At 63.1% G+C, this 55821-nt stretch carries 54 protein-coding genes and 1 pseudogene (1 of these 55 only partly in view); 24 read left to right on the forward strand and 31 right to left on the reverse strand.

The annotated features are described in order from the left end of the window. Together ACCAA_RS21790 and ACCAA_RS07365 are read left to right on the forward strand one after the other, a co-directional pair. Positions 1 to 208 (forward strand): annotated as a pseudogene (locus tag ACCAA_RS21790) (hypothetical protein); the annotation flags it as partial. A 55-nt stretch (positions 209 to 263) separates the two neighbouring features. Beyond that, on the forward strand, positions 264 to 980 hold the full coding sequence (locus ACCAA_RS07365; protein WP_186406591.1) for a haloacid dehalogenase type II: 717 nt from the start codon (positions 264 to 266) through the stop codon (positions 978 to 980). Positions 981 to 1160: 180 nt separating this feature from the next. Here ACCAA_RS07365 and ACCAA_RS07370 read toward each other — a convergent pair whose 3' ends face one another. From ACCAA_RS07370 to ACCAA_RS07385, 4 genes are all read right to left on the reverse strand, one after another. Next, entirely contained in the window at positions 1161 to 3980 is a 2820-nt protein-coding gene (locus ACCAA_RS07370; protein WP_186406592.1) for a valine--tRNA ligase, read from the reverse strand. A gap of 78 nt (positions 3981 to 4058) precedes the next feature. Next, the gene (locus ACCAA_RS07375) at positions 4059 to 4544 is read right to left on the reverse strand and encodes a hypothetical protein (RefSeq protein ID WP_186406593.1); all 486 of its coding nucleotides are present in this window, start codon (positions 4542 to 4544) and stop codon (positions 4059 to 4061) included. After that, positions 4544 to 4969 carry a DNA polymerase III subunit chi gene (locus tag ACCAA_RS07380; RefSeq protein ID WP_186406594.1) on the reverse strand — a complete coding sequence of 142 codons (426 nt, stop codon included), beginning with the start codon at positions 4967 to 4969 and terminating at the stop codon, positions 4544 to 4546. Before ACCAA_RS07380 ends, ACCAA_RS07375 begins: the two co-directional genes overlap by 1 nt. Beyond that, positions 4966 to 6462, reverse strand: a complete 1497-nt coding sequence (locus ACCAA_RS07385) for a leucyl aminopeptidase (RefSeq protein WP_186406595.1) — start codon at positions 6460 to 6462, stop codon at positions 4966 to 4968. The genes ACCAA_RS07380 and ACCAA_RS07385 overlap by 4 nt, the downstream gene beginning before the upstream one ends. A 73-nt stretch (positions 6463 to 6535) precedes the next feature. On the opposite strand from ACCAA_RS07385, the gene lptF reads away from it, so the two are divergent. Together lptF and lptG are read left to right on the forward strand one after the other, a co-directional pair. After that, entirely contained in the window at positions 6536 to 7615 is a 1080-nt protein-coding gene (gene lptF, locus ACCAA_RS07390) for an LPS export ABC transporter permease LptF (RefSeq protein ID WP_186406596.1), read from the forward strand. Then, positions 7612 to 8685 carry an LPS export ABC transporter permease LptG gene (lptG, locus tag ACCAA_RS07395; protein WP_186406597.1) on the forward strand — a complete coding sequence of 358 codons (1074 nt, stop codon included), beginning with the start codon at positions 7612 to 7614 and terminating at the stop codon, positions 8683 to 8685. The genes lptF and lptG overlap by 4 nt, the downstream gene beginning before the upstream one ends. A 7-nt stretch (positions 8686 to 8692) precedes the next feature. Here lptG and ACCAA_RS07400 read toward each other — a convergent pair whose 3' ends face one another. Genes ACCAA_RS07400 through ACCAA_RS07415 form a run of 4 tightly spaced genes read right to left on the reverse strand, consistent with a single transcriptional unit; the run spans position 8693 to position 10630 of the window. Beyond that, on the reverse strand, positions 8693 to 9118 hold the full coding sequence (locus tag ACCAA_RS07400) for an RDD family protein (RefSeq protein ID WP_186406598.1): 426 nt from the start codon (positions 9116 to 9118) through the stop codon (positions 8693 to 8695). After that, on the reverse strand, positions 9118 to 9720 hold the full coding sequence (locus tag ACCAA_RS07405) for a DUF3106 domain-containing protein (RefSeq protein ID WP_186406599.1): 603 nt from the start codon (positions 9718 to 9720) through the stop codon (positions 9118 to 9120). Before ACCAA_RS07405 ends, ACCAA_RS07400 begins: the two co-directional genes overlap by 1 nt. Further along, positions 9693 to 10070: a DUF3619 family protein gene (locus ACCAA_RS07410; protein WP_186406600.1), complete on the reverse strand. Its 378-nt coding sequence runs from the start codon at positions 10068 to 10070 to the stop codon at positions 9693 to 9695. Before ACCAA_RS07410 ends, ACCAA_RS07405 begins: the two co-directional genes overlap by 28 nt. Further along, positions 10067 to 10630, reverse strand: a complete 564-nt coding sequence (locus ACCAA_RS07415) for an RNA polymerase sigma factor (protein ID WP_186406647.1) — start codon at positions 10628 to 10630, stop codon at positions 10067 to 10069. Before ACCAA_RS07415 ends, ACCAA_RS07410 begins: the two co-directional genes overlap by 4 nt. A 135-nt stretch (positions 10631 to 10765) precedes the next feature. Here ACCAA_RS07415 and ACCAA_RS07420 point away from each other — a divergent pair, with 135 nt between their 5' ends. The 5 genes from ACCAA_RS07420 to ACCAA_RS07440 all read left to right on the forward strand — a co-directional run bounded on the left by ACCAA_RS07420 (position 10766) and on the right by ACCAA_RS07440 (position 16422). Continuing rightward, complete coding sequence (locus ACCAA_RS07420; protein WP_186406601.1) at positions 10766 to 12478, forward strand: acetolactate synthase 3 catalytic subunit; 1713 nt, start codon at positions 10766 to 10768, stop codon at positions 12476 to 12478. Positions 12479 to 12490: 12 nt separating this feature from the next. Continuing rightward, positions 12491 to 12982: an acetolactate synthase small subunit gene (gene ilvN / locus ACCAA_RS07425; protein WP_186406602.1), complete on the forward strand. Its 492-nt coding sequence runs from the start codon at positions 12491 to 12493 to the stop codon at positions 12980 to 12982. 14 nt (positions 12983 to 12996) lie between these two features. Beyond that, complete coding sequence (gene ilvC, locus ACCAA_RS07430) at positions 12997 to 14013, forward strand: ketol-acid reductoisomerase (RefSeq protein WP_186406603.1); 1017 nt, start codon at positions 12997 to 12999, stop codon at positions 14011 to 14013. Positions 14014 to 14092: 79 nt separating this feature from the next. Next, entirely contained in the window at positions 14093 to 14857 is a 765-nt protein-coding gene (gene pssA, locus ACCAA_RS07435; protein ID WP_186406604.1) for a CDP-diacylglycerol--serine O-phosphatidyltransferase, read from the forward strand. Between the two features lie 26 nt (positions 14858 to 14883). Continuing rightward, positions 14884 to 16422 (forward strand): 2-isopropylmalate synthase, encoded by a 1539-nt coding sequence (locus ACCAA_RS07440; RefSeq protein WP_186406605.1) that lies wholly within the window; start codon positions 14884 to 14886, stop codon positions 16420 to 16422. Positions 16423 to 16488: 66 nt separating this feature from the next. On the opposite strand, the gene ACCAA_RS07445 is transcribed toward ACCAA_RS07440, so the two are convergent. After that, a complete protein-coding gene (locus ACCAA_RS07445) occupies positions 16489 to 16833 on the reverse strand; it encodes a DUF2069 domain-containing protein (RefSeq protein ID WP_186406606.1) in 345 nt (114 codons plus the stop codon). Positions 16834 to 16927: 94 nt separating this feature from the next. Beyond that, a complete protein-coding gene (locus ACCAA_RS07450) occupies positions 16928 to 18436 on the reverse strand; it encodes a hypothetical protein (protein ID WP_186406607.1) in 1509 nt (502 codons plus the stop codon). 335 nt (positions 18437 to 18771) lie between these two features. On the opposite strand from ACCAA_RS07450, the gene rpsP reads away from it, so the two are divergent. Genes rpsP through rplS form a run of 4 tightly spaced genes read left to right on the forward strand, consistent with a single transcriptional unit; the run spans position 18772 to position 20797 of the window. Continuing rightward, the gene (gene rpsP, locus ACCAA_RS07455) at positions 18772 to 19026 is read left to right on the forward strand and encodes a 30S ribosomal protein S16 (RefSeq protein ID WP_186406608.1); all 255 of its coding nucleotides are present in this window, start codon (positions 18772 to 18774) and stop codon (positions 19024 to 19026) included. Positions 19027 to 19044: 18 nt separating this feature from the next. Further along, entirely contained in the window at positions 19045 to 19605 is a 561-nt protein-coding gene (gene rimM, locus ACCAA_RS07460) for a ribosome maturation factor RimM (protein WP_245754484.1), read from the forward strand. A gap of 35 nt (positions 19606 to 19640) precedes the next feature. Next, the gene (gene trmD / locus ACCAA_RS07465; RefSeq protein WP_186406649.1) at positions 19641 to 20408 is read left to right on the forward strand and encodes a tRNA (guanosine(37)-N1)-methyltransferase TrmD; all 768 of its coding nucleotides are present in this window, start codon (positions 19641 to 19643) and stop codon (positions 20406 to 20408) included. Between the two features lie 23 nt (positions 20409 to 20431). Next, complete coding sequence (gene rplS, locus ACCAA_RS07470) at positions 20432 to 20797, forward strand: 50S ribosomal protein L19 (RefSeq protein WP_186406609.1); 366 nt, start codon at positions 20432 to 20434, stop codon at positions 20795 to 20797. A gap of 102 nt (positions 20798 to 20899) precedes the next feature. Here rplS and folE2 read toward each other — a convergent pair whose 3' ends face one another. The 4 genes from folE2 to ACCAA_RS07490 all read right to left on the reverse strand — a co-directional run bounded on the left by folE2 (position 20900) and on the right by ACCAA_RS07490 (position 24918). Then, positions 20900 to 21739, reverse strand: coding sequence for a GTP cyclohydrolase FolE2 (folE2, locus tag ACCAA_RS07475; protein ID WP_186406610.1), 840 nt, complete (start codon positions 21737 to 21739; stop codon positions 20900 to 20902). A 15-nt stretch (positions 21740 to 21754) separates the two neighbouring features. Then, a complete protein-coding gene (dxs, locus tag ACCAA_RS07480; RefSeq protein WP_186406611.1) occupies positions 21755 to 23647 on the reverse strand; it encodes a 1-deoxy-D-xylulose-5-phosphate synthase in 1893 nt (630 codons plus the stop codon). Positions 23648 to 23710: 63 nt separating this feature from the next. Next, positions 23711 to 24634, reverse strand: coding sequence for a polyprenyl synthetase family protein (locus tag ACCAA_RS07485; RefSeq protein WP_186406612.1), 924 nt, complete (start codon positions 24632 to 24634; stop codon positions 23711 to 23713). Further along, the gene (locus ACCAA_RS07490; protein WP_186406613.1) at positions 24631 to 24918 is read right to left on the reverse strand and encodes an exodeoxyribonuclease VII small subunit; all 288 of its coding nucleotides are present in this window, start codon (positions 24916 to 24918) and stop codon (positions 24631 to 24633) included. Before ACCAA_RS07490 ends, ACCAA_RS07485 begins: the two co-directional genes overlap by 4 nt. Before the next feature lie 110 nt (positions 24919 to 25028). Here ACCAA_RS07490 and ACCAA_RS07495 point away from each other — a divergent pair, with 110 nt between their 5' ends. Both ACCAA_RS07495 and ACCAA_RS07500 read left to right on the forward strand, forming a co-directional pair. Further along, positions 25029 to 25394 carry a SpoIIAA family protein gene (locus tag ACCAA_RS07495; protein ID WP_186406614.1) on the forward strand — a complete coding sequence of 122 codons (366 nt, stop codon included), beginning with the start codon at positions 25029 to 25031 and terminating at the stop codon, positions 25392 to 25394. After that, on the forward strand, positions 25391 to 26239 hold the full coding sequence (locus ACCAA_RS07500) for a sulfurtransferase (RefSeq protein ID WP_186406615.1): 849 nt from the start codon (positions 25391 to 25393) through the stop codon (positions 26237 to 26239). The genes ACCAA_RS07495 and ACCAA_RS07500 overlap by 4 nt, the downstream gene beginning before the upstream one ends. 4 nt (positions 26240 to 26243) lie before the next feature. On the opposite strand, the gene ACCAA_RS07505 is transcribed toward ACCAA_RS07500, so the two are convergent. The 4 genes from ACCAA_RS07505 to queF form a co-directional block, all read right to left on the reverse strand. Further along, complete coding sequence (locus ACCAA_RS07505) at positions 26244 to 26831, reverse strand: TetR/AcrR family transcriptional regulator (protein WP_186406616.1); 588 nt, start codon at positions 26829 to 26831, stop codon at positions 26244 to 26246. 5 nt (positions 26832 to 26836) lie between these two features. Beyond that, positions 26837 to 28870 (reverse strand): FAD-dependent oxidoreductase, encoded by a 2034-nt coding sequence (locus ACCAA_RS07510; RefSeq protein WP_186406617.1) that lies wholly within the window; start codon positions 28868 to 28870, stop codon positions 26837 to 26839. Between the two features lie 114 nt (positions 28871 to 28984). Then, complete coding sequence (locus ACCAA_RS07515) at positions 28985 to 29722, reverse strand: SAM hydrolase/SAM-dependent halogenase family protein (RefSeq protein ID WP_186406650.1); 738 nt, start codon at positions 29720 to 29722, stop codon at positions 28985 to 28987. 4 nt (positions 29723 to 29726) lie between these two features. Continuing rightward, entirely contained in the window at positions 29727 to 30155 is a 429-nt protein-coding gene (gene queF, locus ACCAA_RS07520) for a preQ(1) synthase (RefSeq protein WP_186406618.1), read from the reverse strand. 197 nt (positions 30156 to 30352) lie between these two features. Here queF and smc point away from each other — a divergent pair, with 197 nt between their 5' ends. The 7 genes from smc to ACCAA_RS07555 all read left to right on the forward strand — a co-directional run bounded on the left by smc (position 30353) and on the right by ACCAA_RS07555 (position 39704). Further along, on the forward strand, positions 30353 to 33883 hold the full coding sequence (smc, locus tag ACCAA_RS07525; protein WP_186406619.1) for a chromosome segregation protein SMC: 3531 nt from the start codon (positions 30353 to 30355) through the stop codon (positions 33881 to 33883). An 8-nt stretch (positions 33884 to 33891) separates the two neighbouring features. Continuing rightward, entirely contained in the window at positions 33892 to 35139 is a 1248-nt protein-coding gene (locus ACCAA_RS07530) for a cell division protein ZipA C-terminal FtsZ-binding domain-containing protein (RefSeq protein ID WP_186406620.1), read from the forward strand. Positions 35140 to 35159: 20 nt separating this feature from the next. Further along, complete coding sequence (gene ligA / locus ACCAA_RS07535) at positions 35160 to 37187, forward strand: NAD-dependent DNA ligase LigA (RefSeq protein ID WP_186406621.1); 2028 nt, start codon at positions 35160 to 35162, stop codon at positions 37185 to 37187. Positions 37188 to 37257: 70 nt separating this feature from the next. After that, a complete protein-coding gene (locus ACCAA_RS07540; RefSeq protein WP_186406622.1) occupies positions 37258 to 37806 on the forward strand; it encodes a hypoxanthine-guanine phosphoribosyltransferase in 549 nt (182 codons plus the stop codon). A gap of 1 nt (position 37807) precedes the next feature. Next, positions 37808 to 38551: an S-methyl-5'-thioinosine phosphorylase gene (locus tag ACCAA_RS07545; protein ID WP_186406623.1), complete on the forward strand. Its 744-nt coding sequence runs from the start codon at positions 37808 to 37810 to the stop codon at positions 38549 to 38551. Beyond that, positions 38544 to 39077, forward strand: coding sequence for a peptide deformylase (def, locus tag ACCAA_RS07550; RefSeq protein WP_186406624.1), 534 nt, complete (start codon positions 38544 to 38546; stop codon positions 39075 to 39077). Before ACCAA_RS07545 ends, def begins: the two co-directional genes overlap by 8 nt. 105 nt (positions 39078 to 39182) lie before the next feature. Further along, complete coding sequence (locus ACCAA_RS07555) at positions 39183 to 39704, forward strand: low molecular weight protein-tyrosine-phosphatase (protein ID WP_186406625.1); 522 nt, start codon at positions 39183 to 39185, stop codon at positions 39702 to 39704. A gap of 6 nt (positions 39705 to 39710) precedes the next feature. Here ACCAA_RS07555 and ACCAA_RS07560 read toward each other — a convergent pair whose 3' ends face one another. After that, entirely contained in the window at positions 39711 to 40094 is a 384-nt protein-coding gene (locus tag ACCAA_RS07560) for a hypothetical protein (protein WP_186406626.1), read from the reverse strand. A gap of 505 nt (positions 40095 to 40599) precedes the next feature. Continuing rightward, entirely contained in the window at positions 40600 to 42102 is a 1503-nt protein-coding gene (locus ACCAA_RS07565) for a bifunctional aminoglycoside phosphotransferase/ATP-binding protein (protein ID WP_186406627.1), read from the reverse strand. A 240-nt stretch (positions 42103 to 42342) separates the two neighbouring features. On the opposite strand from ACCAA_RS07565, the gene ACCAA_RS07570 reads away from it, so the two are divergent. Continuing rightward, positions 42343 to 44007 (forward strand): potassium channel family protein, encoded by a 1665-nt coding sequence (locus ACCAA_RS07570; protein WP_186406628.1) that lies wholly within the window; start codon positions 42343 to 42345, stop codon positions 44005 to 44007. Between the two features lie 25 nt (positions 44008 to 44032). On the opposite strand, the gene ACCAA_RS07575 is transcribed toward ACCAA_RS07570, so the two are convergent. Together ACCAA_RS07575 and ACCAA_RS07580 are read right to left on the reverse strand one after the other, a co-directional pair. Beyond that, positions 44033 to 45694 carry a hypothetical protein gene (locus tag ACCAA_RS07575; RefSeq protein WP_186406629.1) on the reverse strand — a complete coding sequence of 554 codons (1662 nt, stop codon included), beginning with the start codon at positions 45692 to 45694 and terminating at the stop codon, positions 44033 to 44035. A gap of 4 nt (positions 45695 to 45698) precedes the next feature. Next, entirely contained in the window at positions 45699 to 46616 is a 918-nt protein-coding gene (locus tag ACCAA_RS07580) for a fructosamine kinase family protein (protein WP_245754485.1), read from the reverse strand. A gap of 201 nt (positions 46617 to 46817) precedes the next feature. Between ACCAA_RS07580 and ACCAA_RS07585 the strand changes: the two genes are divergently transcribed. Continuing rightward, positions 46818 to 47147 (forward strand): hypothetical protein, encoded by a 330-nt coding sequence (locus tag ACCAA_RS07585; RefSeq protein WP_245754486.1) that lies wholly within the window; start codon positions 46818 to 46820, stop codon positions 47145 to 47147. Here the strand turns inward: ACCAA_RS07585 and ACCAA_RS07590 are convergent. The 9 genes from ACCAA_RS07590 to ACCAA_RS07630 all read right to left on the reverse strand — a co-directional run. After that, positions 47086 to 48567: a diguanylate cyclase gene (locus tag ACCAA_RS07590; protein ID WP_186406630.1), complete on the reverse strand. Its 1482-nt coding sequence runs from the start codon at positions 48565 to 48567 to the stop codon at positions 47086 to 47088. The genes ACCAA_RS07585 and ACCAA_RS07590 overlap by 62 nt on opposite strands. A gap of 145 nt (positions 48568 to 48712) precedes the next feature. After that, the gene (gene moaE / locus ACCAA_RS07595; RefSeq protein WP_186406631.1) at positions 48713 to 49165 is read right to left on the reverse strand and encodes a molybdopterin synthase catalytic subunit MoaE; all 453 of its coding nucleotides are present in this window, start codon (positions 49163 to 49165) and stop codon (positions 48713 to 48715) included. A gap of 1 nt (position 49166) precedes the next feature. Beyond that, complete coding sequence (moaD, locus tag ACCAA_RS07600) at positions 49167 to 49421, reverse strand: molybdopterin converting factor subunit 1 (RefSeq protein WP_186406632.1); 255 nt, start codon at positions 49419 to 49421, stop codon at positions 49167 to 49169. A gap of 17 nt (positions 49422 to 49438) precedes the next feature. Continuing rightward, positions 49439 to 50644, reverse strand: coding sequence for a molybdopterin molybdotransferase MoeA (locus ACCAA_RS07605; RefSeq protein WP_186406633.1), 1206 nt, complete (start codon positions 50642 to 50644; stop codon positions 49439 to 49441). Then, positions 50631 to 51158, reverse strand: coding sequence for a molybdopterin-guanine dinucleotide biosynthesis protein B (gene mobB / locus ACCAA_RS07610; protein WP_186406634.1), 528 nt, complete (start codon positions 51156 to 51158; stop codon positions 50631 to 50633). Before mobB ends, ACCAA_RS07605 begins: the two co-directional genes overlap by 14 nt. Next, on the reverse strand, positions 51155 to 52489 hold the full coding sequence (locus ACCAA_RS07615) for a hypothetical protein (protein ID WP_186406635.1): 1335 nt from the start codon (positions 52487 to 52489) through the stop codon (positions 51155 to 51157). The genes mobB and ACCAA_RS07615 overlap by 4 nt, the downstream gene beginning before the upstream one ends. Positions 52490 to 52494: 5 nt before the next feature. Next, positions 52495 to 54432, reverse strand: a complete 1938-nt coding sequence (gene yoaA, locus ACCAA_RS07620; protein ID WP_186406636.1) for a DNA repair helicase YoaA — start codon at positions 54430 to 54432, stop codon at positions 52495 to 52497. 67 nt (positions 54433 to 54499) lie between these two features. Further along, the gene (locus ACCAA_RS07625; RefSeq protein WP_186406637.1) at positions 54500 to 55363 is read right to left on the reverse strand and encodes a S1C family serine protease; all 864 of its coding nucleotides are present in this window, start codon (positions 55361 to 55363) and stop codon (positions 54500 to 54502) included. Positions 55364 to 55408: 45 nt separating this feature from the next. Then, positions 55409 to 55821: the final stretch of a transglycosylase SLT domain-containing protein gene (locus ACCAA_RS07630; protein ID WP_186406638.1), read on the reverse strand. Its footprint extends 502 nt past the window's final position; 413 of the gene's 915 nt are visible here — the last part of the coding sequence; its start codon lies beyond the right edge, outside the window; the stop codon is at positions 55409 to 55411.

Here is a 55821-nt window from a genome sequence, read left to right on the forward strand (position 1 = left end):
CCCTCTGTCTCAGCCTCGAACAGCTTGCGCCAAACAGGCTGAATCACCGCGCGACGTAACAGCCGCCCAGGAAGTGATGTCGAACTACACTAACCACCTGGCGCAAACGCCGGTCGATGCGCCATTCCGCCCGTTTGAGTGGCGCAAGGCAGCCCGATCCGCCCGGATATGGTTTCTTCATCCGCCGCACCGCAGCGGGGCGGCGTGAATCCTACGTTCCAGTGGGTGCGGCAGACCAACCCTCCCGTAGAAAGGATTAGCTCATGTCCAGCGACACCTCCACGCCGACCATCGTCTTCGACGTCAACGAGACCTTGCTCGATATCACTACCCTCGAACCGCTGTTTGAGCGTGTCTTCGGCGACCCCACCGTGCTGCGGGAGTGGTTCGCGCAACTGATTCTCTACTCGCAAACCATGACCCTGTCGGGTCTGTACACCGCCTTCGGCGAGCTGGGGGTGGGAAGCCTGCGCATGGTGGCGGCAACCCGCGGGATCACCATCGCCGATGGCGACGTCGATGAACTCAGGCAGCGGATGGGCACGATGCCGGCGCATCCAGACGTCGCTCCCGCGCTCACCCGGCTACGCGATGCGGGTTTCTGCCTCGTGACGCTGACCAACTCGCCAAGCAGCTTTTCGCCAACGCCGCTCGAACGCGCCGGGATCGGCGAATTCTTCGAGCGCGCCTTCAGTGTCGATGCTGTTCGCAAATTCAAGCCGGCACCCGAAACCTACCAGCACGTGGCCACCGAGCTGGGCGTCAAGACCTCGGACCTGTGCCTCGTCGCCTGTCATTTGTGGGATACGGTTGGCGCCCAGGCCGCCGGCTGTCATGGCGCCCTCCTTACACGTCCGCACAACGCGATCCTGCCCGCAGCCGGCGTTCCTGTCCCGGACTTTGTTGCATCGGAACTCGGCGACCTCGCCGATCAGATTGTTCGGCGCTGGAAGTCGCCGAGCCAGCATTCGCCGGCATGAGGCATTTCGTTGAGATCGCCGTGGCAGCGGCTACCACGTCATCGATTCTGATTTTCGCGCTGAAGGTATCAGCGAAGTAACGGGGTCAGCAGGGTGCACGGGGAACTGTAATACGGCCACGCATTTTCTTCCTCGTGCCTACCTGAAAGTATTCACAGCACTCTTCAAGTCAACCGAATTTCAACTGCGCTTCAGGCGTTCGCGCTGCGGCTCCAGTTTCCCCAGTGTAGCGATGAAGTCGTCAAGGCGCTTCCTTTCCTGGGCGACCACCGCTGCCGGAGCGCGGGCGACGAAGCTCTCGTTGGACAGTTTGGTGCGCGCTTTGCCGACCTCACCCTGCAAGCGGGCGATTTCCTTGTCCAGTCGTTCGCCTTCGACGGCGAGGTCGATCTGGATCTGCAGCATCAGCCTGGTTTCGCCGACGATGGCGATCGGTGCGCTGGCATCGGTGGGTAGTTCGTCGACGACCTGTACCTCGCTGAGCTTGCAGAGCGCTTTGAGATAGGGGGCCAAGCCCTGCAGCAGCTCGCTGTTGCCGCTGGCCAGCAGCGGAACGCGCAGGGCCGGTGAGACGTTCATTTCGCCGCGCAGGTTGCGGCCGGCGTAGGCCAGATGCTTCAGTTGCTGAACGCTCGCTTCGCTGTCCGGGTCGATTTTCTCGGCCTGCGCCTCCGGATAAGCGGCGAGCATCACCGAGTCATGCGTCTTGCGGCCGGCAATCGGCGCCACCACCTGCCACAGTTCTTCGGTAATGAACGGCAGCAGCGGGTGTGCGAGACGCAGAACGGCCTCCAGAACGCGGGCCAGCGTCCGCCGTGTGGCGCGAACCTGCGGCTCATCGCCACTTTGCAGTTGCACCTTGGACAACTCGACGTACCAGTCGCAGAACTCATCCCATACGAACTCGTAGATCGCGCGGGCCAACAGGTCGAAGCGGTAGTCGGCGTAGTGCTGAGCGATCTCGGCTTCGCTTCGCTGCAGCTTGCTGACGATCCAGCGGTCGGCAAAGGAGAAGCTGAGTGCGCTTGAGCAGGTGTCAGGCGCGCAGGCGTCGAGGCCGAGGTCCTGGCCGGCGGTGTGCATCAGGACGAAGCGGCTGGCGTTCCACAGCTTGTTGCAGAAGTTGCGGTAGCCTTCGCAGCGACTGAGGTCGAACTTGATGTCGCGTCCAGGACTGGCCAGTGACAGGAAGGTGAAACGCAGGGCATCGGTGCCGAAAGCCGGAATTCCGGCGGGAAACTCGTGACGCGTGCGTTTCTCGATCTGTTCGGCCTGTTTGGGGTTCATCAGGCCGCTGGTGCGCTTGTCGATCAGGGCATCAAGGCCGATGCCGTCGATCAGGTCGATGGGGTCGAGAACGTTGCCTTTCGACTTGCTCATCTTCTGGCCTTCCGCATCGCGGATCAGGCCGTGCACGTAGACGTGCCGGAACGGGATTTTGCCGGTCAGGTGCCGGGTCATCATCACCATCCGCGCGACCCAGAAGAAGATGATGTCGAAACCGGTGACCAGCACCGTTGACGGCAGGTAGAGGTCGAGTGCCGGGTTCGATGTGCGCGGGTAGTCTGGCGTCCAGTCGAGCGTCGAGAACGGCCACAAGGCCGACGAGTACCAGGTGTCGAGGACGTCGGGGTCACGCATCAGCGGGCCGTTGTAGCCCTGTGCGGCGGCTTCGGCGTGGGCTTCGGCTTCGTCATGGGCGACGAAGGTTTGCCCACCTTCGCCGTACCAGGCCGGAATCTGATGGCCCCACCACAGTTGACGCGAGATACACCAGTCCTGGATGTTGTTCAGCCATTGGTTGTAGGTGTTGACCCAGTTCTCGGGGAAGAAGCGGATCTCGCCGGCAGCCACACAGCTCAGCGCCTTGCCGGCAATGCTCGTTCCGTCGGCGGTGACTTTGCTCATCGCAACAAACCACTGGTCGGTGAGCATCGGCTCGATGACGACGCCCGTACGGTCACCGCGCGGCACTTTCAGCGTGTGGGGCTCGACCTTGTCAAGCAGGCCTTCCTGTTCGAGGTCGGCGACGACCTGTCGGCGCGCGTCGAAGCGATCCATTCCCTGATAACACGCCGGCGCGTTGTCGTTGATCCTGGCGTCGAGCGTCAGGATGGGGATCATCGGCAGCTTGTGACGCTGAGCGACAGCGTAGTCGTTGAAGTCGTGCGCTGGCGTCACCTTGACGCAGCCCGTACCAAATGCGAGGTCAACATAAGCGTCGGCGATGATCGGGATCTCGCGACCGCAGAGCGGCAGTCTGACCATTTTTCCCAGCAGGTGCCGGTAACGCTCGTCCTCCGGATGGACCATCACTGCCGTATCGCCGAGCATTGTTTCCGGGCGCGTCGTGGCGACGGTCAGCGTGGCGCTGCCGTCAGCCAGGGGGTAACGAATATGCCACAGGTACCCTTGCTCCTCTTCCTGCACCACTTCGAGGTCGGAGACGGCGGTCTGCAGCACCGGGTCCCAGTTGACCAGGCGCTTGCCGCGGTAGATCAGCCCTTCCCGGTAGAGGCGGACGAAGGTTTCGGTGACTGTCTTCGACAGCCCGGCATCCATGGTGAAGCGCTCGCGGCTCCAGTCGGGCGAGGTGCCCAGGCGACGCATCTGTCGGGTGATGGTGCTGCCCGAGAACTCTTTCCATTGCCAGACTTTTTCGAGAAATTTCTCGCGACCCAGGTCGTGACGCGAGACTCCCTGGCCGTCGAGCTGGCGCTCGACGACGATCTGTGTCGCGATGCCGGCGTGATCCGTTCCCGGTTGCCACAGGGTGTTGTCGCCGCGCATGCGATGGTAGCGGGTGAGCGCGTCCATGATCGCCTGGTTGAAGCCGTGGCCCATGTGCAGCGTTCCGGTGACGTTGGGCGGCGGCAGCAGGATGCAGAAGGCTTCCGCTTTGGCGGTATCGAGGCCGGCGCCGAAGTAGCCTCTGGCTTCCCATTCGGGGTACCAGCGACTTTCGATGTCTGCCGGTTCATAGCTTTTGGCAAGTTCCATGGCGGGGAATTGGTCGATTTCAGGAGCGCGCATTATACCGGATCGCGCTGTGCCACCGGCTGCGACGGCGGCGCGTGCTCAGGCGTGGCCTGGACCGTCGGAGTCGGGTTCCGGCAGGGGCAGCCGTAGCTGCCCACGCTGCGCCTGGAAGTCAAGCAAGGCCATCTCGATGGTTGCTGCCATCCCTTGTCGCACCTGGTCTGCGGCTTTGCCCAGGGCGGCCTCGACCAGCGCTGGCAGTTGGTTGGCAATCTGTCGATCGACGGCATCGGCCAGTTCTGCGGCCAGCGCCGCGCGTAGCCGTGCGGCGATTCTTTCCTCGCCTTCCTCGGCTGCGGCGGGCGCCGCGAGGACCACGTCGGTGAGCACCGGCACGTCGTCGTCATCGCCGTCCGGCCGTGCGAGGCGCTGGCCATTTGCCGTATCGGTGACCGCCGCCAGGGCCACGAAGCTGCGCCGCTGGCGCATTCGGCGTCGGCCTTCCGGGCGATCACCACTGGCCAGGTCAAGCGTCGGCTTGATCAGCGAGTTGGCGCGACGGACGAGGTCCTGGTTGTCCGCCATCAACTGCTTCCGGACAGATCGAGATACCTGATTTCGTAGCCGCGATCCTTGTAGAACTTGGCCCGTCGGCGGCCAGCGACGCGCTCTTCGTCCTCCTGGCCGACGACTTCGATCAGGCTGGCAAAACGGGAAAACCCTGGCGGTACCTCGGTGGACAGATTGAACAGTCGCTCGTCGTGGGGCACTGATTCGAGCTGGCTGGCGATCAACACCGGCGTTTCAGCGGCCAGCGGCGAGTTGACGCCGACGTGCGGGACGAAGCCCGTCGGCGGGTGAGTCCACAGATGGCGGTCGAGAGCCGCTGCCAGCTCGGCATCCGGTGCGTAGACCAGCAAGGCCTTCTTCTGGCTGAATGCCTTGCCGATCAGGGACGCCGCTGCGGCAATCCGGTCAGCGGCGCTGTGGTAGAAGAAGACCTGGGTCAAGTCAGTTTTCCGGCGCGCTTGAGCAGGAAGTGCATGAGCAGGGGCACCGGCCGCCCGGTTGCTCCCTTGTCGGTCCCTGACTTCCAGGCCGTGCCGGCGATGTCGAGGTGGGCCCATATGTACTTCCTTGTGAAACGGGCGAGGAAACAGGCAGCGGTGATGCTGCCACCCCAACGACCGCCGACGTTGGCCATGTCGGCGAAGGGGCTCTTGAGCAGTTCCTGGTAATCGTCCCAGAGGGGCATTTGCCAGGCCCGGTCGTGCGCTTCGTCACCGGCATGGACCAGTTCGCGGGCCAGGGTGTCGTTGTTGGCGAACAGGCCGGTGGCGACATGGCCGAGCGCGATGACACAGGCGCCGGTGAGCGTTGCAACGTCGATCACGGTGTCCGGATCGAAGCGCGCAGCGTAGGTCAGTGCATCACAGAGGATCAGCCGACCCTCGGCATCGGTGTTCAGGATCTCGATGGTCTGACCGGACATCGAGGTGACGATATCGCCCGGCCGGCTGGCGCCGCCTCCCGGCATGTTTTCGGCGGTCGGCACGAGTACCGTCAGGTTGAGCGGCAGTTTCAGCAGTGCCGCTGCCTTGAGGGTGCCGAGAACGCTCGCCGCGCCGCACATGTCGTACTTCATTTCATCCATGTCCGGCGCCGGCTTGAGCGAAATTCCGCCGCTATCAAAGGTGATTCCTTTGCCGACCAGGACGATCGGTCGGTCATCGGCCTTGCCGCCCTTGTACTGCAGGACGATCAGTTTCGGAGCTTGCCGCGACCCCTTGGCAACGGAAAGCAGGGAATGCATCCCCAGTGTGGCCATCTCCTCACGCTCCAGGATCTGGCAATCGATCTTGTGTTCCGCGGCCATCTTTTGTGCCGCTTCGGCAAGGTAGCTCGGCGTGCAGACGTTGCCCGGCAAATTGGCGAGATCCTTGGCCAGCGACATGCCATCGGCGATCGCCTGCCCCTGGTTCAGCGCTTCCTCGGCAGCGCTCAGTTCGTTGCGGCGATCGACGACAAAGGTCAGCTTGCGCAGCGGCCTGCGAACCTTGTCCTTCTTGCTCTTGAACTGATCGAAGCGATAGACGGTTTCCTGCGCGGCAATGCTTGCCTGCCGCACACGCCATGCCCCGGAGCGCTTCCTGACGCTCGTTTCGGTCAGGAAAACGGTGCCGTCAAAAGCCCCCGTTTCGTTCAGAGTGCGCACCGCACAGCGAATCGCGTCGCCATATTCCTTGTCGCCGAATTCCTTCTCCTTGCCTAGCCCTACCAGCAGGACGCGGTCGCACAACGTGCCCGGAACATTGTGCAGCAGTAGTGTGGAGCCCGCCTTCCCCTCCATGTCGCCACGGCGGATGATGTCCGAAAGATGGTTGCGCGCCGCGTTGTCAAGGAGCTCTGCAGCCAGAGTCAGCTTCCGTGGTTCAAAAATGCCGACCACGACACAGGCGCTGCGCTGCTTTTCCGGGCTACCACTTTTTATGCTAAATTCCACTTCCCCTCCTCATGCGCCGCGTGATTGTTCTAAAACGCTGATTATCACTGTAGTTTTTCATCAAAGTCAAAAAATGATCTTCCAGCGTGCTGTCCGGCGCGAGTTCACCCACACTGCTGCGGGTGTTTTCATTGCACTTTTCGCCATCATCGTGACAACTCTGCTGATTCGGCTGCTGAATGAAGCGGCGGGAGGCAGCGTTGACCCGGATGCCGTGGCCGCGCTGCTGGGCTTCTCGTCGCTCAATTACCTGCCGGCGCTGTTGTCGCTGTCGTTGTTTGTCGCCATCTTGTTGACCTTGTCGCGCAGCTACCGCGATTCCGAAATGGTCGTCTGGTTCTCTTGCGGTTTGCCGCTGACGGCCTGGATTAGGCCGGTATTGGCCTTCGCCCTGCCGCTGACGGTGACCATCGCGGCGCTTTCCTTCTTTCTGACTCCCTGGGCCTTGTCCCAGAGCGCCGAGTACCGCGGCAAACTGAGTACGCGCAAGGATGCCGGCCAGGTGGCGCCAGGCGTCTTCCAGGAATCGTCGGCCGGCGATCGCGTGGTTTTTGTCGAGGGGGTTGCGGATGACACCAGCCACGTTCGCAACGTGTTTGTCAGCGAAATGCGACCCGATCGCCTGGGCGTGACGATGGCGGGTAGCGGACACCAGGAGATCGCCGAGAACGGAGATCGCTTCATCGTTCTGCAGAGTGGCAGCCGTTACGAGCTTGAGCCCGGAACTGCTGCGCTGCGCATCCTGGACTATGCGCGCTATGCCATTCGCCTGGAAACGAAGGAGGCGCGCGGCATACAACGGACGCCGAGGAATATGCCCACTGTGGAACTGCTGCCAATCGACCTGCCTGCCTACCGGGCCGAACTGCTCTGGCGTATCGGTATTCCGGTCTCGGCGGTCGTCCTGGCCTTGCTCGCGATTCCCCTATCATTCGTCAATCCGCGCGCAGGTCGGTCAGCGAACATGCTGCTGGCCATACTCGTCTATCTGATCTACAACAACCTGTTGACCATCAGCGAGGGTTGGGTCGCCAGCGGGCAAGTGTCCTTTGCTCTCGGTCTGGCTGCTGTCCATCTGCTCATGCTTTGCCTTCTCCCGCTGATGTTCTACCATCGTATTGCGGTGCCCTCCATTTTTCGCCTGTCGCGATGAAGATCTATCGTCGCTACCTTGCGCGTGAGGTTTCCGGCGCCATACTGCTGGTGTTGCTGGCCTTCCTCGCCTTGTTTTCCTTCTTCGACATGCTCATCGAGATAAAGAGCGTCGGCCAGGGCGGCTACCAGCTTCACCATGCGTTTGGTTTTGTCCTGCTCCACGTGCCGGGGCGTGTCTATGAGCTGATGCCGATTGCCGTCCTGATCGGTACGCTCTACGCCTTATCGACGCTGGCTCGTCACTCCGAGCTTACCGTGTTGCGGGTGTCGGGCCTGTCGTCATGGGTCTTGCTGCGGGAGTTGTTCCAGGTGGCTGGCGCGTTCGCCGTGGCGACTTTCCTGATCGGCGAGTACGTGGTCCCGCCAGCCGAACGGGCTGCCACTCAACTGCGCTTGAAGGAAAGGGGCCGCATGGTTGGCCAGGACCTGCGTTCCGGCTTGTGGGTCAAGGACGAGCGCAGTTTCATCAACGTAAGCGTCGTGCTGCCGGATACGCGTTTACGGGGCATCCGAATTTTCGAATTCGGCCAGGATGCGAAGTTGCTCTCGTTTACTGAGGCGGGGGAAGGCGAGTACGTGGTTCCCGATAGCTGGCGCTTGACCAACGTGGTGCGGACCATCCTGCATGCCGAGCATGCCGAAGTGCAGAAGATGCCGGAGATGCTCTGGCATTCAGCCCTGAACATCGACATCCTGGCGGTGCTGATGGTTCCGCCCGACCGTATGTCGCTGCGGCACCTGTCGGCCTATACCAAGCATCTGGCGGACAACCACCAGACCACCAACCGTTATGGCATCGCATTCTGGAAGAAAGTGGTTTATCCGCTGGCCGCCCTGGTGATGGTTGCCCTCGCAGTTCCGTTTGGCGGTGCACATTCCAGGGTCGAAGGGGTTGGCCTCAAGATTTTTTCCGGGGTCATGATTGGCGTCCTGTTTCACATGCTCAACGGACTCTTTTCGAATCTCGGGGCGATCAACAACTGGTCGCCGGTGCTCAGCGCAGTGACGCCATCCGTCTTGTTCCTGCTGACCGCATTGGCCATGATCTGGTGGGTCGAAAGGCGCTGAACGGCGCTCAGGTCATCACCAGTTGGGTGCCCGCCAGTCGGTCATGCAGGAACAGTTGCTCCCGATCGAACAGTGCCCAGAGGATGCCTGCGCCGCCGAGCAGGAGACTCGGCCAGCACAAGAGGTAGCGTATGAGAGCCTGAGCCGGGCGGACCGCTTGTCCATCGTGGGTGACGAGGCGAATGCGCCACGTCTTCATGGCCAGTGTTTGCCCGCTGTTGCTCCAGAACCAGAGAAAATAGATGAGCAAAACGATGAAGCCATGGGTTTGCAAAATGACCGGCGCAGCCAGGCGATGGGCGAAGGCGCCCAAGAGGACGTGCGGTAGTACCAGCAGGGCCGCGAGGACGCCCAGCAAGAGCAAGGACTCGTAGCACATGCTCGCCAGTCGGCGCAGGATACCCGGCCGCCTGACAGCTTCTGCGGCCGTCATCAGCGCCTGGTTTCCACTTCGCCCGCCGGCGGGGCGCTGCTGCTGGTGGTCAGAGGCGAACGGGTTTCTGGCATCGAAGGGGGCGGCGCGAGCGGCGGCGAAGCCGATGAGGTCGCCGGGCCGGGTGGTGCAGCGTTGGTGTCGGCCCGTCCCCGTTTGTCTACCGCTCTGGTGTCGGCCTGCTGCTTCAGCCGTTCCTTTTCTTCTTCCGGCAGGCTGGAGTACTCCTCCCACTTCTGCCTGAGCTGCTGTTTCTTCTCGACGGGAAGCTGGTTGGCGGTCTTGAAATTCTCGCGCGCGAGTCGTCGTTCTTCGGGCGTCAGCTTCCCCCACTCCTGCATTTGCACCTGAATTCGGCGCTGCTCTTCCGGCGTCATGTTCGAGAAGCGGCGAGTGATACCCAGCCATTTCTTCTGGCGGTAATACTCCATCGCATCCCAGTCGTCACTGAGCGGAGCGAGGATGGTCTTCTGCTCGACCGTCAACTCGCTCCACTGCGGCTGCGGCGGTGTGATCAGTGCCGATGGGCTGGGGGCGTCAGCCCAGGCCGTGAACGCCACGAAACTAGCGAGGACTACTCCGACGCGGAGCTTTTCAGCCATGCAGCAAAGCCCCTGTCGGTGTAGGCAGCAATCGGCAGATCGTCGGCCAGCAGCGCGCTGTCGATGGCTTCCATTTCGGCGACATTCTGGTCAGCGGACCAATAGGTGTAAGTGGCCACGCCAAAAACGACGGCCAGCGCCAGCAACACCTGCCGGAGGTGCCAACTGTCGATGTGGTGCTGTACGAAGCTGCCTGCCGTGGCGAGCACCGTCTGGTGCTCGGCGACCTTCTGCCGTGCCAACGCGCGCTCGCGCGCGCCGGCCAGGCGGTCGACAGTCGTCGGTGGTAGTTCGAGCAGCCCACGGTTCAGGTACTGCCTGAGCTTGTAGGCGAAATGCAGTTCATTCATAAGGTAATTCCTCTCGCTTTCAGCGCTGCCGCCAGCGTGTGATTGGCACGCGAGCAGTGCGTCTTGACGCTGCCCTCCGAGCAGCCCATGGCCGACGCCGTTTCAGCAACATCCATATCTTGCCAGTAACGCAGCAGGAAGGCTTCGCGTTGACGCATGGGCAGCAATTCTATTTCTTTCTCTATTATCGCAAGGGTTTGCGCCTGCTGAAGCTGGCCGTCCGGGGTCTGTGGGCTGTATGACCCCGACTCGCCGGCGATCGTTTCGAGCGGATCGTGATCCTCGTCATCACTCGGCGAAAGGGCAGAAAGCAGGGTGGTCCACATGGAGCGGACCTTGCTGCGTCGATAGTAGTCGCGAATGGTATTCTGCAGGATGCGATGGAAAAGCATGGGCAGTTCGGCCGGCGGGCGATCACCATACTTTTCGGCGAGCTTCATCATCGCGTCCTGGACGATGTCGAGTGCGGATTCTTCGTTGCGCACGGCGAACATCGCCTGCTTGAAAGCACGGCGTTCGATCTCGGTGAGAAAATCTGACAGTTCGCGTTGGCTGGCCAGAGCGGAAATCCTTGCTGTTGTCGGGTTGGAGGCTGCTTCCCAGCCGCCCTGTGGTGTGAATGCCTTGACCAATCGAGGCTGAAGCGTTAACGTTGCAAGCTTTTTTCGAGCAATTTGCTTGCTGGGGCGACGGCGATGACGATGATGACCGGTGCGGAGATTGTAATCAGGTGCCTGCAGGAAGAAAAGGTCGAATACGTATTCGGCTATCCCGGCGGGGCAGTTCTTCATATTTATGACGCGCTCTTCAAGCAGGATCAGATCAAGCATGTTCTGGTTCGCCACGAGCAGGCGGCAGTGCACGCCGCCGATGGTCTGGCTCGGTCATCGCACAAGGTCGGCGTTGCGCTGGTGACTTCCGGTCCCGGTGCCACCAATGCCGTGACCGGTATTGCGACCGCCTACATGGATTCGATTCCGCTGGTGGTCATCTCGGGCCAGGTGCCGAACGAGTACATTGGGCAGGACGCTTTCCAGGAATGCGACACCGTGGGTATTACCCGGCCCTGCGTCAAGCACAACTTCCTGGTCAATGACGTGCGCAACCTGGCCGTGACGATCAAGAAGGCTTTCTACATTGCCAACAGTGGTCGTCCAGGGCCGGTGGTGGTGGATATTCCGAAAGACGTCACGGCAGCCAAGTGCAAGTTCGAGTATCCGGAGACGATCCAGATGCGTTCGTACAACCCGGTGGTCAAGGGGCATCTGGGGCAGATCAAGAAGGCGGTGCACCTGCTGCTCGAGGCCAAGCGACCGATGATCTACAGCGGCGGCGGGGTCATTCTTTCCAATGGCGCCGAGCAACTGACCAGGCTCACCCGTCGTCTTGGCTTTCCGATTACCAACACCCTGATGGGCCTTGGCGCTTATCCGGCGACCGACCGGCAGTTCCTTGGCATGCCTGGAATGCACGGCACCGTCGAGGCCAACCTGGCGATGCAGCACTGCGACGTGCTGCTGGCCATCGGCGCCCGCTTTGACGACCGGGTGATCGGCAATCCGCAGAACTTTTCCTCGCTACCACGCAAAATCATCCACATCGACATCGATCCGTCATCGATTTCCAAGCGCGTCCAGGTCGACGTACCGATTGTCGGCAATGTCCCGGACGTCCTCGATGAAATGCTCAAGCTGCTTGACGCCGGCAATGCCAGCCCCGATGCGACGGTGCTCGCCGACTGGTGGCAGCAGGTCGAGGAATGGCGTGCCAAGCAGTGCATGAAGTATCGGCGGAAGAAAAGCGTCATCATGCCGCAGTACGTCATGGAGAAGCTGTACGAGATTACCGGCGGTAATGCGATCGTCACTTCCGACGTCGGTCAGCATCAGATGTGGGCGGCGCAATACTACAAGTTCGACCAGCCAAGGCGGTGGCTCAACTCAGGCGGCCTGGGGACCATGGGTGTCGGCCTCCCTTACGCCATGGGCGCGGCGCTGGCTCATCCGGAGCTGCAGATTGTTTGCGTCACCGGTGAAGGGTCTATCCAGATGTGCATTCAGGAGCTGTCTACCGCCAAGCAGTTTCGTTTGCCGATCAAGATCATCAACCTCAACAACCGCTACCTGGGCATGGTCAGGCAGTGGCAGGAGATGTTCTACGGCAGTCGTTACTCGGAGTCGTACATGGACTCGCTGCCCGACTTCGTCAAGCTGGCCGAGGCTTACGGCCACGTCGGAATCCGCGTTGAACGGCCGGAAGACGTCGAGGCGGCGCTGAAGAAGGCGTTCATCGAGCACAAGGACGACCTGGTGTTCATGGATTTCATCACCGATCAGAAAGCCAATGTCTTTCCGATGGTGGCCGCCGGCAAAGGGCTGGCGGACATGATCCTGACTGAAGATCTGTAAGGGAAAGGCAAGATGCGACACATTATCTCAATCCTGCTGGAGAACGAAGCTGGTGCGCTGTCGCGAGTGGCGGGGCTGTTCTCGGCGCGCGCTTACAACATCGAGACCCTGACCGTGGCGCCGACGGAGGACATTTCCCTGTCACGGTTGACGATCGTCACTTCGGGCACCGACGCCGTCATCGAGCAGATCACCAAGCAACTGAATAAGCTGATCGATGTCATCAAGGTCGTCGATCTTTCCGAGGCACCACACATCGAGCGCGAGTTGATGCTGATCAAGGTCCGGGCCACAGGCAAGGATCGTGAGGAAGTTAAACGTCTGGCAGACATCTTCCGTGGCCACATCGTCGACGTCACCGAATCGACGTATGTCATAGAGCTTACCGCCAGCGGAGCGAAGCTCGACTCGTTCATCCAGGCCATCGACACGGGGCTGATTCTCGAGACGGTTCGCACCGGTGTCTGTGGCATCGGCCGTGGCGAGCGCATTCTAAAAGTCTAAACAGAGGAAATTCCATGAAAGTTTATTACGACAAGGATGCCGACCTGTCCCTGATCAAGGGCAAGAAGGTCACCATCGTCGGTTACGGGTCGCAAGGCCATGCGCACGCGCAGAATCTGAGTGATTCCGGCGTCAATGTAACGGTTGGCTTGCGCAGGGAAGGTGTGTCGTGGAGCAAGGCCGCGAATGCAGGCCTGAAGGTCGAGGAGGTGGCCGAGGCAGTCAAGGGCGCCGACGTGGTGATGATGCTGCTGCCCGATGAAAACATCCCGCAGGTCTATCAGGCCGACGTCGCTCCACACATGAAGAAAGGTGCTGCCCTGGCTTTTGCCCATGGCTTCAACATTCATTACAACCAGGTCGTGCCGCGCGACGACCTTGATGTAATCATGGTCGCGCCAAAGGGGCCGGGGCATACGGTGCGCTCCGAGTATCTCAAGGGTGGCGGCGTCCCGTCACTGATTGCCGTGCACCAGGACCGTTCCGGCAAGGCCAGGGACATCGCGCTGTCCTACGCAGCAGCGAATGGAGGCACCAAGGGCGGGGTCATCGAGACCAACTTCCGCGAGGAGACCGAAACCGATCTGTTCGGCGAACAGGCCGTGCTCTGCGGTGGCGCCGTCGAATTGGTCAAGATGGGCTTCGAGACACTGGTTGAGGCTGGCTACGCACCCGAGATGGCGTATTTCGAGTGCCTGCATGAACTCAAGCTGATCGTCGACCTGATGTACGAGGGCGGCATCGCCAACATGAACTACTCGATTTCGAACAACGCCGAGTATGGCGAGTACGTGACTGGCCCCGAGGTGATCAACGAGACGTCGCGTGCAGCCATGCGGGAGGCGCTCAAGCGCATTCAGAATGGTGACTACGCGAAGATGTTCATCCTCGAAGGGCGAACCAACTATCCCTCGATGACCGCACGTCGCCGCCTGATTGCCCAGCACGACGTCGAAGTCGTCGGCGCCAAACTGCGCGACATGATGCCCTGGATCAAGAAGAACAGGCTGGTTGATCAGAGCAAGAACTGATCGATTCGGCAGGTTGCCGAAAAAGGGAGGGCGCTAGCCGCGTCCTCTCCGCCTGATCCGGATGTCACAGAGCAGCGCAATGCCTGAAATCAAGCCTCGCAAGACCTTGTTCAACCCCGAGTTGCGGCGACGAGGCATCTATGTACTGCCCAACCTGTTCACCACGGCGGCGCTGTTCTGCGGTTTCTTCGCGATTGTCAAGGCGATGATGGGCAGCTTCGAGTTGGCTGCGGTGGCGATTTTCGTGGCCATGGTGCTTGACGGCCTCGATGGTCGGGTGGCGCGCCTGACGCGCACCCAGAGCGCGTTCGGCGCCGAGTACGATTCGCTGTCGGACATGGTCTCGTTTGGTGTTGCCCCGGCTCTGGTGGCCTACGCCTGGGCGCTCAAGGACATGGGGCGACTCGGCTGGATCGCGGCCTTCATCTATTGTGTCGGCGCCGCACTGCGTCTGGCGCGCTTCAATACCACGCTGGAGGTGACCGATCGGCGTTACTTCCAGGGCTTGCCCAGCCCGGCGGCGGCGGCGCTGGTGGCCGGTTTCCTGTGGGTGATGATCGACAACGGCGTCGCCGCCGCCGACGTCCGCTGGATTGCCTGCGGACTGGTGATCTTTGCCGGTATCACCATGGTGACCACTATTCGCTTCTACAGCTTCAAGGACGTCAACCTGCGGCGCAGCGTGCCGTTCATCTTTGTGGTTGCCATCGCGCTTGGTTTTGCCGTGGTCTCTTATGACACGCCGGTTGCCCTGTTTGGCCTCTTCGTCGCTTATGCTCTCTCCGGGTACGTCCTGGCAGTGGCGAGGCGGATCAGATCGAGGACGCCGCAGCAACCGGGTTAGCCTTCCCACACCTCCGGAGTCTGGACATGAAAGATCATCTGGTAATTTTTGATACCACCTTGCGTGACGGCGAACAGAGTCCGGGCGCGTCGATGACCAGGGAAGAAAAGCTGCGCGTCGCGCGCCAGCTCGAGCGCATGCAGGTCGATGTCATCGAAGCAGGCTTTGCCGCCGCGTCGCCTGGTGATTTCGAGGCCATCCGGTCAATTGCCCGGGTCATCAAAGGGGCGACTGTCTGCTCTCTTGCTCGCTCCAGCGAGAATGATATACGCCGCGCGGGCGAGGCTATTGCACCGGCAGCGAGCGGCCGGATTCATACTTTCATTGCCACCAGTCCGATTCACATGGAGAAGAAACTGCGCATGACGCCCGATCAGGTGGTCGACGCGGCCGTGCGGGCCGTGCGCTGGGCTCGTGAATACACTGACGACGTCGAGTTTTCGGCCGAGGATGCGGTACGCTCCGACGTTGATTTTCTGTGCCGTGTCTTCGCCGCGGCCATCGAGGCCGGAGCCAGGACGATCAATGTTCCCGATACCGTGGGTTACAGCGTCCCCTCGGTGTGGGGGGAGCTGATCCGCACGCTGATCGAACGCGTACCGGGGGCGGACCAGGTGGTGTGGTCCACCCATTGTCACAACGATCTGGGCATGGCGGTCGCCAATTCTCTTTCGGCGGTGCTGGCCGGCGCACGCCAGGTCGAATGCACGATCAACGGTCTCGGCGAACGAGCCGGCAACGCGTCGCTCGAAGAGGTCGTGATGGCGGTGAGGACGCGCAGCGATATTTTCCCGGTCCGGACGCGCATCGATGCGACGCAGATTGTTCCTGCTTCCAAGCTGGTGTCGCAGATTACCGGTTACCCGGTCCAGCCGAACAAGGCCGTGGTGGGTGCCAACGCCTTTGCGCACGAATCCGGAATTCATCAGGACGGCGTGCTCAAACACCGTGAAACCTACGAGATCATGCGCGCCGAGGATGTCGGCTGGGCCCAGAACAAGCTCGTACTCGGCAAGCACTCGGGACGAAATGCCTTCAAGTCTCGCCTGTCGGCACTGGGAATCATCCTCGAGAGCGAAGAATCGCTGAATACCGCTTTTGCGCGTTTCAAGGAACTGGCCGACAAGAAGCACGAGATTTTTGACGAAGACCTGCAGGCGCTGGTCTCGGATGAAGAACTGGCGCCGGCAAGCGAGCACTACAAGCTGGTCTATTCCCATGTCTGCTCGGAAACCGGCGAGACGCCGGCGGCGAACGTGACCTTGACGGTGGGCGGGTGCGAGAAGAAGGCATCGGGGATCGGTAGCGGTCCGGTCGACGCGACTTTCAAGGCGATCGAATCGATTGCCGCCAGCGGCACCGAGTTGCTGCTCTATTCGGTCAATGCGATCACCACAGGTACCGACGCGCAGGGTGAGGTGACCGTGCGCCTGGCACGAGGTGGCCGCATCGTCAATGGCAACGGTGCTGACACAGATATCGTCATTGCCTCAGCGAAGGCCTACCTGAATGCCTTGAACAAACTGCAGTTTCCCGATCGGGTCGACCCGCAGGGCGACGTCTGAGGGCAATCCTGGCGGGAAACGGTCATGACTTTCAATATCGGGGGTGTCGTGAGAAGTCGTGACCGTTCAACCCGCCGATGGGCGGGTCAGTCTGGCGTAGCTGACGGTGGCAAAGAAGAAGATCAGCGAGAGGACTGTTTCGGCGATCGCCAGCCACTGGCCAATTCCCTTTTCGGTCGTCGCGCGCACGATGCCCTCGGTGAAATACAGCAGGATCAGCATGGCAGCCCACTGGTACGAATAGCGGCGACCGTGAAGGATCCCGAACAGCGGTGCCAGCAGCGGCAGAGCCTTCAAGGCCAGCCATGATCCACCTGGCTGGACCGGTGCCAGGCGCAATTCCCAGGCGAGGCAAAGGAAAATCAGCGCGATAAGGCTGCTGCAGGCGGTCAGGTAGAGAGCACGGATCATCGGCAGGCGATCGGCTGGGCGCGTGCCCGCAGCGCACGAAGACCACCGTCGCAGGGAACTAGAATTCTTGCCATCACGGGATTGTGTTGATTGCCTAAAAAGGATTTTCGTCAGGCTCGATCGACAGGATCTCGACGCTGCCCGTCTGCTCGTCAATGTGCGTGCTCCTGACTTCGCGCACCGCCAGGTTGCCCTTCTCGATGACCAGCACGAGTTTCTGGTGTGCCTTGGGCAGCGCGCCTGACGCGACGACGAGCAATTGACTGGGCCGCAGCATGGGAATCTGCGGCAGGATGAGGACTCGCAGATGCTCGGTCCTCTGGGCATCCGAATGCCGGGCGAGAATCGCCGGTACGGCCGTTGGCGCAAGGATCTGCAGACCCAGTTCGAGATGCTCGGGGTTCTCGGATACTGCCCACCGGACTATGCAGACCTGCCAGTTCTGGTCGGATCCTGTGCGGACTGCGGCGACGTCGCCGACCGACAGGCGGCCGGTCTTGCCCGCGACATGCATCACGGAATAGCCGTCTGGACTTTGGTTGGTGATCATCCAGGTCGACAATTCAAGACCTTCCGCTTCGCCTGTCTGGCACAGTTGCCAGAGGCTGTCGATGCCCGTCGTCAGCACCGTTCGCTGGTTCTGCCTGCGGCGCTGAAAGCGGCGTTTGCCGGCATCGCTCCAGCGGCTCGCCAGTCGGCGAAGGACGCCAAGTCCGGCGGGGGTGCCGGCGAAGGCCGGCAGCTTCATCTGCTCCGGCGGCGTGCCGGCTTCAAGCTTGGCAATCTGCGTCTTGAGCAGCAAGGTGAAGCGGACGCAGGAAAAAGCGTCCAGCGATACCATCGGTGGGGCCAGCTTGCGCAAGCACGATACGGCGGGTATGTCGCGCGCAGGATCGATCCAGAAAGTGCCGGGAGTAACGGCGGCGGCGGCAGAAATCGGTTCCAGGCGGTCGGCAAAGTGCTGGAAATAGGCCGCCAGGAAGATGACTTCCCGGGAGGCCAGTGATGCTGGCTGAGCGCAGCCGAGCAGGATCGCCGCATGGTAGACCTTTTGCAGGCTGCTGGACATGCCCTTCGGGATGGCTGCGTTCAATTGCCGGCGTCGTGCCGTCGCATAAATCTGGTGCAACTGCTGCCACGCGCCGGGCCGCGCGGTAGAGGCCGTTAGATGATTGATCATCAACTCCTGCGCAAGGGCGTTCAGGCTTCGCCACAGTCCAAGCTCAGGGGCCAGGCGAGCGTCGCCAGTCGCGGGCCGATCGGCGGCCTCGTCGTGCATGGCCAGCGTGTCATCGGCCAGCATTTGTAGTAGTTCCAGAACCTTGCGGACGATCCGACGCGTTTTAGCTGGCACCGGCAAGCCGACGTCGATGAGCATGGGGATGAGCCTGTCGATGGCCGCGGTGCTGCGCTGATACAAGCTGTCCAGAGCGCGGGTGCGTTGCTGCACGGTGGCCTCAGCGGTGTGCAATGCCTTGAGGTTGGCCTGTAAGGCAAGAATTTCGTCGACGGGTTGAGGTGCCAGAGGCTCGTCCAGCCATTGCAGGATGGTTCGTATCCCGGACTGATGGGCAAGGCCTTCATCTAAGGTGGTGTTGGTCATCAGGCTACCTGCCAAAGAGGTTTGCGTCGTCAAACGGTCATGACTTCTCAAGAATGGTAACGGTCAGCGTCGCCGGCACACGGTTTGTGGCTGCCATGAGGGCTGCGGCGCAATCAAATCGAGCGATATAAAATCAATGTGTTGTTCTCTGGATGCGGATTTCAGGATTATACCTGCGAGGCCGGATTCTGGGAGGCAGCGCCCTCTTTTCCGATCCTTTGGCGCCGCTTTTGGTCGGCGAGCGCTCGGTGGTCCCGATAGTCGCTAACATCGGCTCCCTTTCTCCGCCCTTCTTGCTATAATTCATCCCTTTTTCTGCTTTGGAAGAGACTATCATGGTTGTGATTCGCTTGGCCCGTGGCGGCGCCAAAAAGCGCCCGTTCTACAATATGGTGGTGGCTGATGCACGCGCTCGCCGCGATGGTCGCTTTATCGAGCGCATAGGCTTCTACAACCCACTGGCTTCAGGCAAGGAGCAGGGCTTGTACATTGCCGCTGATCGGCTGAGCTACTGGCAGCAGCAGGGTGCTCAGGCGTCGATGACCGTCGCTCGCCTGGTCAAGCAGTCCGCTGCCAAGGTGGCAGCTTGACGTTTGCCTCCGGGTTTCGTGCCTGACAGGGCTGAGTCTGCAGTCGCGGCCGTCGACGCGCAGCCCGCCGAGATCATCGTTCTCGGCAAGATAGCCGCTCCCTACGGCTTACATGGCGCAGTTCGGGTCTATCCTTTTGCCGACGATCCGGCGGCCTGGTCGAGGCTGGCGTGCTGGTGGCTCGGTCGCGAGGGAGATTCTCCCGACCGGTGGCGGCAGACGCGACTGATCAGGTGCAAGTTGCACAACGACGTGCTGATTGCCGAGTTGGAGTGTATTGCTGACCGGACCTCCGCCGAGGCGATGGGCGGCGTGCTGGTGGGCGCCCCGCGCGCGGCCCTGCCGCCGACGGCAGCCGATGAATACTACTGGACTGACCTCGTCGGTCTTGAGGTGGTCAATACACGGGATCAGCCTTTGGGTCGGATCCTCGGCTTGATCGACACCCCGGCCAACACGGTGTTTCGGGTAGGCGATGGCCAGAGTGCCGAACGTCTGTTGCCTTTCGTGGCGTCCGTGGTCCTCGATGTCGACCTGCCGGCAAGGCGCGTTCGCGTTGACTGGGAAATCGACTGGTGACTTCGTCAGTTTGGGCTCCGCCGGAGGCGGGACCTTTGGTCGTTGATGTCATCAGCCTGTTTCCCGAAATGTTTGTTGCGCTCACGCATTCGGGTGTGACCCGGCGGGCGTTGGCCACTGGGCACTGGAGCATCCATCTGTGGAGTCCGCGCGATTTCACTCGCGACAGGCATCGCACGGTCGACGATCGGCCCTACGGTGGAGGTCCGGGGATGGTGATGATGCCAGTACCACTCGAGGCCGCAATCAGGGCTGCGCGCGAGCGGCAACAGGTCGCCGGAGTGATTGGCAGCCGCGTCATCTGCCTTTCACCACAGGGTGCGCTGCTGACGCACCAGCGCGTCATGCGGATGGCGCAGACCCGGGAAGCACTGATCCTGGTTTGCGGTCGCTATGAGGGGATTGACGAACGCCTGCTCGACGCTTGCGTCGATGAAGAAATCTCCATCGGCGATTTCGTTCTTTCAGGGGGGGAGCTTCCGGCGATGGCCCTGATCGATGCCGTCGTCAGGCAGTTGCCGGGGGTGCTGAACGACGCCGAGTCGGCACAACAGGATTCGTTTGTCGCGGGCTTGCTGGATTGCCCGCACTATACGCGGCCCGAGGAACATGACGGGCGGCGGGTGCCGGAGGTTCTGCTTTCCGGCCACCACGAGGAAATACGGCGCTGGCGCCTGCAGCAGGCGCTGGGCCGGACGTGGCAGCGGCGTCCCGATTTGTTGTCGGGGCGCTCGCTGTCGAAATCGGAAACGCAACTCCTGGTGCAGTTTCAGGAGCAATGCGGTCAGGACAATAAAACATAATTCGCATGCATGGAGTTTACAGAATGAATCTGATCGAGCAACTTGAACAAGAGGAAATCGCCCGCCTGGGCAAGGTCATTCCCGTATTTGGGCCGGGCGACACTGTGGTCGTCCAGGTCAAGGTGAAAGAAGGCGCTCGCGAGCGTCTGCAGGCTTACGAAGGGGTGGTGATTGCCAAGCGCAATCGTGGCCTCAACTCGAGTTTCATCGTCCGCAAGGTTTCTTCCGGTGAGGGTGTCGAACGAACCTTCCAGACCTACTCGCCGCTGGTGGCTTCGATTGAAGTCAAGCGTCGTGGTGACGTACGCCGTGCCAAGCTCTACTACTTGCGCGAGCGTTCAGGCAAGTCGGCGCGGATCAAGGAAAAATTGACGCGCAAGCAGCGCTGAAAAGCCGCTGACGCGCAAACAGCGCGGAAAGGCGGCTGAGGCGCGGGGCTTGCTGTGCAGGCAAGAAAGCATGGCGGCGTCGGGAGACGCCGCCATGCTCGCTTACGGGGTCGGACAGTCAGGTGCGAGGGGCAGTCGCTTGTCGTTCTCGATCAGCGCGTACGCCGAATGGTTATGGATCGACTCGAAGTTCTCGGACTCGACGACGTAGGCGTCGATGCGCCGCTCGCCGTTGAGGCGGGCTGCGACGTCGCGGACCATGTCCTCGACGAACTTCGGGTTGTCGTAAGCCCTTTCGGTCACGTACTTTTCGTCGGGCCGCTTGAGCAGACCGTACAACTCGCAGGATGCCTCGTCTTCGACGAATTGAACCAGTTCTTCGATCCACAGGTGCTCATTGATGCTCACCGTGACCGTGACCTGCGAACGCTGGTTGTGAGCGCCGCGCTCTGAGATCTCCTTCGAACATGGGCAGAGGCTGGTAACCGGAACGGCGACCTTGATCGTTGACTCCATGCAGCCATGAGCGATCTCGCCAATCAGCGTCACGTCGTAATCCATCAGGCTCTGGACGCCGGACACCGGCGCCGCCTTGTTGATGAAATACGGGAAGCTCATTTCGATGTGCCCGGTCTCGGCTTCGAGCCGGTGCACCATTTCACGCAACATGGCCGGGAAATTTTCGACCGAAATCTCGCGTTCGTGGCTGTTGAGAATCTCCACGAAGCGTGACATGTGCGTTCCCTTGAAGTTGTGTGGCAGGCTCACGTACATGTTGAACATGGCAATCGTGTGCTGGACGCCGCCGGACTTGTCGAGCACCTTTACCGGGTGACGAATGGCCTTGATCCCCACCTTGTTGATCGCCAGTTGTCGGGTATCGGCCGATCCCTGGACGTCCGCCATCATGGCTGGGCTGCGTGGGGTTTCGGGTGCGTTCATGACTGCTCCTGGTGGTTATTCTGAGGACGGATCCATCTGCTGTTCTGCGTCCGCGGCAAGGTTCGGTCGTGCCCGGATGGCAGCGATGATGCCGTCCGGGTCGAGGCCGATTGACGCCAGCAGCAGGGTTTGATCGCCATGCTCGATGAAATGGTCGGGAATTCCCAGGCGCAAGAGCCTGGCTGGGCTGGCGATCTCGGCGAGTACGCGTTCTACCTCTGAACCGGCGCCACCGATCACGGCACTCTCTTCGACGCTCACCAGCAGGGAATGTTCCGCTGCCAGGGCAATGATCAGATCGCGGTCGATCGGTTTGACGAAGCGCATGTTGGCCACCGTGGCGTCGATCTCTTCGGCCGCGGTCAGGGCCGGCGTCAGCATGCTGCCAAAGGCCAGCAGCGCCACCCCACGCCCGCGGCGGCGGATTTCACCCTTGCCAAGCGCTAGACCCACCAGATCCTTGTCAATGGCTACCCCCGGGCCGTTGCCGCGTGGGTAGCGAACGGCGCTGGGGCCGTCGCGGCGGTAGGCTGTGGTCAGCATCTTGCGGCACTCGTCCTCGTCGCTCGGCGTCATGATCACCATGTTAGGAATGCAGGTCAGGAAGGTCAGGTCGAACGCGCCGTGATGCGTCGGACCGTCGGCACCGACCAGCCCGCCGCGGTCGAGCGCGAAGACGACCGGCAGGTTCTGCAGCGCAACGTCGTGGACCAGTTGATCGTAGCCGCGCTGCAGGAAGGTCGAGTAGATCGCCAGCACCGGCCGCAGGCCTTCGCACGCCAGCCCGGCGGCAAAGGTGACGGCATGCTGCTCGGCGATACCGACATCGTAATACCGCTGCGGGTAGCGTTCGCTGAAGCGCAGCAGGCCGGAACCTTCACGCATCGCCGGGGTAATGCCGACCAGTCTGGGGTCGGCCGCCGCCATGTCGCACAGCCAGTCGCCGAAAATCTGCGTGTAGCTTGGCTTGGCCCCACTCGGCCCACCGGCGATGCCTACTTCGGGCTTGAACTTCGAGACCCCGTGGTAAAGAATCGGATCGGCCTCCGCCAGCTTGTAGCCCTGCCCCTTCTTGGTGATCACGTGCAGGAACTGCGGACCCTTGAGGTGCTTGAGGTTCTGCAGGGTCGGCACCAGCGATTCCAGGTCGTGGCCGTCGATCGGGCCGATGTAGTTCAAACCCAGTTCCTCGAACAGGGTTCCCGGAGTCAGCATCCCCTTGACGTGTTCCTCGGCGCGCTTGGCGAACTCACGCAGCGAGGGCGAGAAGTCGAGGATCTTCTCTCCGGCCTTGCGCGCGGCGTTGAAAGTGCTGCCCGAAAAGAGGCGTGCCAGATAGCGGTTGAGGGCGCCCACTGGCGGTGAGATCGACATGTCATTATCGTTGAGCACGACGAGCATGTCGGCATCCGCGACGCCGGCGTTGTTGAGTGCCTCGAAGGCCTGGCCGGCAGACATCGCACCGTCGCCGATGATCGCCACCACCTTGCGTGTTTCGCCCTTGATCTTGGCGGCGATGGCCATGCCCAGGGCGGCCGAGATCGAGGTTGACGAATGTCCGACGCCGAAGGTGTCATAGCAGCTCTCGCTACGCTTCGGAAAACCCGAGACGCCGCCGTGCATCCTGAGCTTGGCCATGCCGGTACGACGGCCGGTGAGCACCTTGTGGGCATAGGTCTGATGGCCCACGTCCCACACCAAGCGGTCGTGCGGGGTGTCGAAGACGTGATGCAGGGCGACGGTGAGTTCCACCGTACCCAGGTTCGACGACAGGTGGCCGCCAGTCCTGGACACCGATTCGACCAGAAAGGCGCGCAACTCATCGGCAAGTTGTGGCAGTTGGCGGCGGTCGAGCTTGCGTACTTGTGCCGGATCGCTGATGGTGTCGAGCAGAGGATAGCGGGTCATGGGTCTTCTTGGGTCCTGCAGAAATACTCGGTAGGGGCCAGCCGCGGTGACCGGAAGTGGGGATCAGAACTTGCGCTGCGTGATGAAATCGGTCAGGTCGACCAGTCGCTGGCCACGTTCGGTGAAGATGGCCAGTGAGGCTAGGGCCTGGGTTCTCAGGTCGGCGGCCAGTTCGCGCGCTCTTTCGATCCCCAACAGGCTGACGTAGGTCGGCTTTTCTGCTGCGGCATCCTTGCCCGCGGTCTTGCCCAGCGTTGCCGTGCTCGCTGTGCAGTCGAGAATGTCGTCGACTACCTGAAACAGCAGGCCGGCGCGCTTGGCAAATCGGTCGAGCGACTCACGTTCGGGAACGCTCAGTGCACTGCCGCACAACGCACCGAGCAAGACGGCAGCACGGATCAGGGCACCCGTCTTGAGCGCGTGCATCAGTTCAAGTTCGGGTTGGTTCAGGTTCCTGCCAACCGACTCGAGGTCGATCGACTGGCCGCCGGCCATTCCGCAGGAGCCGCTCGCTCGGGCCAGCAGGCGCACCATCTCCAGTTGCCGGCTGCTGGCGCCGAAGTCCTCCCTGGCCAGGAGTTCGAAAGCCAGCGACTGCAGGCTATCGCCAACCAGCAAGGCGGTGGCTTCATCGTACTCGACATGGCAGGTGGGCCGACCGCGTCGCAAGACGTCGTCATCCATGCACGGCAGGTCGTCATGAACCAGTGAATAGCTATGGATCAGTTCGACCACGCTGGCGACGATTTCCAGGCGTTCGGCAGGCGCTGCGGTCAACTCGCCGGCAGCAAAGGCGAGCAGCGGACGTACCCGCTTGCCGCCGTTCAGGGTGGTGTAGCGCATCGCCTGGTGCAGACGGCCCGGAATGGACTCCGCAGGTGGCAAACAGCGCGCCAGCGTCGCTTGCACTCGCGCCTGGACGCTGCGCATCCATTCCGGGAAGGGCTGATTCCTGGCGGTGCTGGGAAAAACAGTGGGCGTGCTCATCTTGCCGGTCCGCCGTTGGGTTCAAAATCGCGCAGCGCGCCATTGTCGAGGACCTGAATCTGACGTTCGGCGTCGCTGAGCTGGTGTTGGCAATGCTTGAGCAGCTCGCTGCCACGCCGATAGGCGGCCAATGATTCCTCGAGCGGCAGGTGACCCTCTTCCATGCTCTGGACGATCTTTTCAAGTTCGGCCAGTGCCGCCTCGAACTTCAGTGCACCGAGGGAAGAACCTTCCTTCCCGGACGCGTCGGGGTCGACAGATTTCGCGGAGTTCGCTCGTGGCATGGGAACGGCCCAAATCAAACTGTTGAAAATAGCCCATTAAGGGCCTTCCGGTCAAATGAAAAACACGCCGGACTGGTGCTAAACTTGGGCCACGAAATGAGGAGTCTGCCATGATTGTCATCGAAAAACAGCCCAAGCGTGTCGAGGTCACCGTTTACGCGGAATTCACGCTCGCCGATTACCAGGAGTTCGAGACCGCCGTCAATTACGCGATCCAGTTTGAAGGGCCGGTCGACCTGTTCTTTGATCTGCGTGAAATGGCCGATTTTACTCTTGACGTGGCTTGGGAAGACATCGTCTTCGCGCGTGCCCATGCCAACGATTTCAGCCGCATCGCCGTCCTCACGCATAGTCAGTGGGTGGCCTGGAGCGCCTGGTTGTCGCAGATGTTCGTGCGTGCCGAAATGCGCATCTTCGACGACGAAGTCGAGGCGCGTTCCTGGCTGCTGGCCGAAGAAGGGGAGACGCCGGCGTGAGTCACTCGACGCTGGTCAGCAGCACCGTCCTTGCCGACCATCTGCACGATCCGGGCTGGCGCGTGTTTGACTGTCGCCATCAACTGGCCGATCCGGGAGCCGGCGCGCGGGCCTACGCCGACGGGCACCTGCCGGGAGCGTTCTTCCTGCATCTCGATGCTGACCTGTCGGGCGCGATGACTGGCCGCAACGGGCGCCATCCCCTGCCCGATCCGATGCAACTGGCGGCCAGACTCGGCGCAGCGGGCGTTTCCCGCGCCACCCAGGTGATCGCCTATGACGATTCCGGCGGCATGTTTGCCAGCCGTCTGTGGTGGCTGTTACGTTGGCTCGGTCACCCTCGCGTCGCTGTGCTCGACGGTGGCCTCGCTGGCTGGCTGGCCGAAGGCAGGGCGCTGACCACCGATTTGCCGACCTCGGCGGCAGCGGCGCTTGAGGTGGCGCTGCGTGACCAGGTGGTGAGCACCGAAACGGTGCTCGCTCATCTTGACGACATGAAATTCCGTCTGCTCGATGCTCGCAGCCCCGACCGCTTTCGCGGCGAGAACGAAACGCTGGATCGCGTCGGTGGGCATATCCCCGGCGCGAGCAACCGTTTCTTTCGCGACAACCTCGACGCCGATGGCCGTTTCCGGCCGGCCGCTGAACTGCGCCGCGACTTCCTGGCTCTGCTCGCCGGGGTCGAACCCGAACAGGTGGTCATGTCTTGCGGCTCCGGCGTGACCGCCTGCCACAATCTGCTGGCCATGGCGATCGCCGGACTGCCTGGTGCGCGCCTTTATGCCGGCTCGTGGAGCGAATGGTGCAGCGACCCGGTGCGGCCGGTGGCTGGCGGGACTCCCTGACCTCTCAGGCCAGCAACAACTCGGTCGCTGCGTCGGCGATCTCGTCGAGCGACAGTCCGCCGTCGGGCCGGTACCACTGACTGCTCCAGTTCAACATGCCGAAAAGAAACAGTCGCAGCGGTCTGGCCGAGCTGCGCAGCCTGCCGCTGATAGCCAACTCGTCTAGGGTGCTCTGCCACGCTCGCTGGTAGCGGTCGGCGACGGCGGCGATCTCGGCCCTGCCGGCAGTGTCGAGCGAACGCGTTTCGAAGAGCAGCATCGGTGCCTGGCAGTCGCCCTCGAGCAGGTTGCCGAGGTGCGTGCGGATCATGACCCGCAAGCGTTGCTCCGGGTCGGCGATGCCCTCGATGGCCGCCTGCAGCCGTCGGTAGCCGGTCTCGAGACCTTCGATCATGGCCGCCTTGAGCAGATCCTGCTTGCTGCGGAAGTGGTAGAAAGGGCTGCCCGAGCGCATGCCGACCGCTTCGGCAATGTCGCGCGTGGTGGTGGCGCCGAAGCCCTTCTCGACGAACAGGCGTGCTGCCGCGCGCAGCAGGTCTTCGCGGCGGCTGGTCTCGATCGGCGCTCCCTGGCGTTTGCGGCCGGCCGGCATGGCGCTCAGAGCGTCGCCGCGAGGCGAGTGCCCTGATCGATGGCTCGCTTGGCGTCGAGTTCGTTGGCCACGTCGGCGCCGCCGATCAAGGAGAGTGGCACGTTGGCGGCGCGCAAACCGTCTTCGAGTTCGCGACGAGGTTCCTGCCCGGCACAGATGATCACGTGATCGACCGGCAGGCATTGCGGCTGGCCATCGACGATGATGTGCAGGCCGGCGTCGTCGACACGGTCGTAAGTCACCGCGGAGAGCATCTGTACACCGCGCTTCTTGAGCAGCGTGCGGCGAATCCAGCCGGTGGTCTTGGCCAGTCCGTCGCCGACCTTGGCCGCCTTGCGCTGCAGCAGCCAGACCTGGCGTCGTGAGACCTCACGGGTTGGCGCCTTGAGGCCACCGCGATTGGCGTATTCCGGGTCGATACCCCACTCGCCCTGAAAGCGCTCCAGCTCATCCTGGTCATCTCCGGCGTCGTCTACGTGCGTCAGGAACTCGGCGACGTCGAAGCCGATGCCGCCGGCGCCAATGATCGCCACACGCTCGCCGGCGACCCGGTAGCCTTCAATCAGGTCGGCGTACGAAATCACCTTCTCGTGCTCGATGCCCGCAATTTCCGGTCGGCGGGGAACGATACCGGTGGCCAGGACGACGTGGTCGAAACCGGCTGCTGCCAGTTCAGACGCTTCACAACGTCGGCCGAGTTCGAGATAGACACCCTCCTGCTGCAGGCGGCGGGCGAAGTAGCGCAGCGTTTCGCTGAATTCTTCCTTGCCGGGAATCCGGCGGGCAAGGTTGAACTGGCCACCGATTTCCGGCGCGGCGTCGAACAGCGTCACCTGATGCCCGCGTTCAGCCGCGGTCAGCGCGCAAGCCATTCCCGCCGGCCCGGCGCCAACCACGGCGATGTTGCGCGGTGCCGCGGCCTTCTCGATCAGCAGTTCGGTTTCGCGGCAGGCGCGCGGGTTGACCAGGCAGTAGGTCAGCCGGCCTGCGAAGATCTCGTCGAGACAGGCCTGATTACAGGCGATGCAGGTGTTGATCTCGTCGGCCCTTCCCGCGGCGGCCTTGGCGACGAAAGCTGCGTCGGCGAGGAAGGGGCGTGCCATCGAGACCATGTCGGCGCAGCCGGACGCGATCACCTGTTCGGCGACTTCGGGCGCGTTGATGCGGTTGGTGGTGATCAGCGGGATGCCGACCTGGCCCATCAGGCGCTTGGTCACCCAGACGAAAGCTGCCCGCGGCACCATCGTGGCGATCGTCGGGATGCGTGCCTCATGCCAGCCGATGCCGGTATTGATGATCGTTGCCCCGGCCTCCTCGATGGCCTTGGCCAGGGTGACGATTTCATCCCAGGTGCTGCCGCCGTCAACGAGATCGAGCATCGACAGCCGGAAAATGATGATGAAGTGGGGCCCGGTTGCCGCACGTATCCGGCGAACTGCCTCGACTGCGAAGCGGCTGCGGTTCTCGAAACTGCCCCCCCAGCCGTCGGCGCGGAAATTGGTCTGCTGCGCGACGAACTCGTTGATCAGATAACCTTCCGAACCCATCACCTCGACGCCGTCATAGCCGGCGAACTGGGCGAGGCGCGCGCAGCGCGCGTAGTCGTCGAGCGTGCGCTCAATGTCTTCCTCGCTGAGTTCGCGCGGGCGGATCGGCGAAATCGGCGCCTGTACCGCGGATGGCGCTACCGCGCCGCGATGGTAGGCGTAACGGCCGGTGTGCAGGATCTGCAGGGCGATCTTGCCGCCGGCCTGGTGGACGGCTTCGGTGACCTGCCGGTGCTTCTCGGCCTGCGCTTCATTCTCTAGTGTCGCCGCACCGGGCATCACCACGCCGTCCTGGTTGGGAGCGATGCCGCCAGTGACGATCAGCCCGACGCCGCCACGCGCACGTTCGGCGTAGAAAGTGGCGAGACGGGCAAAGCCTTGTGGCGCTTCTTCGAGGCCGGTGTGCATCGAACCCATCAGAACGCGATTCTTCAGCGTCGTAAAACCGAGATCGAGTGGGGCGAGCAAGTGTGGGTAAGGGCTTTGGCGCATTCTGATGGTCTCCTGATACGGGTTGGGCGTGAGGATCGCTGATCGACAATTAAGCAAGCAAGCGCTTGGTCAATTATCACGCATCGGCAGCGGAGTTGCAATACAGCGACTGCTTCAGGCGTCCAGCGCCACCGGCGAGCCTACGGCAAGGAGCAGGACCGACGCCGCGCTGCCGCGATTGACGGCGATTTCGACGAGTCCCACGCTGTTCTCGTACCAGAACGTCTGACCAGGCGGCACCTCGCTGAACACGCGCGCCGGGGGAATGCGCCTCGCGCCCACGACGAGTGCTACCTCTCGTGAAATGTTGCTGGCCCGCATCCCGGTCATGGCATTGCCATAATGGTCGAGGTAGATGACCTCTGACAGATCGTCCGCCGACAAGGTATGTTCCAGGCCGTCGCATTCCTCGATTGCTCCCGCCGGCCATTTCCCCGCGGCGATGCGGGCGGCGATGGGGGCGAACAAATCGCGCCCGTGGAACGATGCCGACAGTCCATCGGGTTGCCAGGTGATTCGCCAGGTACGCAACACCTGCGCACGCGCCGCGACCACACCCAGCAGGCCATTGTCCGGCCCGACGTAGAATTTGCCGTCGGCCTCCAGAACCACTGCAGCGAGATCGCTGCCCACGCCCGGGTCCACCACCGCGAGAAAAACGGTGCTGCGATCGAAACTCGTCGCCAGGGCCGCCAGCAGGTGAGCGCCGGCCCGCGGATCGAAGTTCGGCACGGCATGCAGCAGGTCGATGATCGGGACATCACGCCCACGCCTTCCGTGGCGCAGCAACGCCGCCTTCATCTGGCCGACATAGGGATCGTCGATGCCGAAATCAGTGTAGAGGACTATTATCCGATCAGCCCCTGGTCGGCGATTGGCCGGCACGGTCGGCGAGGTCAGCCATGGCGACCGCCGGCGCCGGCGTCCAGCCCTTCTTGCGATGTTCGGCGACCACCGTCGTGAAGATTCCGCCGCGCACGTAGAACCTGGCCGTCAGCTTCATGTAGCGGGGTCTGGTGGCGCTCACCAGGTCGTCGAGAATCCGGTTGGTGACCGCTTCGTGAAAGCAGCCGACGTTGCGGAAAGACCAGATGTAGAGCTTCAGGCTTTTCAGCTCGATACAGGTCTTTTCGGCGATGTAATCGAGCCACAGCGTCGCAAAGTCCGGCTGGCCCGTCTTCGGGCACAAGCAGGTGAATTCAGGGATCTCCATGTGGATCTGAAAATCCCGCTGCGGTGCCGGGTTGGGGAAGGTTTCAAGGTTTTTGGCCGGCGTTGTGCTCATGGTTGTGGCGAGTGCTTTTCCTGTGGGAAACGAATTGGGCAGGCAGAATGCTATCATAGACGCCGTTTTTTGCGCTTCGTCGGATTGTTCGCCTGCTGCCCCCCGGCTCGCCGTGGCGTGTGGCCGCCGATCGAGGCAATGCCTTTACCGATTCATCTTCTGGCGCGCTTGCGCGGGCCGCGCTCCAGTTCTCGTTCATGCGCCTGACCAAACTGAAACTCGCCGGCTTCAAATCTTTCGTTGATCCAACGACCGTCGCCTTGCCCGGTCAACTCGTCGGCGTCGTCGGTCCCAATGGTTGCGGCAAGTCCAACGTGATGGACGCCGTGCGCTGGGTGCTCGGCGAGTCAAAGGCCTCGGAGTTGCGCGGCGAATCGATGCAGGATGTGATCTTCAACGGTTCGGCGAGTCGCAAGCCGGTGTCGCGGGCCGCTGTCGAACTGGTCTTCGACAACGCGCTCGGTCGCCTCAGCGGTCAGTGGTCGCAGTATGCTGAACTGTCGGTCAAGCGACTGCTCACGCGTAGCGGCCAGTCGGAGTATTACATCAACAACCTGCACGTTCGCCGCAAGGATGTCACCGACCTTTTTCTCGGCACCGGCCTCGGTCCGCGTGCTTACGCGATCATCGGCCAGGGTACCATTTCGCGGATCATCGAGGCCAAGCCCGACGAGTTGCGCGTCTTTCTCGAAGAGGCGGCCGGCGTCAGTCGGTACAAGGAGCGGCGCAAGGAAACCGAGAACCGGCTGCGCGACACGCGCGACAACCTGGCACGCGTCGAAGACATCCGCCTTGAACTCGGCGCACAGATGGAACGTCTCGAAAGCCAGGCCAGCGTCGCTCGTCAGTATCGCGAGTACAGCGACGATCTGACGCGCCGACAACACTTGCTCTGGCTGCTGCGGCGCAACGAGGCGCAGGTCGAGCGCGACCGACTGGCGCGCGAGGTCGAGCAGGCGGTGACCGATCTTGAAGCGCGGAACGCGGCCCTCCGTGATCTCGAGGCGCGTATCGAAGAGGCACGTGAAGCGCATTTTGCCGGCAGCGACGGCGTGCACGCGGCACAGAGCGGTCTGTTCGCGGCCAACGCCGAAGTGGCGCGGCTGGAAGCCGAGATTCGCCACCGGCGTGAGTCGCAGCGCGAGTACGAGACGCGCCTGGCCCGGTTGACCGACGATAGTGCCCACTGGCAAGCGCAGGCAGAGAAGCTGGCCAGCGACGACGAGCGCTGGCAGGGGCTGCTGGCGCTGGCCGACGAACGGTTCGAGCAGGGTCGATTACGGCTGGAGGCGCGCCAGGAGCGTTTGCCGCTGGGCGAGGAAAATCATGCCGCAGCGCTCGATGCGCTCAGTCGCCGGCGTGCCGAGATGGCACAGGCCGAACGGCGGCTGCACGTCGAACAAGCGAATCGCGGCCACGCGCAACGGTCGCTGCAGGCGCTCGCCAGTCGGCGGGAGCGCCTGCTGCTCGAGCGCCAGTCAATGCCGCTCCCCGATGACACCGAGTTGACCGACAGACAGGAGGATCTGGCCGTTTTGCGCGAGCGCATCGGCGTTGCGCTGGACAGCCAGCAGGGAGCGCAGCAGGAGTTGCCGCGCCTGGAACAGCGCCGCCGTGAGGTGCTGGCCGAAGTGCAGCATGCGCAGAGGGAGCGCGCCGAGGCCAATGCTCGCCGCATGGCCCTTGAACAACTCCAGCAACGCCTGCAGAGCAACGGCAAGCTCGACGACTGGCTGCGCCGGAATCGATTGCAGCACGGCGAACCGCTCTGGAAGTCGCTGCATGTCGAAGCGGGTTGGGAGGATGCGCTCGAAGCCGTTCTGCGCGAGCGACTCGGTGCGCTGCTGGCCGATGCGGCAGACCCGGCGTGGAGCAAGGATAGGCCGGGGAGCAGGCTGACCTTGCTGCTGCCCGCAGCAGGTGTGGCAGGCACGCCGGCCGCGCCGCGTAGCGCGGTGGGCACCGCAGTCGACGACCTGCTGCTGGCGCGCGTGCGCTGCGACCGTGCCGATTTGGCCGCCATACTCGCCGATTGGCTCGCTGAGGTGTTGACCGCTCCCGATCTGGCGACCGCTCTGGCACGCCGCCCCGGCTTGTCGGCGAGCGCCTGTTGTGTGACTCCTGGTGGCGATATCGTCAGTCGGCAGAGCGTGACCCTCTTCGCTCCCGACAGCGGCGGGCATGGACTGCTCGAGCGACAGCGCGAGATTGACGCGCTGGCCGGGCTGATGGCCAGCCGCGACGAGGCGGTGGAACTGGCGCAGACAGGGTTGGCTGAAACCGAGCAGCACCTGCGCGACGCCCAGCAGACCTTGCAGGAGTCGCGCCAGCAACTGGGCGTGCTGCAGGACCGGGCGCACGCGATCCAGGTCGAAACGCTCAAGCTCGCGCAGGTCCGCGAACGCTTCCGCGAGCGCCAGGCGCAAATCGACGACAGCCTGGCCGAGATGGCGGCTGAAGAAGAAAGTGAGAGCGAACGCCTGTTCATCGTCGACGAGGCGATCGACCTGCTGCGCGAGCAGATCGGCGACTTGCAGGCGGTGATGAACGGTGCGCGGGCGCTGCTCGAACAGACCGAGCGCGCGCTGCGCGACGAGCGTGAGCGGGTCGCCAGCGCTGAAAGGGAGTTGCGCGAAGCCGAGTTCGCGCAGCGCGAGTGCCGCAGCAAGCTGCAGGAACTGGGCAGCGGCCGCGCGTTGGCGGCGCAGCAAGGCGAACGCATCGCCGACGAACTGGCGCGCTGCACGGAGAGCGCCACAGCCCTGCAAGCCGATGATATCGAACCGAAGTTGCAGGCCGCGCTCGACCATCGGGTGGCTCGCGAACACGCGCTGGCGCACGCTCGCGATGTGCTGGAAGCGGCGGCGAATGGCCTGCGCGCATTGGACGAGCAGCGTCTACGGGTCGAGCAGAGCCTTGACCCACTGCGCGACCGGATCGGCGAACTCAAACTGAAGGAACAGGCAGCCAGCCTCAATTGCGAGCAGTTCGCGAGCCAACTGAGCGCCGCCAATGCCGACGAGCAGGCTCTGGCGGCGGACCTCGTCGGCGCCAGAGCAGGCCCGTTGCAGAGTGCGATTACCGCGCTGCAGCGGTCGATCGACGCCCTCGGTGCGGTCAACCTGGCCGCCCTCGACGAACTCGAGGCGGCGCGCGAGCGCAAGGGCTACCTCGACGCGCAGTCGGCAGATCTGACCCAGGCGATGGAAACGCTGGAGAATGCGATTCGACGCATCGACCGCGAAACAAGGGATCTTCTGCAGACCACGTACGATTCGGTCAACCGCAGCTTTGGCGAGCTGTTTCCGACCCTCTTTGGCGGTGGCGAGGCCAGGCTGATCATGACCGGCGACGAAATCCTCGACGCCGGCTTGCAGGTGATGGCGCAACCGCCGGGCAAGAAAAACTCGACGATTCATCTGCTTTCCGGCGGCGAAAAGGCGTTGACGGCGATAGCGCTGGTATTCTCGATGTTTCAGCTCAACCCGGCGCCTTTCTGTCTGCTTGACGAAGTCGATGCACCGCTTGACGATACCAATACCGAGCGTTTCTGTGCCATGGTACGGCGTATGTCGACCCAGACGCAGTTTCTGTTCATCAGCCACAACAAGATCACGATGGAGATGGCGCAACAACTCGTCGGAGTGACCATGCAGGAATCCGGCGTCTCGCGCATTGTTGAAGTCGATATGGAAGAAGCGCTGCGCTTGCGCGAGCAACTCGTTTAGGAATAGAGATGACCGACTTGCAAATGGGTCTGATAGGCCTGGGTGGCACCGCCGTTATTGGCGTCCTGGCGTACAACAAATGGCAGGAGCACAAGCATCGCAAACTGGCCGAGCAGCTCTTGAACGGGCGCCAGACAGACGTCCTGCTCGATGAGCCAAGGTCGGAAGAGACGGCGGACGAGCGTGCCGACAGCGACGCCCGCGTAGCGGCAACCGCCCGCTCAGGCGACGACCGAGTGGAACCCCTGCTGCGGCAGGAGCCGGTGTTCGCTGCGCCCGCCGCGGATCGCCTGGCGCGCACCGAGGAGAGCGCCGTTGCCAGCCCCCCGGCTTTTCTGTCGTCATCCGATGCGGTCGCGCCGCGGCGTTCTGCGCCGGCGGAGTCCGTGCGGCCGGCCGACGGCAGGACTGATGCCAGGGAGATAGCGGCGACGCTCTACCGGCTGTCGCCGCTGATCGACTACATTGCCGCCATTGAGGTGTCGGAGCCGGCGGCGGCCTACCGTATCCACGACCTGCAGCGAGTTGCTCTGGAGCGGGTCGGGAAGCCACTGAACTGGATCGGCTACAACGAAACTTCTCGCGAGTGGGAAGCGATCCTCGAGGACAGTGACAACGCCTACCAGCACATCCGCGTCGGGCTGCAGCTCGTCGACCGCAAAGGGCCCGTCCGAGACGGTGATCTGTCGGTTTTCCACGTCGCGATCAACGACCTGGCGACCGAATTGATGGGCGTCGCCGAGTTGCCGTTGCGTGACCCGGCCTTGCAGGCAGCGGCTCAGCTTGATGAGTTCTGTGCCGGTGTTGACATCCAGATCGGCGTCAACGTGATCAGCCAGGGACAGGTCTTTCCTGGCACCAAGCTGCGCGCCCTGGCCGAATCGGCGGGAATGGTCATCGACGCCGACGGGCGCTTCGCCCGCTGCGATGACGACGGCAATGTGCTGTACGTGCTGATCAATCAGGAAACCCAAGGCTTTTCGGCCGAGTCGATGCGCACGATGAGCACGCATGGCATGACTTTCCTGCTCGACGTGCCGCGCGTGGCCAATGGCGACCGAGTGTTGACCCAGATGGTCGACTTGGCGAGGCGTTTTGCCGATGCCTTGAACGGCGCGCTGGTCGACGATAACCGGCGCCCGTTGTCCGAGCGGGCCATCGAGCCGATCCGCCGGCAGGTCGTGCAATACCAGACGGCAATGGCCCATCGCCAGTTGCCGTCTGGCGGGCCTCTGGCCCAGCGTCTGTTCTCCTGAACACGGCAGAAGACCGCGAAGTGAACACCAGCGAGCGCGTCCGCTCCTTGCGGACCGAGATAGAGAAGCACAGTTACCAGTACTACGTGCTCGATGCGCCGCTGATCCCGGATGCGGATTACGATCACCTGTTCCGCGAGTTGCAGGCCCTGGAAGCCGAACACCCCGAACTGCTGAGCGGCGATTCGCCGACGCAGAGAGTGGGCGCGGCACCGCTGCCGGAGTTCGGATCGGTAACCCATGCCCTGCCGATGTTGTCGCTGAACAACGCTTTTTCCGACCAGGAGGTCGCGGCCTTCGATCGCCGCGTACGCGAGGGACTGGCAGCCGAAGGAGAGGTCGATTATGCGGCCGAACCCAAGTTCGACGGTCTGGCCGTCAGCCTGAGCTACGCAATGGGCGTCCTGGTTCGCGGCGCGACGCGCGGTGACGGCACTACGGGCGAGGACGTTACGGCCAATCTGCGCACGCTGCGCAGCATTCCCTTGCGCCTCATGGGCAGTGACTGGCCGCCGCTGCTTGAAGTTCGCGGTGAGGTACTGCTCTGGCGTCGTGACTTCGAGCGCCTTAACGAGCGCCAGCGCGGGCAGGGAGACAAGGAGTTCGTCAACCCGCGCAATGCCGCCGCCGGCAGTTTGCGCCAGCTCGATCCGCGCGTCACGGCGCGGCGTCCGCTGCGCTTCTTTGCTTACGGCGTCGGCTTCGAGCCCGGTGCAGGGCTGCCGGCCACTCACTCGGGCTGGCTTGAGCGGCTCGCCGGCTGGGGATTTCCGGTTGCCGGCGAGCGCCGCCGGGTGACCGGCCTGGCCGGTCTGCTCGGCTACCACGAGGAAATGAGCCACCGTCGCGCGCAGCTCGCCTATGACATTGATGGCGTGGTCTACAAGGTGGACGATCTCGCCGCCCAGGAGCGCCTCGGTTTCGTTTCGCGCGCTCCGCGTTTTGCCCTTGCCCACAAATTCCCGGCCGAGGAAGCGATGACCGAGCTGCTCGAGATCTCGATCCAGGTTGGTCGCACCGGTGCCCTGACGCCAGTGGCGCGGCTGGCACCCGTTTTCGTCGGCGGCGTTACGGTGACCAATGCCACGCTGCACAACGAAGACGAGATCCGGCGCAAGGACGTGCGCATCGGCGATACGGTCGTCGTTCGTCGTGCCGGCGACGTGATTCCGGAAATCGTCCGCATCCTGCCTGAAAAGCGTCCTCTGTCGGCACGCGAGTTCATCTTGCCGAAAGCGTGTCCGGTGTGCGGCTCGAACGTCGTGCGCAGCAGTGACGAAGCGGTAGCGCGCTGCAGCGGTGGCCTTTACTGCCCGGCGCAACGCAAGCAGGCGCTGCTGCACTTCGCTTCGCGCCGGGCGCTGGATATTGAAGGGCTCGGCGACAAGCTCGTCGACCAGTTGGTGGATAGCGCCATCGTGCGCACGCCGGCCGACCTCTATCGGCTGGGCTTGCTGGCGCTTGCCGGCCTCGAACGGATGGCCGAGAAGTCGGCGAGCAATTTGCTCGCGGCCATCGAGAAAAGCAAGCAGACGACGCTGGCGCGCTTCATTTACGCGCTCGGGATGCGTAACGTCGGTGAGGCGACGGCCAGGGATCTGGCACGCCATTTTGGCCGCCTCGACCGCCTGCTGGCTGCCGATGAAGCGCAGTTGATTCAGGTTCCCGATGTCGGCCCGATCGTCGCGCAAAGCATTCGCCAGTTCTGCAACGAGTCGCACAATGTGGAAGCCATCGAGCAACTGCGTGCCGCCGGGGTGGTGTGGAGCGAAGGCGAGCCGCTGGCGGTGATCGGCAGGGCTGTGGCCGGCAAGGTCTTCGTGTTGACCGGAACGCTGCCGTCGCTGACGCGCGAGGCAGCCAAACAGATGGTCGAAGCGGCGGGTGGCAAGGTCAGCGGGTCGGTTTCGAAGAAGACCGATTTCGTCGTCGCCGGTGCCGACGCCGGCAGCAAGCTCGATCGAGCCCGGTTGCTGGGCGTGCAGATCATCGACGAAGGTCGGCTGCTGGCCTTGCTGAACGCGACCGGCGAGGGAGCGGTGCCATGAGCCGGCGCACCACCGTCGGGCGGAGCGACGCCGCGCATGTCCATGAACAGCCGGTGTCGCGAGGGGGTGCATGATCGATCCGCAGCAGGCGATGGCCATCCTCGCTTCAGCCGAGATGATTCACTCGGCCGACGCGGTTTCTGCGGCGGTCAGCCGCGTCGCGCGTGAGATCAACGAAAGGTTTCGCGACAGCAATCCGCTACTGCTGTGCGTGATGAACGGCGGCGTGCCTTTCGCCGGCCACCTGATGACGCAGCTCTCGTTTCCGCTTGACTTCGACCATGTGCATGTCGGCCGTTACGGACAGGCGACCAGCGGCGGCGAACTGTGCTGGCGCAGCGAGCCGTCGGTGTCGGTCAGCGGGCGAACGGTGCTGGTGGTCGACGATATCCTCGATGAGGGGCTGACGCTGGCTGCGATTCGTGATCGCTTGCTGCAACTGGGTGCCGACGCCTGCTACACAGTGGTGTTGACCGACAAGATGAACGGCCGGGAGAAGCCGATTCAAGCCGATTTCGTCGCGTTGACCGTTCCCGATCGTTTCCTTTTCGGTTACGGCATGGACGTTGGCGGCGCCTGGCGCAATTTACCGGCGATCTACGCCATGCGGGAGGATTGACATGCTGGCCATCATCGGTGGCAGCGGGCTGACCGAGTTCGCCAGCCTTGAGGTTTCACAACGCAAGCGGGTCAGCACGCCCTACGGCGAGCCGTCCGCAGCGCTCACTTTCGGCCGGATCGGCGGCCGACCGGTCGTTTTTCTCGCGCGCCATGGCGACCCACACGGCATCCCGCCGCATCAGGTGAATTACCGGGCCAACCTCTGGGCTCTGGCTGAGTGTGCGCCGGTCGGTATCGTTTCTGTGGCCGCGGTCGGCGGCATTCGTTCGGGCTTGAAGCCTGGCGATCTGGTCATCCCGCACCAGATCATCGACTATACCTGGGGTCGCGAATCGACCTACCACGAATGGCCGGACAGCCCGGTCAGGCACGTCGACTTCAGCGAACCCTTCGATCCTTGTCTGCGCCAGAGTCTCATCGACGCGGCAGAAGCCACCGGCGCCGCCGTCAGCGCCTCCGCAGTCTACGCAGCCACACAGGGGCCGCGGCTCGAAACGGCGGCCGAGATCGACCGGTTGGAGCGCGATGGCGCCGCCGTCGTCGGCATGACCGGCATGCCCGAGGCGGTATTGGCGCGTGAACTGGCCATCGCCTATGCCGCGATCAACGTTGTCGCCAACTACGCGGCCGGGCGAGGCGACAGTCGGCAGGGAATCAGCCTTGAAGCGATTCACGGCGTCCTCGATGCCTCGATGCACCGGGTGCGCGCGATCATCGAAAGGATGCTGTCGGCCAATGATTAGACCAGTCCTCAGGATGGGCGACCCGCGCCTGTGGCAAAAGGCCAGACCCGTCGAGCAATTCGCCACGCCGGAGCTTTACTCGCTGATCGCCGACATGGAAGAAACGATGCGCCACCTGGACGGCGCGGGCTTGGCCGCGCCGCAGATCGGGGTCGATCTGCGGGTGGTGATCTTTGGCGTTGACTGCAACGCACGCTACCCGGATGCCGAGCAGGTGCCGTGGACGGTATTGATCAATCCACTGCTCAAGCCGCTCTCGTCGGACATCGAAGAGGGTTGGGAAGGCTGCCTGTCGGTGCCGGGTCTGCGCGGCTGGGTAGCGCGCTGCAGCCGCTTGCGCTACTCCGGCTTCGACGCCTTCGGTCGGCCGATCGACCGCTCGGTCGACGGCTTCCACGCGCGCGTCGTGCAACACGAATGTGACCACCTTGACGGCATTCTGTATCCGATGCGCATCCGGGATCTGACCCGCTTTGGCTTTGTCGAGGAACTTTTTCCCGGCGGTGGTGCGGGGGCTGCCGAGTGAGCAGCGGTGCACGAGAGCTGTCCGTCCTTTCTGCTGCTGATGTTTCTACTTAAACCGGCTCTCTGCCGAACCGATCAGCGCTACGGCGCCGTTTTGGGCTAGGATATGTCTTTGACGAACAGGCCAGCCGTGGTACCCCGATATCGAATTCTCTTTGTCTGCATGGGTAACATCTGTCGCTCGCCGATGGCTGAAGCGGTTACCCGTGCCATGGCTCAACGAGAAGGCCTGGCGACGATGCTCGAGCTGGACTCGGCGGGAACGCACGGCCATTACCACGCCGGTGAGGCGCCGGACGCACGGGCGCGGCGGATAGCGGCAACACGGGGATACGACCTGTCACGACTTCGCGCGAGGTCGGTCGTCGCTGCAGACTTCGAACGTTTCGACCGTATCCTGGCCATGGATGAGGAGAATCTGTCCGGACTGCAGCGCATCTGCCCGGAGGCAAGCCGCTTCAAGCTTGGACTGTTTCTCGATTACGCCGATGGCGCAGGGATAGCCGAGGTTCCCGATCCTTACTACGGCGCTGACGCGGGTTTCGAGCGCGTTCTCGACCTCTGCGAGCAGGCGGCGGAAGGGCTGCTGGCGGCCTACAGGCGCGGGCCGCCGTCCGCGTCCGCATAAGCGGAGTCAGTGTTCAGTCAGTGCGTGCGGCTGGCTTGCCTTGGCTGCCTCGTCACCAGGGCGCGAGACGTGTTCCGTCAGCTGGCTTTCCATGGGGTTGAAAGCAGCGCTCGCTGCTGCGTGGCCGGCGCGTGCCAGACGTCTGAGCAGACGCTGCTGGGCGAAGGTCTCTGACGGATCAGGTTTTCCCAACAGGTATTCGGAGCCGTGTTTGGTTGTCACCACCATCGCGTCAGACTGAAAACTGTAGCTGGTGATCGGTGACGTTCTGATGTGTGAAGACGAGGGGAAGCGCGGATTACTGCCGTACACCCGCCCCTCGATACAGACCAGAGTCGCGCCGTCACGCGTGAGCAACTCTAGTGCTTTCCAGTTATTGAGAATATTCATGGTGCTTCCTCACTCTGAGCGCGGCGTGAAGTGCCGAAGCAAGCGCCAATTCTAGCCCACAACAGAATCGAGTGCAGTCTTTCCGGCGTGGCGCCGATACCTTGGACCTGGTTGCGCAGGCGCGTATCCGATAGGGTAATGATCATTTTTCGCTTAACCGGGATGGCCGGTTCAAAAGCACGCTGGAGGAGATTGACTCTCCGCCGCTAAACTTGCCCGAGGGACTGACGACCCGCATTGTGTCCCTTAGACCCCCGATGACCGATCTGTCGCCGAATGTCTCTCGATACAGAGTGACCATTGGGCACCGAACAGATGCCGGTGGTTCCTAAGCAAGAACCTTGCCAGGCACTTCTTCAAGCTAGTTATTTAGTTAAAACAATCTATTATCGAGTTCTGTAAAGGCTATGCCGAAGTCATGTGTAAAATATTCCGACACTCTCGGCTGTTTGGCGAACAGCGCACCGTCGGGCGGGTGCTGAGAAATGTGGCCAGGAAACACGTTCTACAGAAGGCAGTTTCTTTCGTCAGAGCCCAGCGTTTCGACGCCGGCCAGTTGCCGTTCGAGTATCGCCAAGGTAGCTTCGGAGGCGTCGTGACCTTTTGCCAGCCGGGCGCGGACGCGGAACCGCAACTGCTCCGGGGTCGCCTGTGGTGCGACGATGAAGAAGGCAACTCCGGCGTGCGCCGCGAGCGCCCGAAAGGCGTCTCGGCGCGATCTTTCTAGGAAGGCAGCGTCGACGATCACCGACCAGCCGGCAGCCAGCAAGTTCGCGGTGAGTTCGGACAGCCGTTGGTAAGTCATTTCGCTGGCGTCCTGCGTGTAGATGCCGCCGCCAGCCGGCGAGCCGCTGTTGGCCGCCGGCGCGACGCCAAACAGGCGCTTACGTTCGACATCCGAGCGCAGGCGCAGCGTGCTTGCCTGCGGGTCGCCAAGCAACAGCCGTCTCGACGCTCGGCTCTTGCCGCAGCCGGCAACCCCGTGGGTGATGATCAGCCGCGGTCGCGCTGGTTCAGCCAGGCGCTCGGCGAGTGCGAGGTAGGCGTACGCCCGGCCAGGGTCGCCGTTGGCCTGCGCGGCACGGATTGCCGTGACCTTGGCCCGGACCAGCGCACGATAGACGGCATAGAAGCGCAGCACGGGAACCGCGTCATAGTCGCCGCTGCCACTGAGCCACTCGTTCACCAGCCAACCGGCCAGGCCAGGCTGGCGCTGGTCGAGCAGGTCGATGTAGGTGAAAGCGATCTCGCTGGCGACGTCGATCCAGCGCAGGTCTTCACTGAACTCGATGCAGTCGAACATGCGCACGCGCTCGTCGATCAGTACCAGGTTGCCGAGGTGCAGATCGCCGTGACACTCGCGGACACTGCCGGCAGCCTTGCGGGCCGCAAAGCGCGCGGCCTGACGGTCAAATTCGCAGTTCGTCCATTCGGCCAGACGTGCCAGTCGGCTCTGCTCGTCATGCCTGGGCAGCAGCGCTTGCAGTTCCGCGAAATTTTCGCTCGCCTGCGCAAGTACTCGCTTGGGTTGACCGAAAGGCGTTGCCAGCGGCGCCGTCGCCGCGCACTCATGAAACGTGGTGATCACGGTGGCGAGGTTGGCAACGTGGTGCGGCCGCAGTTGCCCGCGCGCGCAGAGATGGTCCAGCCGGCCGGCTTCGGCGAAGCGGCGCATCCGCAGCGCGTACTCGATGATCGGTCCGGTGCCGCCGATCTGCGGGTCTTCCGGGGGGCCGGCGATAGGCACGACGTTCAGATAGAGGTCGGCGGCAAAGCGGCGGTTGAGGCGCAGCTCGGCTTCGCAACAGACGCGCCGCTTGTCGAGCGTGCCGTAGTCGAGAAAGGGTAGCGTCACGGCTTTTTTGATCTTGTAGACGAAATCGCCAGCCAGCAGCAGCCACGAGGCGTGCGTCTCGACCAGTTCCACCCTCGCCACCGGTGTCGTTGGGTTGGCATAGCGTGCTGGTTCGAGCAGGGCTTTGATCAGCGGTGGCAAGGCTTTGCGCATCCAGCAATCCTTCGTGATGCGTCGCGGCAAGGCCTTGCGCAAATCTTCGAGCGGCGCAGCCGATGGCCCAGGTGTTCAGGCTGGCCAGAGCCTGGTCGACGCTGAGGACATGAATACGCAAGGGATGGGACTCCTGAGCAATAATCTACACCCTTGGCGGCAGCATTGCCACAAAACGGTCATGACTTGATAATGAAAGGCTATCGGGCGTATGGCCGCCCGCCAATTGGGTTTCCAGCAATGCGAAAAGTGAATCAGGGCTTGCAGCGATCGACGTGGCGTCTGATTAGCCTTTTCTTCAGCATGCCGACCGCGGTCGTCGTCTTTGGCACCATCTTCATGTTCGCCTCGGAGTATCTCGAGGGGAAACCGATGGGTTTCTGGTCCAGTCTCGAATGGGCCTCCGAGACACTGACCACCACCGGCTATGGCGCCTACGCGCCGTGGAACCATCCGGTGATGATCGTCTTCGTGATCCTCACGCAGTTCGTCGGCATGTTCTTCCTGGTGCTGATCTTTCCCTTCTATGTCATGCCGTACATCGAGGAGCGTTTCGAAGTACGTCTCGCGCATGTGCTGCCGGAGATGAGCGGCCGCGTGCTGTTCTACCGCTATGGTCCGGCGATCGAATCGCTCCTCGATGAATTTCAACGCACCGCCACCGCCTTCGTTGTTCTCGAGGAAGACGTGGAACTGGCCCGCAACCTGCGTAATCGGGGCTACGAAGTGGTCCTGGGCAAGCTTGACGAAGAGCCGGACGCGCTGTCTGGCGTTGAAGACGCACGTGCCGTGGTAGCCAACGCCGATGACCACGCCAATGCTATCTGCATCCTGATCGCCCGCGAGCAGGGCTTCAAGGGGCCGATCTATGCGCTGGCCGACGATCCCCTGTACCGGCCACCGATGCTTCAGGTCGGGGCCAGCGAGGTGTTTACCCCGTCGCACGTGCTCGCTGCGGCGCTGGCCGCGCGCGCCAGCATTCGCCTCAGCCCGCCGGCCGAGGGAATGCACCTGCTTGGCAGCCAGGTCGGGCTGGCCGAATTCCGGGTGCGCGCGAACAGTCCGCTGGCCGGAAAACGGCTCGGTGACCTGCAGTTGCGCGTGCGTCATGGCGTCACCGTTATTGGCCAGTGGACCTGCGGTGCCTTCAGGGCTGTCGAGGGGCCCGATACGCGCATCGAGGCCGGCGCGATTCTGGTCATCGTCGGCGCGCAAGCCAATCTGGCCAAGGTTGAACGCCTGGCTATCCCGATTCGCCGCAGCGGGCCGATCGTTCTCGCCGGCTACGGAGCTGTCGGCAGAAAATTTGTCGAAATGCTCAACGATGCCGGGGACACGACGATCGTCATCGACCAGCAAGCGATCCCCGGTGTCGACGTGGTCGGCAACGTGCTCGAATACGCGACCATGGAACGTGCCGGCGTGCGCGCGGCGAGCGCCGTCGTGCTGGTGTTGAACAACGACAGCGAAGGAGTGTTCGCCACCGCCGTGGTCCGCGACCATGCGCCAGAGGTGCCGCTGATCGTGCGCGCCAATCGGGTCCAGAACATCCCACGCCTTTACCAGGCCGGCGCTGATTTCGCCCTCTCGGTGGGGCAGGTCGCTGGCCAGATCCTGGCCTACCATTTGCGTGGCGAACAGGCGATCGCCGTCGAGCAGCGCCTCAAGTTCATTCGGGTCGCCGCCGGCAAGCTGGCCGGTGGCCACCCGTGGCGCGATCAGGTGCGCGAGCGAACCGGGGCAGCCGTGGTCGCGGTCGAGCGCGGCGACCGGGTCATCGTCGAGTTCGAGGACGATTTCATGATTCATCCCGACGACACGCTGTTCGTCTGCGGAACGTTGGCCAGCCTGGAGAGCTACTTGCGCGAGTTCGAGACGGCGCTGGCCGACACGCCGCGCGCGTGAAAGATCTGCGGCACGCGCAGCGCCATCAACCGCTGTTCGGTGGACGCTTGTTTCGCCAGGCGCCGACCAGTGCCGAGAGTTTGTCGCGCTGCGACAGGCGTTCGTCGGAAAGGGCCTCAAGGAAGTCCGATAGCCGCTTCGATTTGACGATGGCGACTCCGGTGAGCAGTGCCGAAAGGATCAACACCACCATGAAGAAGACGATCCTGTTCACCAGGGGATCTTCTGCAGCAGCGATCAGATTGATGCCGAGAAAGCCCGTGCTGACCGTCGCGATCAGTCCGGCGGTGGTGACCACCGTCAGCCGGACGACCGTGTTTGCCTGTCGGCGCAGGCTGTCGCTGTCGAGGTACTGGCTCATGTCCTGGATCTCCTCGCGCAACTCGGTGTACAGACGCTCGGTGCCCAGGTGCTCCCGGGTGATTGCGAACAGCGCCCTGGCCTGGGCCTGATCGGAGACCTCGTAGAACCAGTAGCGATGCGTGAAGCGCAGGAAGACCTCGAGGATCTCGCGAATGGCGCGCTTGAAATTCTTGACCGATTCGGCGTTGCCGATTTCCAGACGATTGAGCGCCGTGACCAGACGATCGGAGAGCATCAAGAGCGCCGCCTTGTGGAAGTGAGGGATCAGCGCGAGCAGGAAGAACTGGTGCCGAAACTGGCCGAGCAGACCGTTCTCCAGCCCCGTGAAATAGGGTTCCTGGGCGCTGCCGACCATAATGCAGGCATGGCCGCAGGAGAGCAGGCGGGTGCCCGGCTGGTCGGTTTGCGGATGCCAGTAGCGATCGTAGCAGTGGCGCGCTTCGAAGCCTTCGAGGTGCTGGTCGGAAAAGGGCAGCGAGCCTTTTTTTCCCGCCCCGCTGACCAGCACCAGGCGGGCAAAGTCGCCTCGGCTCACGGTCCGCGGATCATCCATCGCCAGGTAAGCGAGTAGCGGCATGCGGTGATACTCGATCTGCCGGTAGCGGACCAGGCCATCCTCGTCGGAGTGGTGAAGAACCAGCGGCCGCAGCAGGAACTCCCAGTGCGACGAGATGCACGGCGAGCGAAAGCGGCCGACGAAAGAGAGGTACTTGCTGCGCTTCTCATAGTCGGAATGGGCCAGTACCCGGCCGTCGGGTGCCATCCACTCGGCACGTGTGAGGCAGTGGCCGCCGCTGCCATCCTCGTCCCAGTAGGGCGGATAAGCACGACCAAAACGATACAGTGTTTCCTGAACCTGCCGCAGGTCGAGGTCGTCGGCGGCGATCTCGACGACCAGGATGACGACGTCGATGTCGTAGAAGAAATACAAATCCAGGTGGACGATGTCGAAGCTGATCGGTTGATTGTTTTCCTTGAAGGTCATGCGCACCTGCGCCATGTCCTGGCGCCGGAAGATGCGGATCGGCGAATCGCCATAGCGCGCCTTGCCCTCATGGCTGGCGCCCTCGCCGTAGAGAAAGCGCTGGACGTGCGGCAGGAAGGTGACGAATTCGCTGTAATGGCGCTCGTGGAATTGCTCGGGGTCGCCGCAGAATTCGTCGGCCAGTTCCCGCCACGGGTTGTCGGCGGTCGGCTGTTCGAGCAATTGGTAGTGATTCTCGAAGGGGCTGCCTTCGAGCAACGGCATCAACTGCAGCGGCCACATCAGGATCTGACGAAAATGCTTGACCGGCTGGTCTGCTGCGCTTATTTCCAGGTCCATGGTTTCAGCCTCCGATCTCGGCCAGCAGCCTGAGGATCATGCGCTCGGCCTGGTGCAGGTAGCTGCGGCCGAACAGGTTCAGGTGATTGAGCACATGATAGAGGTTATAGAGCGTCTTGCGTTGCTCGAAACCGTCGCTCAGTGGCCAGGCTTCGCGGTAGGCGGCGTAAAAACGGTCGGGAAAGCCGCCGAACAACTCGGTCATTGCCAGGTCGGCCTCGCGGTCGCCAAAATAGACCGCCGGGTCGAAAAGGACCAGCGTGCCCGCCTCGTCGGTAGCTGCGTTGCCCGACCACAGGTCGCCATGCAGCAGGCTCGGCTGTGGCGAATGGTCAACGAACAGCGCCGCCAGTTGCTCGCTCAGGCGCTCGCCGCTGGCGATCAAGTTGCCGTGGTAGCCGTGCTGCTTTGCCAGCTCGAGTTGTGGCCGCAAGCGCCGGCGCGCGAAGAAGAACGGCCAGGTCCGGTGCTCGGCATTGTCCTGCGGCGTACAGCCGATGAAGTTGTCGCGATGCCAGCCGTATTGCGCTCCCTCGATGCGGTGCAGGGCAGCCAGCGCATGCCCGGCGGCGGCGGCGGGAGTGCGTTCGCGAAGGGCTTGCAGGTGCAGGAATTCGAGCATCAGGTAGGCCGTACCGCCGCTGACGCCGTGCCCGACGACGCGCGGCACGCGCACCGCGGGACACGCCGCCAGAGCGCTCAACCCATCGGCCTCGGCGGCGAACATGTCTGCCAGGCCGGTGTCGTTGAGCTTGACGAACCAGCGCCGGCCGCCGCTCTCGATGCGCATGGCGCGCGAAATCGAACCGCCTGCTACCTCGGTGGCAGCGTCGATGTCCTGCGGCGACCCCCCCTCGCTGCCGATCAGCGCGCCGAGCGCCGTGCGCAGCGCGGCGTCCATCGAGTGAGCGCTTGCCAGCATGGCCATCCTTTCCTATTCTGTCGAAGGTCAGCGCCAGGCGCTGCCGGCCGGGTTTACTCGTGGCAGCGAATGTGTTGTGATGCCGCAGGTTCGCGAAGAGGGCTACGGCCCGCTGCCAACCCTTCCGCCGCAGTTTCGTTTTTCTCGAACTTCCTCGTTCCTGCGTCCTTCCTGTCCATGTCAGTATTGGAGCCAATCATCATGAAAACCCGCTTGCTCGTTGTTTCCGCCTTGCTCGCCATCGCCGTCTCAGCCTGTGGTCAAAAGGAAGATGCCGTTAAGGCCGAAGCGGCCAGGATCGCCAAGGAGTCGGCGCAAAAAGCCGAGGACGCTGCCAAGAAAGCCGGCGCAGCCGTCGGCGCTGCAGCCGAAGCGACCAAGGAGGCGGTCAAGGATGCCGGCGCTGAAGCCAGGGAAAAGACCAAAGAGGCGGTCGACGCAACCAGGGAAGCGGGCAGGGAGATGGTCGTCAAGGCAGCCGATGCGACCAAGGAGGCTGCCGAGAGGACGAAGCAGGCTGTATCGAAGTAACCTCCGGCCGATCCGCCCGCAGGTAGGGGAAAAACTGGCGGTCCGCGCCGAGCATGTGTTTTGTGATCACCTCATAGGCGAGAAACTGGAACATATCGCCGAGGCCCTGTTTGCCGGCGCGGTACTCGTCGACCAGCTTGGCGGCCTTGGCGACCAGTTCGCGATGGAGCACGATATGCTCGGTAGCGCCCGGGAAACCCGCGGCGACGATCACCTTCTCCTCATCCCCGAAGTGCTGTAGTACATCGGCAATCAGGCTGTCGACCTGCGCGTCCACGCCGTCTGCCGAGTGCCCGGAGAGGATTGCCGAAAGCAGTCCGTTGGCGTTGGCAAAGAGCAGTCGGTGACCCCGGTCGACGACTTCATCGCCACAGTCGTACGCCGAGCGCCAGACCAGGTGCACGAAATTGGCGGCGACTGGCGCTTGAGCGTCGTCAGCGGTGGTCGCCGCGGGTGCGAGTTGGACCTGGTTCCGGCCACTGCCTTTGGCTTGGTAGAGCGCTTCGTCGGCACGCGCGAACCAATCTTCCCAGCTTTCTCCAAGGCTGCATTCGGCGACCCCGATACTGACCGTCACCTGCCCCACTACCGGAAAAATTGCACCGGCGACCTGTTCGCGCAAGCGCTCGGCAAGCTCACCTGCCGGCACGCGTCGGGTGTTCGGGCAGATGACCACGAACTCTTCACCGCCCCAGCGCGCCAGCGAGTCCGTGCCACGCAGCGTGTCGTGCAGCAGCTTGGTCAGTTCGCGGAGGACCTGATCGCCAGTCGCGTGACCGTGCTGGTCATTGACCACCTTGAAGAAATCGATGTCCACGATGAGCAGGCTCAGAGGGTGCTCATAGCGGTTCAGACGATCCATCTCGGTGCGCACCGACTCCTCGAGCCGCCGTCGGTTCCAGGCGCCGGTGAGTTTGTCGGTGCTGGCCACCTGCTCGAGTTCGACGACCGTGCGCCGCAACTCCTGGTTAGCCTGTTCAAGGCAAGCGAGCGTTTGCTGCATGGCCGTCGTCGGGTGTGGCTGGGAGACTTGGTGCACGATCGAGGCGATCGACTTCAGCTTGCCGTCGGCTCCGAGGATCGGCAGCTTCAGCCACAGGCAGTGACTGCTGACGCTGTCGACCGGCAGGAGAACTTCTGTGGACGCAACCGGCGCACCGTCGACCAGGGCCTGGTCGCAACGGGCGAGTTGTTCCCGCAAATGCGCCGGCAGAAGGTCGCTCTCGGACCTGCCGTCAACGCGCCCAGATCCCTGGCACAGCAGCCGATCCAGCATTCTGTTGGCCAGTCGGTAACGGCCATCCAGCCCTTTGACGCCGAAGCCGACGCCACCGCTCTCGGGCATCAATAGCGACAGCAGTCCCGCTACCCGGATGATGCCATCGCTGGCGATGGCCTGGATCAGGTCATTTTCATTCACCACCAGGGTATCCCTTGCGGGTGGGGTGCCGGCGGACGACAGGACATCGCTGCAACTCCATTTCATGTGCTGACCAAAGGGCAATCACTATACGGGTTTTCATTGCCCGTGACCAAGGGGAGCCTGCTCAGGGTAAAACCAGACCTCAAGTCTGCCAGCGTTCTGCCGCCTGCTCGTCGGCCGCGTGCGCTTCGACCCAGCGCGCACCATCGGCGGTGACTTCGCGCTTCCAGAACGGGGCGCGGGTTTTCAGGTAGTCCATGATGAACTGGCAGGCGGCAAAGGCTTCGCCACGATGCGAGCCAGCCACCGCGACGAGCACGATCTGGTCGCCGGGCAGCAGGCGACCGACGCGGTGGATAAGCAGAGCGTCGACGATTGCCCAGCGCTGCCGGGCTTCGGCGACGATCGCCGCGAGCGCTTTTTCGGTCATCCCCGGGTAGTGTTCGAGCGTCATTTCGGACACTCCGGCGCCGTCGTTCATCTCGCGCACGAAGCCGACGAAGGACGCCAGCGCGCCGATCTGCGGATCGTTGCGGTGCAGGGCGGCCAACTCGGTACCGACATCGAAATCTGTTTCCTGGACGCGAACGACCATCTCAACCTCCAGTCACCGGCGGAAAGAATGCCACTTCGTCACCCGGACAGAGCGGCGTGTCGAGCCGTGCCATTTCCTGATTCACGGCGTAGCGCAAGTTCCTGACCGTCGCAAGACTTGGCCACTGGCCACCACGTGCCACCAGAAATTGGATCAGTCCAGCGATATCGAACACACCTGCCGGCAGGTCTAGCTCCTCGCTGCCCTGGCCGATCTGCTCGCGCAAGCCGGCAAAATAGAGAATCTTCAGGCGCATCGACGTACCCCTTCAGCTCAGGCCAGCAAGTCGGAAAAGGGGATGAAACGAAGCTGGTCACCACGCCGGATGGCCTGCTGCGGCGGGTTATCGATCAGTCCGTCTCCCCACACGGCTGAGCTCAATACTCCCGAACCCTGGTTCGGAAAGAGATCCAGACCACCGTCGGCGTTCCTTCTGGCGCGCAGGAATTCGCGCCGCGCATCGGGTCGCAGCCAGTCGAAATCAGCACGCAGGTGGTAGCTCGACGGTGTCACTTGGCGCACATTCTGCATCTTGAGCAGAAAAGGCCGCACCAGCATCAGGAAGGTGACCAGGCTGGACACTGGGTTGCCGGGCAGGCCGATGAAAGGCACATCGCCGCCGGGCCCGGTGACCTGCCCGAAGGCCAGTGGTTTGCCGGGCTTGATGGCGATCCTCCACATTTCGAGCCGACCTTCGGCGTCGACCGCCGCCTTGACGTGATCCTCCTCGCCTACCGAAACACCCCCCGAAGTGAGGATCAGGTCGTTGTCGCGCGCCGCTTCGCGCAAAGCCGCTCGCGTTGCAGCCAGATCGTCGGGCACCTGGCCGTGGTCGCAGCACTCGCAGCCCAGGCCGTCGAGCAGGCCGGTGAGCAGGAAACGATTGGCGTTGTAGATCGCCCCTGGCGACAGCGCTTCGCCAGGCATCCGCAGTTCGTCGCCGGTGAAGAAGACGGCGACGCGCAAGCGGCGAAAGACCGGCAAGGCAGCGATGCCTACCGACGCCGCCAGCGCCGTGTCCTGTGGTCGCAGGCGCTGCCCGGCGGCGAGGATCTCGCTGCCGACGGCAATGTCACTGCCGGTGCGCCGGATGTGGTCGCCGGCTTGCGGCAGGTGGTTGATGACCACCTCGCCGCCGTTGTGGGCGCACAACTCCTGCATGACGACCGCGTTGGCGCCGACCGGTATCGGCGCGCCGGTGAAAATCCGTGCCGCGGTTCCCGGCTGCAGTCGGCTACCGACGCTGCCGGCAGCGATGCGTTGCGAAACCGGCAGACACGTCGCGAGACGCGGGACATCGGCGACGGCGACCGCGTAACCGTCCATCGCCGAGTTGTCGAGCGGTGGGGAGTCGACGGTGGCCTGCTGTGCACAGGCCAGCACTCGCCCGACGGCGGCCAGCGTCGGCAGCGAGGACCATTCGGAAAGCGCGGCAGCGCTGGCCAGCAGGCGTGTCAGCGCGTCGTCAAAGGTCAGCATGTGTCTTTCCCCCAGTTTGCACGGTAGCGAGGATGAAGCGGGCAATCGTCTCGGCGTCGTTCAGATCCAGCCAGGTACGGCCACCGTGCACGGCGGGCAGCGGCGCTTCGTCGGAGGCTACCGCGACGATGTGCGGATGGTCCGGCCACAGCGGCGGCTTGCCGTTGGCCGGCCGATAGACCTCGAGCATCGGGATCGCCTCGTGCTTGAGGCCCTCGACAAGAACCAGGTCGCAGGGCGAGAAGCGCGCGACGTATTCCGCCAGCGACGGCTCGGGCGCGTCATGCAACTCGCTCATCAACACCCAGCGGGCGCTGCTGGCCAGCAGCACCTCGGCAGCTCCCGCCTGGCGGTGGCGAAACGAGTCCTTCCCCGGACGGTCGATGTCGAAGCCGTGGTGCGCGTGCTTGAGCACCGAGACGCGCAGGCCGCTCGCCGTCAGGTACGGCAGCAGGTTCTCAATCAGTGTCGTTTTGCCGGCGCCGGAGTAGCCGGCAATTCCGAACAGTTTCATCGGCAGCTTTCCGCCTGAGCGTCGCAGGACACCGGGAAAACGGCGGCAAAACCGCCCCCCGGGGTCCTGAAGTTGGTCGTTTGTCCACGATACAGGCGCGCCGAAACGAGCTGTACGGCACCCCGATAGACGTAGTTGCGCAGGTCGAGCTTGAAATCCTGTTCGATACCATCGATCAGCAGGCGCCGCTCGGAGGGGGCAACCATCGCTTGCGCGACGTAGCCACCGCGCGATATTTCCGCGAAGACGCGTCGGGTGAGCTTGTCGCCGCGGTAGGTCGCCTTGCTGCCGAAACCCGCCGCCGGCTTGAAGAACCATTGCTTGCGGCTGGCCCAGAAGGCGTGGGCGCTTGCCGGGAGAACTTCCTCGGTACGCGGAATGGTCGCCGCCAACAATTGCCGATCGTCGTCGCCGACACCGATTCCAGCCAGCCACTGGTCATCGCCGAGAGCGACCAGATTGCGCTTGTCGGCGAACAGCGCGTGCGTTTGCGGATGCGGCGTGAGGACCACGGCATCGGCCAGATAGGCGGCGCGCAGTGCCGCGTGCTGTGCTTCCTCGAGGGCAAAGTCGGTCAGCCGGTTGTAGACCAGGTCGACGGGCTGATCGCGACAGCGCAGAACCTGACCGTCAAACGAAAGCTCCGCCGGGTCGGCGACCAGTGCGGCGACGCCATTGGCCGCGAAGATCTGCCGGAAGAGCTCGAATTCCGGCGCCAGGTATTGCTCGGCCGGCGACTCATCGACAATCACGATACGCTTCAGCGACCGGGGAGAGGAGTCACCGCGTGCCAGCCGCCATTCCTCGTCGAACATGGCCATGAATACGGACTCGAGCGAACGGTCGGCCGGCATCATGCGGGCCACCGGTGCGCAGCACGCGCGCTGCGCACGCAACAGGCGCGCATTGAGCAGCGCGCCGCCGGCATTCGAGTTGATCTCGATCAGTTGCGGGCCGTCAGGACCGAGATGGAAGTCATAGCCAAGGAAGACGCCGACGGCGGCAGGCGAATGGTGAGCTATTGGCGGCGCGTGGGCCAGCACTCTTGCGCGGTAAGCCGGCAGGCTGACCACCTTTTCGAGGACGGCGATCGTTTGCGCCATGCGCCACAGATGGGCCTCGCTGACGAAGACCATGCTGTCCGAAAAGAGATGTGGCCGCGTAGCGAGCAGTTCGGCATGCGACAGCGTGCCATTGCCTTCTTCGAGCGACTTCTTGAGCGATCGGTGATCGACCGAGATGCACGCGCAGCCACGATTGAGCAGCTCCGCCGCGGCGCGACAATCCGCTGGCAAGAGGTCGTTGATGGCCGGCAGGAGAATACGTTCCATGCGCTTCAGCCTGCCGGTGCCGCCGAGAAGAAGGCCACCGCCTCGGCGAGTTCGCGGGTTCTCTTCATCGGTGGCAGGCTGCGCCAGATTCGCTTGCCGTAGGGTTTGCCGGTCAGCCGCGGGTCGCAGATCATCAATACGCCGCGGTCTGTTTCGTCGCGGATCAGGCGGCCGGCGCCCTGCTTGACGTTGATCACCGCACGCGGCAACTGGTACTCCATGAAGGCATTGCGGCCGGCGCTCTTCAGTCGCTCGATACGCGCCGACAGCACCGGGTCGTCGGGCGGCGCGAAGGGCAGCTTGTCGATGATCACCAGCGACAGCGCCTTGCCGCGAACATCGACGCCTTCCCAGAAGCTCTGGCTGCCGATCAGGATGGCGTTGCCCAGTCGGCGAAAACGTTCCAGCAGCTCGTTCTTGCTGCGTTCGCCCTGCAGCAACAAAGGCAGCTCGATCCCCGCCTGCGCAAGCTGCTCGGTCAGCAACTCATGCGTCCGGCGCATCGCGCGCAGCGAGGTGCACAGAAAAAAAGCTCTGCCGCCGCTGGCCTGGAGGAGCGGAAATGCCGCTGCGACGACCGCCTCGGCATAGTCCCGGCTGTTCGGGTCGGGCAGATTCTGCGGTGCGTAGAGCAGCGCCTGTCGCGGATAGTCGAACGGGCTCTCCCAGCGCGCCGAGCAGGCGTCGACCAGTCCCATCTCGGCACAGTAGTGGGCAAAATCCTCCTGTACGGCGAGCGTCGCAGAGGTGAAAATCCACGCCCGGGGATGACCACCCATCTGCTTTTGCATGATCTCGGCAATCACCAGTGGCGTCGCGTTGAGCTGCAGTGAGTGGCTGTAGGTCTCTCCCCAGCGGACAAAGTCGGTATTCGTTCCGTCGCGCCAGGATTGCAGGCGGGCGAGCAGCTCGCCGCCTCGCCGCCAGCAGTTTTCGAGTCCTTCACCACGTTGCGCCTGCGTTTCCAGGACCACGGCAAGTGCTTCGAGGGCGCCGACCGCAGCCGCCAGGCCGGTCACGAATCCCGGCCGCGCTTCGAGCTGCTGCAGCGCGTAGCGGGCTGCTTCGACCGGCAGCGTCAGGCGCAGCTCGCGCGCCGCCTTTTCCAGCGCATCGCACGCGATGGGCAGGTCAAGGCAGTCACGCGCCGCCGCCACGCCTTCCAGATGCGCATCATGCGCCAGTTCGAGGAGCTGCGCTGTCGACAGGCTGTCGCCAAAAAACAGGCTGGCGACTTCCGGCAACTGATGCGCTTCGTCAAAGATCACCGTGTTGCAGGCCGGTAGCAGTTCGGCAGTTCCTTCGTCGCGCAGCATCACGTCGGCAAAGAACAGGTGATGGTTGACCACCACCAGGTCGGCCGCCAGAGCGTCGCGGCGGGCCGCCAGGACGAAGCATTCCTTGTGCTGCGGACACTCCTGGCCGAGACAGTTGTCGCGTGTCGAGGTGACCATCGCCCACACGCCGGCGGTCTCGGGCACGTCCGCGCAGTCGGCCTTGTCGCCGGTACGGGTCTTCTTCACGAAGCGCGCGATGCGCTGCGCGTAGGCGGCATCGTCGCGTGACAGAAAGCGACCGTCGGCCAGTGAACGCTCCAGATGGTGATGGCACAGGTAGTTGGCCCGACCCTTGAGCAGGGCCACCTTGATTGGCGACTTCAGTGCCTTGCGGATGGTCGGAATATCCCGCGCGAAGAGCTGATCCTGCAGGTTCCGGGTCCCGGTCGACACGATCACCTTACCGCCCGAAAGCATCGCCGGCACCAGGTAGGCATAGGTCTTGCCGGTACCCGTGCCGGCCTCGGCGACCAGCACACGGTTATCGGCTATCGCCGCGGCGATGTGCTCGGCCATCGCCAGTTGCTGGCTGCGTGGGCGATAGCCGGGAACACCCGCAGCCAGTGGGCCGTCGGCAGAAAAGACTTCGGAAAGCAGGGCGGTCATGGCGTATTTTATGGCAGCAGCACGAATGCTACCAGAAGGCGGCACGACCGGCCGTGTCGCCGGTCGACTATTGCGTCGCCTGGAGCAACAATTCGCGCAGGAAGCGCACGGGAATGGCGAAGCTGATCCCCGATGGCTTGCTCAGCACCGACTCCTTGCTCTCCTTGACGAACACCATGTTGATGATGCCGACTACCTCGCCGTGGTTCAGCTCATAGAGCGGGCCGCCACTGTTGCCGGGATAGGCGGTCGCATCGAGCTGATAGATATCGAAGCTGCCGCTCCTGATTTGCTGGACGACCCTGGCGTTGAGCTGGCGTGCGTTGGCCCCGGGCAGCACAATCGGTGTGATCGACGAGATGATGCCGTGGTGCGTGACCGGCGACAGACCCAGAACGCCGCCGATGGGAAAGCCGGTGAAGGCCACCGATTGTCCCTCACGTACCGGGTCGGAGTCGTGCAGCGTCAGGGCTGGCAAGGGCTGACCCTCGATTTGCAGCAGGGCCAGATCGTGAGCCTTGTCGACGGCGACCGATCGCGCCGTACGGTGCTGTGCGCTCCCCCCCGCCGAGTGAATGACGACCACCAGCGTCTCGCGCGCTGTTGCGTCGAGTGTTTCAGGGAGGACATGGCTATTGGTCGCCACCTGGCGACCGTCGCCGACGACGAAACCGGTACCGCGCATGACGAATTGTGGGCTGCGCGTCAGCTGATAGGTGCCGACGACCACCACCGAGGGTTTTACGCGCTCGATGACCTCGGGCAGGTCTGCCGAGACGGGTCCGGCGAAGAGCAGCAACGCGCTGACCACCGCGGCGGCAAGGAAGCCGTTGACCGCCGGTCGTTCTTCCGCGTCAGGCAGTGGCTCTCGCGAGGCGCACGGGTTCTTGCGTGCAGGATCGGTGACAGCGGGGAACAGCCAGCATCTCATAAGTGATCTCGTGGTAACGGCAGATTGACGCGTGGCATGCGCTCCCTACGACCCCTTGGTCAGCCGGATGCGCGACAACTCTGGGGAAGGCGTCGTCACTCTGGCGTCGTAGGGATGATCGTCGCGCTTGAAGAGTCCGACGATTCGCTTCACGTAGCCACGTGTCTCGGCATAAGGCGGCACGCCGCGGTAACGATTGACCGCCCCTTCGCCGGCGTTGTAAGCCGCCGCTACCAGGCTGACGTCACCTTCGAAATAGGCCAGCAACCAGCGCAGATAGGCGAGACCGCCACGCAGGTTCTGCTCCGGGTCGAAGGGCTTCTTGACGTTGAAGCGGGCCGAGGTATCGGGAATCAGTTGCATCAGGCCCTGCGCGTTCTTGTTCGACAGTGCCGCCGGGTTGAAATTGGACTCGGCCCGGATCACCGCCAATGCCAGGCGAGGACTGACACCGTATT

Source organism: Candidatus Accumulibacter aalborgensis, assembly GCF_900089955.1.
Lineage (GTDB): Bacteria > Pseudomonadota > Gammaproteobacteria > Burkholderiales > Rhodocyclaceae > Accumulibacter > Accumulibacter aalborgensis.

Coding starts and splice junctions, on each gene's coding strand:
- ACCAA_RS07580 (WP_245754485.1), bottom strand. CDS start 46,616: ATGCTGGCAAGCGCTCACTCGATGGACGCCGCGCTGCGCACGGCGCTC.
- ACCAA_RS07555 (WP_186406625.1), top strand. CDS start 39,183: ATGTCTTTGACGAACAGGCCAGCCGTGGTACCCCGATATCGAATTCTC.
- ACCAA_RS07540 (WP_186406622.1), top strand. CDS start 37,258: ATGATCGATCCGCAGCAGGCGATGGCCATCCTCGCTTCAGCCGAGATG.
- ACCAA_RS07420 (WP_186406601.1), top strand. CDS start 10,766: ATGACGATGATGACCGGTGCGGAGATTGTAATCAGGTGCCTGCAGGAA.
- ACCAA_RS07585 (WP_245754486.1), top strand. CDS start 46,818: ATGAAAACCCGCTTGCTCGTTGTTTCCGCCTTGCTCGCCATCGCCGTC.
- ACCAA_RS07370 (WP_186406592.1), bottom strand. CDS start 3,980: ATGGAACTTGCCAAAAGCTATGAACCGGCAGACATCGAAAGTCGCTGG.
- ACCAA_RS07505 (WP_186406616.1), bottom strand. CDS start 26,831: ATGCCGGCCGGCCGCAAACGCCAGGGAGCGCCGATCGAGACCAGCCGC.
- ACCAA_RS07530 (WP_186406620.1), top strand. CDS start 33,892: ATGACCGACTTGCAAATGGGTCTGATAGGCCTGGGTGGCACCGCCGTT.
- ACCAA_RS07510 (WP_186406617.1), bottom strand. CDS start 28,870: ATGCGCCAAAGCCCTTACCCACACTTGCTCGCCCCACTCGATCTCGGT.
- ACCAA_RS07365 (WP_186406591.1), top strand. CDS start 264: ATGTCCAGCGACACCTCCACGCCGACCATCGTCTTCGACGTCAACGAG.
- yoaA (WP_186406636.1), bottom strand. CDS start 54,432: ATGACCGCCCTGCTTTCCGAAGTCTTTTCTGCCGACGGCCCACTGGCT.
- mobB (WP_186406634.1), bottom strand. CDS start 51,158: ATGAAACTGTTCGGAATTGCCGGCTACTCCGGCGCCGGCAAAACGACA.
- ACCAA_RS07485 (WP_186406612.1), bottom strand. CDS start 24,634: ATGAGCACGCCCACTGTTTTTCCCAGCACCGCCAGGAATCAGCCCTTC.
- dxs (WP_186406611.1), bottom strand. CDS start 23,647: ATGACCCGCTATCCTCTGCTCGACACCATCAGCGATCCGGCACAAGTA.
- ACCAA_RS07625 (WP_186406637.1), bottom strand. CDS start 55,363: ATGAGATGCTGGCTGTTCCCCGCTGTCACCGATCCTGCACGCAAGAAC.
- ACCAA_RS07405 (WP_186406599.1), bottom strand. CDS start 9,720: ATGGCTGAAAAGCTCCGCGTCGGAGTAGTCCTCGCTAGTTTCGTGGCG.
- ACCAA_RS07565 (WP_186406627.1), bottom strand. CDS start 42,102: ATGCGCAAAGCCTTGCCACCGCTGATCAAAGCCCTGCTCGAACCAGCA.
- ACCAA_RS07445 (WP_186406606.1), bottom strand. CDS start 16,833: ATGATCCGTGCTCTCTACCTGACCGCCTGCAGCAGCCTTATCGCGCTG.
- ACCAA_RS07560 (WP_186406626.1), bottom strand. CDS start 40,094: ATGAATATTCTCAATAACTGGAAAGCACTAGAGTTGCTCACGCGTGAC.
- ACCAA_RS07450 (WP_186406607.1), bottom strand. CDS start 18,436: ATGACCAACACCACCTTAGATGAAGGCCTTGCCCATCAGTCCGGGATA.
- folE2 (WP_186406610.1), bottom strand. CDS start 21,739: ATGAACGCACCCGAAACCCCACGCAGCCCAGCCATGATGGCGGACGTC.
- ACCAA_RS07440 (WP_186406605.1), top strand. CDS start 14,884: ATGAAAGATCATCTGGTAATTTTTGATACCACCTTGCGTGACGGCGAA.
- moaD (WP_186406632.1), bottom strand. CDS start 49,421: ATGCGCCTGAAGATTCTCTATTTTGCCGGCTTGCGCGAGCAGATCGGC.
- ACCAA_RS07605 (WP_186406633.1), bottom strand. CDS start 50,644: ATGCTGACCTTTGACGACGCGCTGACACGCCTGCTGGCCAGCGCTGCC.
- ACCAA_RS07375 (WP_186406593.1), bottom strand. CDS start 4,544: ATGGCGGACAACCAGGACCTCGTCCGTCGCGCCAACTCGCTGATCAAG.
- lptG (WP_186406597.1), top strand. CDS start 7,612: ATGAAGATCTATCGTCGCTACCTTGCGCGTGAGGTTTCCGGCGCCATA.
- moaE (WP_186406631.1), bottom strand. CDS start 49,165: ATGGTCGTTCGCGTCCAGGAAACAGATTTCGATGTCGGTACCGAGTTG.
- rpsP (WP_186406608.1), top strand. CDS start 18,772: ATGGTTGTGATTCGCTTGGCCCGTGGCGGCGCCAAAAAGCGCCCGTTC.
- ACCAA_RS07570 (WP_186406628.1), top strand. CDS start 42,343: ATGCGAAAAGTGAATCAGGGCTTGCAGCGATCGACGTGGCGTCTGATT.
- ACCAA_RS07400 (WP_186406598.1), bottom strand. CDS start 9,118: ATGACGGCCGCAGAAGCTGTCAGGCGGCCGGGTATCCTGCGCCGACTG.
- ilvC (WP_186406603.1), top strand. CDS start 12,997: ATGAAAGTTTATTACGACAAGGATGCCGACCTGTCCCTGATCAAGGGC.
- ACCAA_RS07490 (WP_186406613.1), bottom strand. CDS start 24,918: ATGCCACGAGCGAACTCCGCGAAATCTGTCGACCCCGACGCGTCCGGG.
- lptF (WP_186406596.1), top strand. CDS start 6,536: ATGATCTTCCAGCGTGCTGTCCGGCGCGAGTTCACCCACACTGCTGCG.
- ACCAA_RS07575 (WP_186406629.1), bottom strand. CDS start 45,694: ATGGACCTGGAAATAAGCGCAGCAGACCAGCCGGTCAAGCATTTTCGT.
- ACCAA_RS07410 (WP_186406600.1), bottom strand. CDS start 10,070: ATGAATGAACTGCATTTCGCCTACAAGCTCAGGCAGTACCTGAACCGT.
- ACCAA_RS07495 (WP_186406614.1), top strand. CDS start 25,029: ATGATTGTCATCGAAAAACAGCCCAAGCGTGTCGAGGTCACCGTTTAC.
- ilvN (WP_186406602.1), top strand. CDS start 12,491: ATGCGACACATTATCTCAATCCTGCTGGAGAACGAAGCTGGTGCGCTG.
- def (WP_186406624.1), top strand. CDS start 38,544: ATGATTAGACCAGTCCTCAGGATGGGCGACCCGCGCCTGTGGCAAAAG.
- pssA (WP_186406604.1), top strand. CDS start 14,093: ATGCCTGAAATCAAGCCTCGCAAGACCTTGTTCAACCCCGAGTTGCGG.
- ACCAA_RS07545 (WP_186406623.1), top strand. CDS start 37,808: ATGCTGGCCATCATCGGTGGCAGCGGGCTGACCGAGTTCGCCAGCCTT.
- ACCAA_RS07615 (WP_186406635.1), bottom strand. CDS start 52,489: ATGGAACGTATTCTCCTGCCGGCCATCAACGACCTCTTGCCAGCGGAT.
- smc (WP_186406619.1), top strand. CDS start 30,353: ATGCGCCTGACCAAACTGAAACTCGCCGGCTTCAAATCTTTCGTTGAT.
- rplS (WP_186406609.1), top strand. CDS start 20,432: ATGAATCTGATCGAGCAACTTGAACAAGAGGAAATCGCCCGCCTGGGC.
- queF (WP_186406618.1), bottom strand. CDS start 30,155: ATGAGCACAACGCCGGCCAAAAACCTTGAAACCTTCCCCAACCCGGCA.